The organism is Mycobacterium yunnanensis, from assembly GCF_025823185.1.
Lineage (GTDB): Bacteria > Actinomycetota > Actinomycetes > Mycobacteriales > Mycobacteriaceae > Mycobacterium > Mycobacterium yunnanensis.
In genome coordinates this window covers 226,096-282,137 of the sequence record NZ_JACKVK010000009.1, presented here as the reverse complement: position 1 = coordinate 282,137, position 56,042 = coordinate 226,096, and the positions used below count along the sequence as shown (strand labels likewise).

Here is a 56,042-nt window from a genome sequence, read left to right as displayed (position 1 = left end):
GCGGGTTCCTCAGCGGCAAGTACCGCCACGACGTGGTCGGTGGGCTCGCCGGCGACGGCCGGTTGGCGACCCCTGGCGGCTCGGGATACGAATCGTCCGAACGCGATTGGAAGCTGCTCGAGGCACTGGAATCGGTCGCCGACCAAGTGGGCGTGACGATGGCCCAGGTGGCGGTGAACTGGGTTGCCACGCAACCCGGTATCGCGTCGGCCATCGTGGGCGCAAGCAGTGCCCATCAGCTCGAGGACACGATGGCGGCGCTGGACTTCGAGCTGCCCGCCGAGCTGAGGGCCACGCTGGACGAGGCCAGTGCCGTGGCACCGGAGTCGGTGTACCGAATGTTCACGCCCGGGTACCAGAGCCAGCTGGTCAACCCTGGAGCGAAGGTGGGCGACCAGCCGGTCGGCTACCGGCCGATGGTGCGAAATTGGTTGCCGCAGAGCGCATGACGAAGGCCCCGCGTCCCCTTGGGGGCCACGGGGCCTTGCGTACGGAGGCGTTTTAGCTGATGCCGACGACTTCCTGGGCGATGGCCGCGATGCGCGTTTGCGCGGCGGACACGACGCCCTGGCGGCCCTTGTGGGCCTCCTCGTAGGTGAGGATCGTGCGGACGTCGACCGGGTTGCTCAGTGCCTTGATCGCGCTGACGGCCTCGGAGACGTTCAGGTCGTCGTAACCGTCGACCGGCAGTTCACTCGCGTCGAGAGCGCCGGTGGCGGCGCGCACCGAGTGCAGCACGTCGGCTGCCTGCTCCGCGCCACCGTCACGGATGACGGCCTCGGCGGTCTCGAGTGCCGCGTCACGCGACGCGGCGACGGTCTTGGTGGCGACGTCGGTCACGCGCCTGCCGCGGTTGATCAGTTCGCTGATGGCCAACGGGGTGGCGCGAACGGTGTCCACGGCCTTGTCGAGGCTGCGGACCGACCAGTTGACCGGCACGTTGACGAGTTGAATGGCGGTGCCGGCGGCGGCTTGCAGCGGCGTGCGGCGCAGCGCGGCCGGGCCACCAAGCGCGTCCTCGGCGAGCACGGTGGTGAGCCAGTCGACGGTGGCGGCATGCGCGGTGATCAAACGCGTGGCCAACGCCTCGACGTCGGACTCTTGCGCGGCGACGGCGAGCGCCTTGACGTAGCGGGCGCGGTCGAACAGCTGATGCTCGAGGGCCAAGTCGCCGAGCAGTGCTTCGTCGAACGGCTGGGCTTGCTCGGTGAGCGCCTTGACGGCTGCGGCGGCGCGGCCCAGGAACGGGCCGATGACGTCCGGGCGGCCGCCGAGATCGCGGATGGCGCGCTCGATGGCTTCGGCGCGGTCGCGGCCGTTGTCGGCGTTCTGCGTCAGTTCGCGGCGGACGGCCTCGGTGCGGGCCTGCGCCACGCGGGTCTCGGCCACCTGGATCTCGGTGTTGGTCAGGTCGAGCAGCACGCGCAACTGCGCAATCAAAGTGTTCGTGGTCGTGCTCATATTGGTTCGCCCCTTCGGCGTTGATGTGTCTCGGCGCGGGGTGCACCTACCACCGTTGCGTACCCGACGCACGACTTCATAAGCGTGTCCGGCGGCATTGTGGGCTAGGTCTCAGGGGTTCGACCGGCGTCGCTTGCGGTGGCTCGTGTCGCACATCGGGTAGGTCTTGCTGCGCCGACAGGTGCAGATCGCGACCATGAATCGGTCGGACTCGACGGTCGAGCCGTCGGGCGTCTCCACCCGCACGGGCCCCTGCACCATCATCGGTCCGCCGGCGGTGAGGCGGACGAGCCGGACGTCGTCGTCGGCGGTCTGCGGCTGTTGGGGGGTGGGCGGGTCGGTCTGCACGTCGGGTGCATGCCCGGGTGCCGAGCCCCCGAAACGACCGGGAGGTTTCGAACAGACGTGCGACGGATACACGGGCTGCGGAGGTGAGGTCCATGACCGAAGATGCGCAGCAAGCGCCGAACGAGACAGCAGAGAAGGACACGTCGCAGTGGGTGACCGGAGACGAGCCGATGACCGGCCCGCAACGGAGCTATCTGCACACGTTGGCCCAAGAGGCCGGAAAAGAGGTGCCCGACGACCTGACCAAGGCGGCGGCGTCGGACATGATCGACGAGCTCCAGCAGGAGACTGGTCGAGGGCAGTAGATGCGACGATGGCAGGTGTGTCGGAGTCGTTGCCCGAGGGTTTCGCGGTCACCGCGCCGCCGCTGCCGCGGCCGGTGTTCACGCGTCAATTCTGGGGTGACCTGACGTTCGTGCACTGGCCCGTCGACCCGGATGCCGTCGGTCATCTGTTCCCCGGCGGCACCCGGCCCGACGTCTTCGGCGACGGGCATACCTACGTGGCCTTGGTGCCATTCGCGATGAGTCAGCTGTCACTGGGCTTCTCGCGGGCGGTGCCGTACTTCGGTCGTTTCCTCGAGACCAACGTGCGGCTGTATTCGGTCGACGACGAACGCCGTCACGGCGTGCTGTTTCGCTCGCTCGAGACCGCGCGGCTGGCCGTCGTGCCCGTGACGCGGACGGTCCTTGGCACCCCGTACACGTGGGCGCGGATGAAGTTGAACCGCGGTGATCGGCGAATCACCTACGACAGCACCAGACGACTGCCGCACCGCGGGCTGCGCTGCCGGGTCGGCGTCGACATCGGGCCCCCCGTGGCGCCGACCCCACTGGAGGTCTGGCTGACCGCGCGGTGGGGGGCCCACACCCGCAAGGCCGGCCGCACGTGGTGGGTGCCCAACGAACACGTGCCCTTTCCCCTGCACGAGGCCACGGTCACCGAACTGGACGACGAGTTGGTGGCGGCCGCCGGGGTACGACCGGCAGGGGATCCCCTCCGCGCGCTGTATTCACCGGGTGTGTGGGCGCGCTTCGGCAGGCCCAGCCTCGTCGGCTAGGACGCCAACGCCGCGAGCGCGGCGCCGTACATCGTGGTCTTGACCGCAGTCACCGTGCCGGAATCCTTGCCGCCGAAGGGTGCGACGAGGGCGACGGCGTCGGCGACGACGGCGTCCTCGGCGGCGGTGGCGTCCACGATGCCGGAGTTCACCGCGTCGACGCCGCCGAAGCGTCGCCCCGTGGTCATCGACGCCACGGCGGCGGCCGGGGTGAGCTTGGCCTGGATGAGCGCGGCCATGCCGGGGGTGAACGGAATCCGGATGTCGACCTCGGGAAAGCAGAAGAAGCCGCGGTCGGCACGCATGACTCGGTAGTCGTGTGCCATCGCGAGCATGGCGCCCGCACCGAACGCATGCCCGTTCAAGGCTGCGGCGGTGGGCATGGGGCACACCAGGATTCGCGCGAACAAGGCGTGGACGCGTCCCACGTAGGCTGCCATCTGGTCACCGTGGGCCATCAACCACTCGAGGTCCAGGCCGTTGGAGTAGAACTTTCCGGTGCCGGTGGTGACGAGGCCACCGGCACCCGAGGAGACGATTTCCTCGAGGTGACCCTCGACGTCGTCGAGGAAGTCCAGAGAGAATCTGTTCTCGTCGTCGCCGAGGTTCAGGACGGCGATCGTGTCGGTGTGGGTCACGGTGACGGACATGGGCTACTCCTCGGTGGTGGGGTACGGCGGGGCGTCGGCGAGTACGGCCCGCACCGCCGACGTGAGCTGATTGCGGGCCCATCGATCTTCGATTCGGTTGCGCGACAGCAGTATCGCGGTCGGCAGGTCAACGATGCACAACGTGATGGCGTCGACGGCCTTGGCGTCTCGGCGGTCCCACAGCAGCGTCGACAGGCGCGTCATCAGACCGATCAGGGCCCGCTCCAGGTCGGCGAGTTCGGCCGCCACGTCCTCGGGCAGATCGTCGCCGAGCAACTGGTGGCGTTCGACCCGCAGCAGCAGGCGCGCCGACCGGGGCTGGCGGGCGAAGAAGACTGCGGGCGCGTCGGCCGCCGCCACGACGGCCGACACCGGGTCGGCGTCCGGGGCTGCCAGCGCGGCCTCGACCAATTCGTTCTGCACGTCGAGGAAGGCGCGCGCGGCGCGAAGCCAGGTTTGGGCCAGTAACTCTCCTCTGGACCGAAAGCTGTGGTAAATCGCACCGTTCGAGGTGCCCGCCGACGCGGCGACGGCCCGGGTGGTGACACCGGCCGGGCCGATGTCCACGGCGATGGCCTCGGCGGCGTCGAGGACCGTGTCGCGGTCGTGGATACGGGGGCGGGGCACCCGGGCACGGTAACAGAGCGATCGCTCTGTTATTAATCCGACGGTGCGACGGCCTTGGCGAAGAAGACGCGGTGAAAACCGTCCTGCACGCCGCGTCCCGTCTCCTTGAAGCCCCGCCGCGGATAGAACTCGAGGTTCTCGGTCATCGCCTCGTTGGTGCACAGCCGAATCTCCGAGAGGCCCTGATCGCGAGCGTCCCGGTCGGCCCTCCGCAGAAGCGTGCCGCCGTGACCCGCACCCTGCGCCGTCGGCGCCACGGCGACGACGTCGAGCAGCAGATGGTCGGGACGGGCCTGCGTGACGAGCACCGCAACGATCTCGCCGGGACCGTCGACCACCCAAACCCGCTCCGTGTCAACGAGTCTGGCGTAGTCGGCCGTCATCGGCGCCGGCTTGCGGCCCATCCGGTCGACGTAGACGCCGAACGCCGCCGCGACGAGCCGCTGGATGCCCGCGACGTCGTCGGGGGTGGCTCGCCTCGGCGTCGAATCACTCACGACCACGACATTAGTCCGACGAGCATCCGCCTCGTCCGCCGCGGCGACGGTCCGACCCTGCGGATACCGGCTAGGGGCAGGTGAATTCGAGGGTGAACGGCTTCTTGGCGGGCTGCAACGGGTTGGACATGTCGATGCCGAAGGCGTTGCCGGTGATCGTGTAGGTGTTGCCGGCCTTGGTGGCCGTGGCGTCGCCTTGGCCGGCGCCCACCGCGAGGGTGATCCCGTCGACGTTGCCCAGTCCGACCGACGTCACCGACGGCGGGTCGGATTGGCTGATGACGGCCGCGATTCCGGTCATGGCCTCGCCGATGGCGACGTTGACGTTGCCACCCATGTTGGCGCACACGACCTTGCCGCCGACGTCCTTGGCCTGGCCGTCGATGGTGACCTTGGTCGCCGCGCTGGCCTCGGCGGTGGTCGAGGCGGCGCTGGAACTGCTCGACGAGGACGAACTGGAACTGGAACTGGAGCTCGAACTGGAGGACTCCGTCGACGACTTGTCGGCCGACGAGCACCCCGCCAGGCCGGCGACCACGACGGCGGCGCCTCCCACGGCAATCAGCAGCTTCTGCTTCACGTCTGTTCTCCTCGCGGTCGGTGCGATCCATCAAGATCAGTGGATCGTCGGAAGAATTATGGGGCGAGACGCCACGACGAACAGGGGATTGCCAGAATTGCCCGGCAGCACCGCGTGGTTCCCGGCGGCGTAGTTTCGCGGGCATGAAGTCGCTGCGCACGCCCGAGGACCGCTTCGCCGACCTACCGGACTTCCCGTACTCACCTCGGTATTGCGAGGTCGACGACAACGACGGCGGGCGTCTTCGCGTCGCCTGGGTGGAGGACGGCCCCGCCGACGCCGACCCGGTGCTGCTGCTGCACGGCGAACCGTCGTGGTCGTTCCTCCATCGCCGGATGATCCCAATCCTGGCGGCCGCAGGCCACCGCGTCGTCTGTCCCGATCTGGTGGGCTTCGGCCGCTCCGACAAGCCCACCGAGATCGGCGACCACAGCTACGCCCGTCACGTCGAGTGGATGCGCGCGGCGATGTTCGACGACCTCGGCCTCGATCGCGTCACCGTCGTCGGGCAGGACTGGGGCGGGCTCATCGGGCTTCGCCTGGCCGCCGAACATCCCAAACGTGTCGCGCGCATCGTCGTCGCCAACACCGGGCTGCCGACCGGTGACCTCCCCATGCCCGACATCTGGTGGCAGTTCCGCAAGGCCATCCAGGAGATGCCGCACATCGAGGTCGGCCGGTTCGTCCAGTCCGGCTGTTTGCATCCCATGTCCGACGCCGTCCGCGCGGCCTACGACGCACCGTTTCCCGACGACTCGTACTGCGCGGGCCCGCGGGCGATGCCCGGTCTGGTGCCCACCTCGCCAGACGACCCCGCCAGCGCGGCCAATCTCGTGGCGTGGCGCACGTTGTGCGACAGCCCGACCCCGATGTTGGTGGCCTTCAGCGACGGCGACCCGATCACCGGAGCCATGGGTCCGATCTTCATCAGCGAGATGCGGGGCGCCCAGGGCGTCGAACATCCGGTGATCCACGGTGCCGGACACTTCCTGCAGGAGGACGCGGGCGAGGAGCTCGCCGAGGCCATCGTGCGCTTCCTTGCCTGACGCCGCCGTCGGGCGAAGGTGTGAGAACGTACAGCGGTGAGCACCCCGCCCTACTTCGAGATCGAGGACCGACTGCCAGATGGGTCCGGCCGGGCCGGGGTCATCCACACCCCGCACGGTGACATCCACACCCCAGCATTCATCGCGGTCGGCACGGCCGCGACCGTCAAGGCGGTGCTGCCCGAGTCGATGAAGGACCTTGGCGCGCAAGCGGTTCTGTCCAATGCCTATCACCTCTACCTACAACCGGGACCCGACGTCGTCGACGAGGCAGGCGGGCTGGGTAGCTTCATGAACTGGCCGGGGCCGACGTTCACCGACAGCGGCGGCTTCCAGGTGCTCTCGCTCGGCGTCGGCTTCAAGAAGGTGCTCTCGATGGACGCGGGCCGCGTCCAGGCCGACGACGTCATCGCCGAGGGCAAGGAGCGGCTGGCCCACGTCGACGACGACGGCGTGACGTTTCGCTCCCACAAGGACGGCTCGCTTCACCGCTTCACCCCGGAGGTGTCGATCGGCATCCAGCACCAGCTCGGCGCCGACATCATCTTCGCCTTCGACGAGCTGACCACGCTGATGAACACCCGCGGCTACCAAGAGAGTTCGGTTCAGCGCACCCATGACTGGGCGGTGCGTTGCCTGGTCGAGCACCGCCGGCTGGAGATCGAGCGGGCGCACAAGCCGGCCCAGGCGCTGTTCGGCGTCGTCCAGGGCGCACAGTACGAGGACTTGCGTCGGCAGGCCGCCAGGGGACTGGCCCAGATCGGTCAGTCCCCGGGGCCCGCGGAGGGATTGAGCTTCGACGGCTACGGCATCGGTGGCGCACTGGAGAAACAGAATCTCGCGACCATCGTCGGCTGGGTGACCGACGAGCTGCCCGAGGACAAGCCGCGCCATCTGCTGGGCATCAGCGAGCCCGACGACCTGTTCGCCGCCGTCGCTGCGGGTGCCGACACCTTCGACTGCGTGTCCCCGTCCCGGGTGGCGCGCAACGCCGCGGTGTACTCGGCGACGGGTCGCTACAACATCACCGGCGCACGCTACAAGCGCGACTTCACGCCGATCGACGCCGAATGCGACTGTTACACCTGCGCGAACTACACCCGGGCCTACATCCATCACCTGTTCAAGGCCAAGGAGATGCTGTCCTCGACGCTGTGCACCATCCACAACGAGCGATTCGTCGTCCGCATGGTCGACCAGATCCGAGCGGCCATCACCGCTGGTGAGTTCGACGAGCTGCGCGACCACGTCCTGGGCCGCTACTACTCGCGCACAATGGGGGGATGACGACCACCGCGGAGCCCAGGGCGCTGCTGATGCAGCTTCTCGAGCCGGACAGCCGTGCCGACCCGTATCGGGTGTATCAGCGGATCCGCGAGCACGGGCCGATCCTGATGCCCGAGAGCAACCTGGTGGTCTTCTCGTCGTTCCAGGATTGCGGTGACGTGTTGCGCCACTCCTCGTCGGCCAGCGACCGGCTCAAGTCCACCGTCGCGCAACGCGAGATCGCCAGGGGTGCGCAACCGCGGCCGTTCGGTCAACCCGGGTTCCTGTTCCTCGATCCGCCCGACCACACCCGGCTGCGGCGGTTGGCGCAGCAGGCGTTCGCGCCCAAGCGTGTCAAGGCGCTCGAGGCCGACGTCGTCACGATGGTCGACGACCTGCTCGACCGGGCCGTGGACGCCGGTTCCCTGGATGCCGTCGCCGATCTCGCCTACCCGCTGCCGGTCGCCGTGATCTGCCGGATGCTCGGCGTTCCGATCGCCGACGAACCGCTGTTCAGCCGGGCCTCGGCGCTGCTGGCCAAGGGCCTGGACCCGTTCATCACCTTCACCGGCGAGCTTCCGGTCGACTTCGCCGAGCGGATGGAGGCGGGGCACTGGCTGCGCGCCTACATCGCCGATCTCGTGGAAGAACGACGGTCGGCACCGCGCGAGGACCTGATCTCGGCGCTGATCGCCGCCGAGGAGGACGGTGACCAGCTGACGAGCGACGAGATCGTGGCGACGTGCAATCTGCTGTTGATCGCGGGCCACGAGACGACCGTCAACCTGATCGCCAACGCGATCCTGGCGATGCAACGCCACCCACGGCACTGGGCCGCGCTGGCCGAGGACCCCGACCGCGCCGCCACGATCATCGAGGAGACCCTGCGGCATGACCCACCGGTGCAGCTGGCCGGGCGGACGGCGGGCGAGGACATGACGATCGGCTCTACTTCGGTGCCCAAGGGTGACACGATGATGGTGCTGCTGGCCGCCGGCCAACGGGATCCGGCGGCGTTCGACCGGCCCGACGACTTCGACCCCGATCGAGACAATCTGCGGCACTTGGCCTTTGGTCACGGTGTGCACTTCTGCCTCGGCGCACCACTGGCGCGGCTGGAGGCCAGGGTGGCGTTGTCTGCGGTGACGAGGCGCTTCCCGGGGGCCACCCTCGCCGGTGAGCCGGTCTACAAGCCCAACGTCACGCTGCGCGGTATGGCGTCGCTCCCGCTCGATCTCTAGCGGGCGTCACAGGTCGAGAACCAGCTTTGGGCAGGCGGCGCGTGACACGCAGATCAACATCGTGGTGCCGGCCGCCTTCTCGGCCTCGGTGAGCAGCTCGTCGCGATGGTCGACCGTGCCTTCGAGCACCTTGGTCTCACAGGTGCCGCACATGCCCATCTCGCACGACGAGTCGACGTCCACCCCGATGGCCCGCACCGCCTCGAGCACGGTTCGGTCGTCGGGTACCTCGAGCACGATCCCGGACCGGGCCAATTCGACGGCGAAGCCGCCTAGCCCCGTAGCCGCCGAGGGTGGCGTGAAGCGTTCGAGGTGCACGTCGTCGCGACCCGCGACCCTCATGTGCGCGGTCAACCCGTCCATGAGTCCAGCTGGCCCGCAGCAAAATACCGCGGCACCATGGGAGCCACGGGCCAGGGCGCCCAGATCGGGCCGACCGTCGACGTCCTCTGCGAGGAATCGCACCCGGTCAGGGCCGAGGGCGTGCAGCTCCTCGACGAAGGAGAAATGCCGGACGCTGCGGGCGCAGTATGTTAGCTCCCACGGCAACCCGGCGCGGTCCACCTCACGGATCATCGGCAGAATGGGCGTGATGCCGATCCCACCGGCGACGAAGAGGTAGCGGTCGGCCTCGACCAGGGTGAACGCGCTGCGCGGCATGCTCGTGGCGACGATTGCGCCTGGCCGCAGCTCGCGATGCGCTTCCGCGGAACCACCTCGGCCCGTTGGCAATTCGAGGACGGCGATCCGGTAGTGGGTGCGATCGGCGACGTCACCGCACAGCGAGTACTGCCGCACCATCCCGGACGGAAGGTGGACGTCGATGTGCGCACCGGGGCTCCATCCAGGTAGAGCTACCCCGTCGGGATCGGACAACTCGTAGGACGTGACTCCCACAGCCTGCAGCTGAGTGGCCGTGATCAGCAGTCTCAGTGAAGGTTCGGCGGACCGCACTAGACCCGATCCATCAATTCGTGGAAGCACCGTCGGTAGTTGAGCGTGAACTTGTCCGACGGTACGGAGAACTCGTGGACCTCGTTGTCCCAGGGGATCTCTCGTGGGTCGAGGTCTTCGACGATCGGCGCGTCCTCGAGGTAGACCATCTCCTCGATGCGAAGACACTCTTGCAGACTCTCCCCGCGGTAGCCCACCTCGTTTGCCACTGCCCAGTAGATCGTGACGTGGTCGTAGCTCATCGGCGACGGAAAGCCGGCCACCACCCGTCGGCCGAGCTTCTCGTAGTCGTAGGTAATCGACGCGAGGCCTGGTGCGACGCAGTGGTAGCGCATCATGCAGTTGCCGTCGTTGGCCCACTCACCGGTACCGGCGTTCAGCGGCCGGTCCATCCAGGTGTGCAGGCCGTCGCGGTGAACCAGCAACGGCTCCACGACCTCGGGGCTGGGCCCCATCGACACCTGGTGCACGAACGGAAAGTGCGCCACGTCGCGGAAGTTCTCTACGGTGACACCGACCCCGACCGGCGAGTCGATGGGATCGGCTGCCAGCCATTCGAGTTCGACGTCGCGCCACTCGGGAAGGTCGTACATTTCGGTGATGGGGTCTTCGAGAACCGTCCACACGTGGCCGTATTTGAGCACGGCCGGGTAGGTGGCAATGCCGGCCTTGGGTGGGATCCTCGTTTGATCCTCCAGTGACGGGACACGGCTGCAGTTCCCGGCAACGCTGTCGAACTCCCAGCCGTGATAGGGGCAGGCGATCGAGGTCGTGAGGACCTCGCCGATCGACAGATCGCCCCCGCGGTGCGGGCAGCGGCGAGACTGCACCGCGACGTGCCCTGATGCGTTGCGGTAGACGACGAGTTTGACGCCGAGCAGCGTGGCCCGCTGCGGGCTATCCAAATCGGCGATGCGGGCGACCGGGAACCAGGATCGCCTCATGGCGGCCTCGGCGACTTCGCGCTTGGTGGTCCTTCCCGGCGCGGGAGAGATGACGGCGGTCATGGATGTACCTTTCGGACGGGTGTCAGATTCCGACGAGCAGGGCGCCGCCGTTGACGGGGATGGTCTGGCCGGTGATGAAGCTCGCGCCGTCGGAGGCGAGAAATGCGACCGCGGAGGCTATCTCGGGGGGTTCGGCGAGGCGCCCGAGGGGAACTGCGGCGACCTCGGTCTCCAGGAAGTGGTCCGGGACCATTCTGGTGTGCACCGCGCCGGGTGCGATGGCGTTCACCAAGATCTGGTCGGCGACCAGTTCCTGCGCCAGCGCCTTCATCATTCCGAGCTGGGCCGCCTTGGAGACCATGTAGCCGTAGGAATGTCCGTCGGGCACCTGGCCCCACTGCGACGAGATGAAGATGACGCGCGGCGAGTCGCTGCGCCGCAGATGCGGCACTGCGGCTCTGGTGATGTCGAACGGGGCCAGCACGTTGACGGCGAGGTAGGGCTGCAGGGCTGCGGACGTGGTGTCGGCCAAGGTCTTGAAGTCGTGCATGATTCCGGCGTTGTGTACGAGGATGTCGAGGCGGTCCCACGTGGACATCGCTGCACCGACGAGTCGTTCGGGTGCGTCGGCGTCAGTGATGTCGGCGGCGATCGCCACGACCTCGGCGTGCCGATCGTCCCGCAGTTCGTTGGCCACGGCGTCGAGTTCGTCCTGGTCGAGATCGGTGAGGACGAGCCGTGCGCCGAGCGCGGCCAACGTGCGGGCGTGGGCGGCGCCCATGCCGCGCGCGGCGCCGGTGACGAGGGCGACCCGTTCGTCGAGCCGGTGGGTGGTTGGATATCCCATCTCAGGCGTCCGTGGGATGTGGCTCGGTGATGTAGAGCATGTTGCCATCGGGATCGAAGAAGGGACGGTAGCGGTACCAGGTGCCGCTGGGGTGCTTCCATTCGATTCTTTGGTCGACCCATTCGACCTTGCCGTCCAGGTAGGCCTCGGACTCGTCGAGATCGTCGACCTCGAAGGCGAAGGAGTCCAGACCGGGTGCGTTGTCGGGGTTGACGGCGGTACGCCGGGGGGCGTGCTCGCCTACCTCGGACTTGAAGATGTACAGCGTCAGATTGCCGAAGTCGATTGCCGCCCACTCTTCGTCGGGTTCGTAGGGCAGATGGAAGGGCAGCCCGAGGGTGCCGTGGTAGAAGTCGACCAAGGCCTGGACGTCCTTGGTCAAGATGTCCATGTTGTCGATGCGCTTGAGGTTCAGCATGCGGGTCTCCAGAGGTGGTGTCGTGTTCAGCGGATGGGTGCAGGGACCACCTGCGTGTGCGGTCAAGGTGCCTGCCTCGACGTCGAGGGCCACCGTGGCCAACGTCTCGAACTGACCGGTCGAAGGCAGTGTCGAGTCGGCGTGACAGCACAGGGCTCCTCCACCAAGCAGGTGGGAGTTCATCGCCGTCAGGACCTGGGCGATTGACGGAGTCGTCCGACCAGCGAGCCGTCTACGCAAGGTGTCGTACCTGACGACGGTGTCCGGGCCGGTCCGTAGTTCGTCGTCGTGAAGGGCGGCGGGGTTGCTCAGGAAGTGATTGGTATGCAACAGAAGTCCGTTGTCATCGGGCAGCGCGTAGCCGACGCCACCCGGGTTGCACTCGACGCTGATCGCGGCCGACTCTCCGTCGGCAACCGCAATGACCGTCAGTGACGACGACGCCGACACCGCGGCGGTCGACAGCTTGAGCAGAGCGTGGTTGAGGTCGGTGGCCTCGTCGAGCACGGCGCGGGCGAGCACGTGTACGGGGTCGCCGATGCCGGCGCCGTCCTGATCGTGGTGCAGGATGTTGAACAGCAGCCCGAGGCCGCGGGTGCTGACCCCGATCTTGCCGAGGATGCCGTATTCCGTGAGGGTGGTCGTGACGTGCCCGTCGGCATGCGGGATCTCCCAGACGAGCCACGAATCCGACAGGGCCGCATACCAATCCCATGCCTGCACGGCGACGGGTGAACCTTCGCCCACGTGAACCACCGTCGAACACTCGTGGGCACCGGATGCGCCGACGGCGGCAAGGATCTCGGTGCGCGCGTTGATTGCGGCAATGGACGTGACCGGGAGATCCGCACCGTCGGCGATGCCCGCGACTTCCTCGGCGAGTGCGGTGGAGACCGCGGCGATTCGATCGAGGGCAAGCCCACCCCAGTGCGCCAGGTCGACGGGGGCGCCCGCACGGGTCGCGAAGATTCGTCGGTAGGCGTCGACGGTCGCGGCGATCTGCGCGGCGTGGGCGAGACCGAATTCACGACCGCGCTCGACCGGGGTCGTAGCGGTGGAGCGGAAGCTGCGCGTGGTCATGACGCCACCCCGAGGCTGGGCGCCGCGTGTGCGGCAACCTCGTCTAGGCGGGCGAACCAGACGTCCCCCGATGATGCGACGTACTCGACCACCTTCTCCAATTGCGCCATGCGGTAGGGCCTGCCGATGACTTCGGGATGCATCGTGAAGCTGGTGTGTCTGCGCTCTGCCCTGGCGGACTCGAACTCGGCGATCCAGCTCCGGGTCAGCTCGGCGGGGTCGGCGACGTTGCCGCCACCGTCGATGTTCCAGCCGAAGCGGGGCCAGTCGTCGAGTGACCAGTGCACCGGAATCTCCAGGATGGATAGGTGCTCCCACCGCTCGACGTATGGACGATCGTCACCCATGCAGCTCGAGTCGTAGCGGAAGTCGTTGTCCACCAGCAGCTCAAGCGTCTCCGGGGTGAGCTCCCATGACGTCGAACGGTAGCCAACGGGTCGGGGTGCGCCTGCCTTCTCCAGTGCCTCGAGGCCTCGATGAATCTCGTCGGCCTGGGCTTGGATGTCGACCTTGTCGCTGCGCAGGTGCAGGTAGCCGTGGTGCGCGACTTCGTGACCCCCCGCGAGCAGGGTCTCGACGAGCCCTGGATGCACCTCGGCGGTGTACCCGGGGACGAAGAAGGTCGCGGGAATGTCGAAGCGGCGCAGCAGTTCCAGGATCCGAGGTACTCCCCGTACCACACCGTATCTGCCCTCGGACAGGATGGTCAGGCGCCGGGCATACTCCTCGCCCTCGCCGAGCCAGCCGGCTTCGGCGTCCACGTCGAAGGTCAGCGACACTGCGGTCGAGGCGCCGCCGGGGAATGCCTGGCCGGTCACGCGGTTTCCATCTCGGTGGTCGACGTCCTGGGCGCGTCGTCGTCGGTTGCCCTGAATTGGAAGGCCTTACCCTCCTGGACGATCTGACGGTAGGCGAACAGCAGTACCGAGATCGAGAGCACCACGACGCCGATGAGCAGTTCGCGGATGCCGCCGTACCCGGTGATCTGGGCGGAGAGCGCGCCGACGACGACCAGCACCGTGTCGAATGCGGCGAGGATCGCGGCGATGTACACCCATTGTCTCCCGAGCTTGATCGGGCGGTCGGCGTTCGGTTCGTCGCGGCGCAGGTTGACGAAGCCGGTCAGAGCGAGGACGTGGCAGATGAGGTAACCGAGGATTCCCGCCACGATCACGGCGAGCGCTTGCCCGACGAACAGGATGAGCACCACGTTGACCACCAGGTCGAGTGTCATCGCGCGACCGGGCACCTTGAAGCGGTTGAGCTTGCCCAGCTGCTTGATGGTGAGTCCCTCGATGGCGCTCCCGTGCAGGACACGGCCACCGTCTGCGGTCGTCATCACCATCAGCAGCAGCAGGCCCGCGATGAGGCAGACCGTCATCAACCACGCTGAGCCGGGCACGAGCTTCTCGAATGCGCCTAGGTAGAAGGACACTGGTGCGGCTGCGGCGTCGGCTTGGTTGGTGAGCCCGCCGACCCCCAGCGGCACCAGGAGGTACACGACGATGACGAAGATCCCCGCCAGTCGAAGCGCTATCCGGGTGTCGCGGGTGGTGTCGCGAAACTCGGGCACGAACGTCGCGACGGCTTCGATTCCATACACCGACCACGCGAAGACGAACATCCAGGCGATCGCGGTGCGCCAGCCGGGGAAGCCGCTGGCGGCCAGGTCCCAGTGCAGGTTGGAGATGGACCAGTCACCACTGATGAGCGGTGCGGCGGCGAACAGGACGAGCGGAATCAGCACCAGGACACCGGTGGCGTACATGATCCACATGGCGGGCCGCATGCCGAGCACGTTGAGCGCCCAACCCAGCAGCAACACGCCAAGAGCGACGACGTGGGGAAAGCCGATCTCCGCCAACCCGGTGGAGAACGTCCACGTCTGGTTCGGGAACCACTCGGCCTGGGTGAGTGTGCCGATCTGAAGGCCGTAGATGGCCAGCGAGCTCGACCAAGCGAACCAGTAGCCGTAGGTCGCGAGCGGACCGGCCAGTGTCGTCTTCTTCCGCCACCCCTGGTTGGCGTACATGGAGATGCCGCCCACCTTGTCGTCGAACATGCCGGCCATCTCGGAGTAGATGTAGTTCTGCAGGCACGCGATGACGGCCACGGTGACCAGCAGAGCCAACGCCGTCCAGGCGCCGATCAGGCCGATGCCGTACCCGAGGCTGATGAACAGTGCAGCGGGGATGGACAGGCTGATGGTGAAGCCGTCCCACCATCGCAGGGTCTTCTCGTACGCGGGCTGGCCGTCGGAAGCGGTCACGGCGGGTCCTTTCATTGGGCTGCGATTTGCGCACTCTGTGCGCGAGGGGCTGCGCATTGCGCTGATTTGAGGCCATATCGCTGCGCAATCGGCGACGAAGGGACGCTAGCACTACGCGACTACTCCGGCAACACTTGGCTGCGCATTGCTTGGGCGTAGGCATCTCATATCTGCGCAATTGCCCAACTTGGGCGGGGCAGAGTCCCGCATTGCGATGGCTACGCCCTAGGATCTGGCCATGGCGGAGTACTCCCTCGACGACCTTGACCGTGCCATCATGCGCGAGCTCGAGGAGGACGGCCGGCGAGCGTTCCGTGAGATCAGCCGCTCGGTCGGCGCCTCCGAGGCCACCATCCGGGCGAGGGTGAAGAGGCTCCAAGACCTGAAGATCCTCCGCATCGTCGCATTCGCCGATCCCGAGCAGTTCGGGGGAAGTCAGCTCGCCCTGGTCTTCCTGAGCGTGGAACTCGGTCACCACGAGGACATCGTCGCCAGGTTGGCCGAGTTCTCAGAGGTGAGCTATGTGTCGACGTTGCTGGGTCGGGCCGACATCTGCGCCGAGGTCGCCACCAAGGACAACGCCGACCTTTGGGCCTTTCTGCGCGACAAGGTGGGACCCATCGCAGGCGTCCGGAAGGTCGAGACCATGTCGATCCTGAAGGTGCACAAATTGCGATACACGTCCCCCACGATCTAGCGATCTCCGCGCCGACACCGCGTCGCGGGATAGGGTCGCGCGATGCCCACCGAGCTCACCGCCGAGCAGGCCGCCGCACGACTCGACGCCAGCGACACCCTGGGCATCCCGCTCGGGCCCGGCCAACCGCCGGCGTTCCTTCGCGCGCTCGGCGAGCGAACGGACTGGACCGACCTTCGCGTCTACGGCGCGCTGCTCGCGGTGCTCACCGAACTGTTTTCGCGCCCGGGAGTCCACTACCTGTCGGGGTTCTTCGGCCCGCTGGAGCGGGCGTTGCTCGGCAGTGGCGCGGACGTTCAGTTCACCCCGGCGGACTTTCGGCGCTTTGGCCCGCTGCTGGAACGCCAGGCTCCGCGAGTGATGACGACGGTGGCCACGCCGCCCGATGCGGACGGCTGGTGCTCGCTGTCACTGCATGCGGGCGGAACGATCGACGAATTGCGAAGAGCCGGAGCCGATCCCGACCGGGTGCTGATCGTCGAGGCGTCGCAGGCGTACCCGAGGACGTTCGGGCTGGGTGAGCATCCCCATGCCCTGCACGTCGACGAGATCGACGTCTTGATCGCCTCCACCGACGAGCCATTCGCGTTGCCCGACGGTGAGCCCACCGACGTCGACGACGCGATCGCGCGGCACGCCGTCGGCTTCATCCCGTCCGGGGCGACCCTGCAGGTCGGCATCGGTGCCATCCCGAATCGGATCGCCACCCTGCTGGCCGAGGGCGATGGCGGCGACTACGGCCTGCACACCGAGATGTTCACCGACGGCTGCATGCACCTGCACCGCGCGGGCAAGGTGACCGACGCCCGCAAGGGGCAGTTTCCCGGCGTGAGCGTGACGACGTTCGCGTTCGGCTCACCCGAGCTGTACCGGTTCCTCGACGGCAATTCGGACGTCGCCTTCCTGCCGGTCGAGATCGTCAACTCGCCAGAGGTCATCGCCGCCAACGCCGACATGGTCTCGGTGAACGGCGCCTTGGCAATCGACGCGCAGGGCCAGGTCGTCGCCGACACCATCGACGGCAAGCAGTTCAGCGGCATCGGCGGCGCCGAGGACTTCGTCGCCGGTGCCGGGCTGGAACTCTCCGATCGCTCGCTGATCTGCCTGCCGTCGACCTACACCAAGGACGGCGAGCTGCGGTCCAGGATCGTGCCGCACTTCGGGCCCGGTGCGGTGATCACCACGCCGCGACACCAGGTCGACGTGATCATCACCGAGTACGGTGTCGCCGAGCTGGAAGGCCGCACCGTTCGCGAGCGCGCAGAGGCCTTGGCCGCCGTCGCCCACCCCGACTTCCGTGACGAGCTCCGCCCCTAGCTGAGGGAGTCGACCACCGCCAGCGCCGCCCGCTCGCCGGCCTCGACGGCGCCCTCCATGTAGGCGCTCCAGTGGGTGGCCGTGTCGGTCGACGCCCAATGGATGACTCCGATGGGCGCCGCGAGGGCCTCACCGTAGGTCGTCCAGACGTGCGGGCCGTGATTGGCGTTGTAGCAGCCGCGGGTCCACTGCCGATCCGACCATTCCCCGTCGACGTAGAACTCGGGCCGTGCGGCCTTGTGGCCGTAGTGGCGCACCAGCTCGGCGGTGAGCGCGATGCGTCGCTCGTCGGTGGGCAACCGACCGAAGGTACGGGCCTGATCACCCTCCAGGAACATCAGGATCACCCCGTGGTCGTCGCCGGGAATGCAGGTGTCGTTGGACATTCGCGCCGGGCCGACGTCCGAGATGATCTGCCCGTTGAATCCGTCCGTGCGCCAGAAGGGTTCGTCGTAGACGAAGAACGCCTTCATCGCCGAGCCGTTGGGCAGGCGCTGCGTCAGCTGGTCGCGCACCCCGGAGAGCGGGGGGTCGTAGAGGATGCGGCCGGCCAGCGTCGGGGAGATCGCGACGATGACGCGGCGGCCGCGCGCCACCAGCCCGCCCCGGCAGTGCACGGTGACGCGGTCTGCTGCGTGCTCGATGGTTTGCACGGGGGCCTCGAGCACGATGTGGCCGGCGATCAGGGCGGCCAACCGCCGAGGGATCTCGCCGGTACCGCCGACGAAGCGGGTGGTCTGCGCGCCGCCTTCGGATTCGGCGAAGAGCTCGGCGGTCACCCCGCACGTCTGAATCGTGAAGAGCAGGTGCAGGAATGAGACCTCGACGGTCGGCACGGCCAGGATCCCGACGGTGCAGATCTCGAGCAGGGTCCGCGCCACCGGCGACAGCCCCTGGTCGTCGTACCAGGTGCCCGCGCTGATGACGTCCCACTCGTCGGCCCGCGGCGCCAGCCACGGTGCCTCGACGGGTACGTCCGTGGCCAGCTCGTCGAGGCGTCGCAGGACACGCACCAGCTCGGCCAGCTCGCCGGCGAAGCGGGCATGAAAGTCGTTCTCCCGCAACACTCCCGAGCCACCAAGGTCGTAGGACGTCTCGCCCTCGTCGTACTGGGGGAAGGTGTCGACGCCCAGTTCGGCGGCCAACCGGAACATTCGTTCGTGCGTGTCACCGATCCACTGGGCGCCGAGTTCGACGCTGACTCCCGGCGTGACCTGCTCGGTGAGGATGCGGCCGCCGACCCGGTCGTCGGCCTCCAGGACCACGGGCACGAGGCCCGCGGCGAGCACCGTCCGGGCGGCGATCATTCCCGAGAGCCCGGCACCGACGATGACGACGTCGGCTTCCACGCTTCGTGCTTGAGACATGCCTCAGTTTCCCGCGTCACCACCGCGAGCAGACGTAAACGTGCCGGAAATCTCGGAGTGTCGCGCAGGTTAGCGTCTGCTCGCGGGCAGGGTTAGGGGACCTACAGCGGGTTGAGGATGCGGTCCAGGAATTGGCGGGTGCGCTCTTCCTTCGGATCGCCGATCACCTCGGCGGGGGTGCCCTGCTCGAGGATGACACCCCGATCGGTGAACAACACCTGGCTGGACACCTGCCGGGCGAACTGGATCTCGTGGGTGACGATCACCAGCGTCCACCCCTCCACGGCGAGATCCTTGATCACCGACAGCACCTCGCCGACCAATTCGGGATCGAGCGCGGAGGTGGGTTCGTCGAACAGCACCAGCTTGGGCTTGAGCGCCAACGCGCGGGCGATGCCCACGCGCTGCTGCTGACCCCCGGACAACTGGAACGGATACTGGTCCTGCTTCTCGGCCAGGCCGACCTGATCGAGCAGCACCACCGCCTCGGCGACGGCCTCGTCCCTAGATCGCTTCTGCACGATCACCGGTCCCTCGATGACGTTCTGCAGCACCGTCTTGTGGGGGAACAGGTTGTGACCCTGGAACACGAAGCCGCTGCGGGACTGGAAGCGGCGGATCTCCGGTTTTGGTGTCGGGGTGGAGAAGTCGATCTCGACGTCGTCGACCCGGATCACCCCGGCGTCGGCCCGGTCGAGGGCGTTGAGCGTGCGCAGCAAGGTCGTCTTGCCCGACCCCGACGGGCCGATGATGGCGGTGGCCGTGCCGCGCTCGACGGTGAACGAGACACCCTTGAGCACCTCGTTGTCGCCGAACGCCTTCCGTACGCCCTCGGCGACGACGCGGTACTCGACGTCGTCCGTTGCCTGCTCGCTCATCGCGCCACGTACCTCTCCAGTCGGTGTTCCAGGCGGCCCTGGCCGAACGACAACACCAGGCAGATCACCCAGTAGTACGCCGCGGCCGTGCCGTAGAGGGCGAAGAACTCGAACGTCGGCGCCGCGACGATCTGAGCTTGCCGCAGCAGCTCGGTGACCAGGATCGTCGACGCCAGCGACGTGTCCTTGACCAACGAGATCAACGTGTTGGACAGCGGCGGCACCGCCACTCGCGCGGCTTGAGGCAAGATGATGCGCCTCAGTGCGCCAACGTAGTTGAAGCCGATCGTCTCGGCAGCCTCCCATTGCCCCTTGGGGATGCTCAGGATCGCCGAGCGGATGATCTCCGCCCCGTAGCCGCCGACGTTGAGGCTGAATGCGATCACCGCCGCCGGGAACGGGTCGATCTTCACCCCGAGCTGCGGGAGCGCGTAGAACACGATGAACAGCTGCACGAGCAAGGGGGTGCCGCGGATGATCGAGATGTAGAACCGTGCGACGTTGGTCAGGACGACGTTCGGCGACAGACGGGCCAGCGCCACCGCCAGGGCGATCACCAGACCCAGGGCGAAACTGATGATGGTCAGCGGGATGGTCGCGGTGATGGCGGCCTTGGCCAACGGCCACAGGTTGTCGAGGATCAACTGCCACGCCGAGCGGGCCTGAGGTGGCGCGTTCTGCTGCGCGCCTCCGGTTTGCGGAGCCTGCCCCGCCTGTCCGGCGCCGGTGGCGTCGGCCTTGAGGTACTTCTGCGAGATCTCGGCGAGCTTGCCAGAGGACCGCAACGAGTCGATGGCGCCGTTGAGCTCGGGCAGATACCCGCTGTCCTTGCGCGCGGCGAGCGCTTGCTCGCTCTTCTCGTCGGTCTTGGCCGCGATCTTCACCGACTTGTCGCCGGTCTCGGCGAGGTAGGCGTACACGGCGATGCTGTCGTTGACGGTGGCGTCGACGCGGCCCTGGTTGAGCAGCGTGATCGCTTGGGAGAAGCCCTCCACCGACTCCACGGTGGCACCGGCATTGCGGGCGACCTGGGCCCAGTTGCTGGTGATCGACTGTGCCGTCGTCTTGCCCTTGAGGTCGGCCAGGCTCTTGATCGAGTCGTCGTCGGCCTTGGTGACGATCACTCCCTCGCCCACCGAATAGGGTTCGGACAGGTCGTACTTGGCTTGACGTTCCGGTGTGACGGTGACTTCGTTGGCGACCACGTCGAAGCGATTTGCCTCGAGTGCGGCGAAGATCGAATCCCAGGGTGTCTCGACGAATTCCACTCGCACGCCGAGGTTCTCGCCGATGGCCTTGGCGACGTCGACGTCGTAGCCGGCGAGCTGCCCGGTCGCCGGGTCGTGGTAGCTGAACGGCGAGTACGTACCTTCGGTGCCCACCCGCAAGACTCCTGCCGCACGGATCGGCGTCGACGGCGGCGTGCCCGTTGCGTCGGTCTTGAGGTACTTCTGCGAGATGGACGTCAAGGTCCCGTCGGCGCGCAATTCGCCGAGGGCCTTGTCGAGTTCGGGCAGCATGCCACTGTCCTTGCGAGCGGCGAATGCCTGCTCGCTCTTCTCCCCGACCTTGCCCGAGATCTTGACCGATTTGTCGCCGGTCTCGGCGAGGTAGGCGTAGACGGCGATGCTGTCGTTGATCACCACGTCGACGCGGCCCTGGTTGAGCAACGTGATCGCCTGGGTGAAACCCTCCACGGACTCGACGTTGGCGCCGGCCTTGCGGGCGACCTCCGACCAGTTGCTGGTGGCGTTCTCCGCCGCGGTCTTGCCCTTGAGGTCGGCCAGGCTCTTGATCGAGTCGTCACCCGCGCGGGTGACGATGACGCCCTCGCCGACGGTGTAGGGCTGGGACAGGTCGTATTTGGCCTGACGCTCGGGGTTGACGGTCACCTGGTTGGCCACCACGTCGAAGCGGTCGGCCTCCAGCGCCGCGAACATCGAATCCCACGGCGTTTCGACGAATTCGACCTTTACGCCGAGCTTCTGGCCGACGGCCTTGGCGACGTCGACGTCGTAGCCCACGAGCTCACCGGTGGCCGGGTCGTGGTAGCTGAACGGCGAATAGACGCCCTCGGTGCCCACGCGCAACACGCCCGAGGACTTGATCGGGTCTGTGGACTTGTCGGAGGACCCGCAGGCGGCCGAGCCGAGAATGACCGCAGCGACGACGAGGACGGCGAGCATCGCTCGCCGGAAGTATCCGAACACCGGCGGAAGTTACCAACCCGACGCCGACCCGCACAGGGTTTTCCTCAGCCGGGCTGGTAAATCCAAGGTTCCCGTGGCAGCCGGGCCGGATCGAACTCGGCGAGCATGCCGGCCACCGTCGTGGCCGCGTACCCCAGCGATGCGGCGATCTGGCGCAGCGTCAGCTCCACCCCGATGTCGGCGAGGGTGACGGCGCCGTCGCGTTTGGCCAGCCGCTTGCCGTCGGCGTTGAGCACGAGGGGAACGTGGGCGTAGCTGGGGGAGGGGTGGCCGAGCAGCGTGCCGAGGTAGGCCTGCCGCGGTGAGGACGCCAGCAGGTCGTCACCGCGCACCACCTGGTCGACACCCTGGGCGGCGTCGTCGACCACGACGGCGAGGTTGTAGGCGGGAACGCCGTCACCGCGGCGCAACACGAAGTCGTCCACCACCCCGGTGTAGCTGCCGTGCGGCAGGTCTGCGACGGTGAACTCCGCGACGGCAGAGCGAAGCCGCACCGCGGGTGGTCGGCCGGTGTCCGCACGCCGGGCCCGTTCGGCGTCGGTGAGGTCGCGGCAGGTGCCGGGATAGGCGCCCTCGGGGGCGTGGGGCGCGCGTGGTGCCTGAAGGATGTCCTTTCTGCTGCAATGACATTCGTAGGTCATGCCCCGGGCGGTGAGCTCGTCGACTATCCCGTCGTAGCGGGCCTCGTGGTCGGATTGACGTTCGGGCGGCGCGTCCCACGTCACCCCGATCTCGGCCAGGTCGTCGAGCTGGCGCCGGGCGACGTCGTCCTTGGCGCGATCGTCGAGATCCTCGACGCGTACCAGGAAGCGCCGTCCGGTGGAACGGGCGAACAGCCAGGCCAGGACGGCCGTGCGCAGATTCCCGACGTGCAGATCGGCCGACGGGCTGGGGGCGAATCGTCCCGCGGAGGTCATCGTCTCGCGCTAGCTGTGCAGGGCCACCGTCGCCGCGGCAACGGGCGACTGCACTCCGATGCCGCGGCCCTGCACGGTGACACCGAGCCGGGTCCGGTCGCCGCGGAACAGGTCGCGGGAGAACTCGCACGGCACGTCGTTCTGGTCGTAGGTGACGCGAGTGATCAGCAGCAGGGCCGATCGCGTCTTGACGGCCAGCAGCGAGGCCTCGTCCGGGGTGGCGTTGACGGCCTCGATCCGCTCGTCGGCGCGCGACGTCACCAGTCCGTAGTCGTTCTCGAGGATCTCGTAGATCGACCCGCCGAGCTGCTTCTCCAACAGCCCGGGAAACGACGCCGCGGGAAACTGCGCCAGCTCCAGTGAGATGGGGGAGCCGTCGGCCAGCCGGACGCGCTGAATCTCGACGATCGGATCCGATGCGCCGATCTGCAGCGCCGACTGGGTGGTGCGGTCCGGTGCGGTGATCTTGGTGGCCAGCACGCGAGTGCCGGCGACGTAGCCCTGGTTGGCGAGGAAGGCGGGCACCCCCACCACGTTGGCCAGGCTGCGTTGCACCTGCGCGTGGCTGATGAAGATGCCACCTGCGCGACCGATGACGCGGTGCACGAGGCCCGCCTCCTCCAGCGCGGCGAGCATCTGGCGCAGGCTGGAGCGGCTCGTCGAATACCGTTCGGCGAGGTCGCGTTCGCTGCCGAGCTTCGAGCCGGGGGTGCCGGCGTTGATGTCGGCGACGATGCGACGCCGCAGTTCCTCGGTCGACTTCGACAACAGTGACCCCCGCTCGATATTCGGCTAGACCAATTCTAGGGCCCAAGGCACGACGAGCCGCTCGCCGACCTACTGTTCGGCGATCGCGGCCTGAGACTCGGGCAAGATCTGCCCACCGTCGACGACCAGGGATTGTCCGGTGACGTAGCCGGCCTCTTCGGTGGCGAAGAAGAGCGCGGCATTGCCGATGTCGGCCACCGTGCCCAGTCGTCCCGCAGGTATGGACGCGGTCATTTGGTCCATGTAGTCCTGGCCCATTTCGACGAGGCCCTCGGTGATGATGTTGCCGGGCAGCACGGCGTTGACGGTGATGTTCTTGGGCGCCAGTTCCATTGCTGCGGTGCGGATGAACCCGAGCTGGGCGGCCTTGCTGGCCCCGTAGTGTGACCATCCCGGGTAGCCGGTGTACGGACCGGTGATCGACGACGTGACGACGACGCGGCCGTGGCCGCTGGCGGTCAGCGCCGAGAGTGCGGCCTGGATGATGTACACCGTGCCCTTGAAGTTGACGCCGAGCACCTCTTCGAGATCCTCGGGGGTGAGGTCTTCGAGCCTGGCCGACGGGAAGATCCCCGCGTTCGCGCACACGATGTCGAGTCCTCCGTGGCGTTCCAGTGCCGCGGCGACGACCTTCTTGCAGTCCTCGGGACTGGTGACGTCGGCCGCCACACCGCTCACCGTGCCGGGCGCACTGGACAGTGCGGTGACGGCGGCGTCGACGTCGACCTGGCTGCGGCCGGTGATGACGACGTTGACCCCCGCGGCTGCGAACGTCTCGGCGATGCCGCGCCCGATGCCGCGGCTGCCGCCGGTGACGATGGCCGTGCGACCTTGCAGTGACTGGAACATGTGGTGCCTCTCAATGGCTTTGGACTAGTGCTCGCGGGCTTGGTGCGTCTGGGGGTGGGGCATCAGGCCAACCGTAGGCCGTCGGACTGCAGGTAGCGTTCGGCGAGCTCGCAGCTGCCCTTGGCGTAGGTGATGGACATGGCCTGAGATTCCTTGGAGTGGCCGTGCGAGCCCATCCACGCCAGCAGCAGCAACCGACGCAGCAGGACGAACGACGGCAGCATCGCCTCGTCGGACGCGGCGAGCGGGCGTTGGGTGCGATACCCCGCGCACCAGGCGTCCTGCCATTCGGGCACCGCGGGATCGTCTTCGAAGAACGACACCGCAGTGCCGAAGTCGTAGAAGTGCCAACCGAATCCGCAGTCGTCGAAGTCGATCACCGTGATCTTGCGATCGGCACCGGTGCCGTCGACGAGCAGGTTGGCCAGTCGGAGGTCGGCGTGCACCAGCCCGAATACCTCGGGGCCGGTGCCGTACTCCTCGAGCCGACGCTCGAGCAGATCCCGGGCCGGGTCGAGGACGCGGCGCTCGGCCTCGCCCACCCCGGTGGCGTCCTCCCATCGACCCCACCGTGGTCGATCACCGAGGCTGTGTTGCCAGTCCCAGCTGAACCGCTTGAACCGTTCGGAGCGGGACCACGTCGTCGAATGGTCGTGCAGGGCCGCGGTGATGCTGCCCAGGGTGTGGAAATCCGTAGTGGTGAGCGCCTTCTCGTCGGGCTCGGTGCCGGCGACCATCTCGAAGTGCACGACGTGGCGGGTGGTCCCGCCCTGGTCGACCGACACCACCCGGGCGCCGCCACGGGCGGGGCGCACGACGGGGACGGTGACGTTCCCGGTGCGGCGCAACGCGTCGAGCCAGTCGAGCTCGGACTCGATCTCGGGCCGGCTGTGGTAACCCTTGCGGTGGACGCGCAGGATGGACCGAACCCCGGTGTCGTCGTCGACGACTTCGTAGGTGGCGTTCTCGGACAGATTCAGCAGGCGCAGGCTGGCGTGGGTGGGATGATCGTATTCGGAGAGCGCGGCCCTCGCGACGTCACGTTCGTCGGAGACGAACAGATCACCGGAGTCGTCGGAGACGAACAGATCACCGGAGTCGTCGGAGACGAAGGAATCGCCCAGATCGCCCACAACTCACCCCGCCTTTGCTGCCACGGCAGCCTTGCCGACCGCCACGTCCAAGCGTTCTAGCACGTCGTCGCACAGTTCGCGAGTCATGAGCAGGCCCGGCTTGAATTGCAGCACACGGGGATCGAGCGTGGAGAAGATCGCCCACACGCCGTTCTCGTAGAGTTCGCGCATCACGAACTTCGCACCCTCGGGGTGGTCGAACTCCAGTCCGATGATGACCCCGTTCTGCCGGATGCCGACGAACCAGTCCGGGTTGTCGGCCTGGATGCGGGCCAATCCGGCGGCGAACACGTCGGTGATCGCGTGCACGTTGTCCCGCACTTCGGGGCGGCTGGTGATCTCGAGGGTCTTGATGGCGGCCACGCAGCCGAGTTCGGCGCCGCCGAAGGTCGAGATGTGGGCGAAGCCGTCCTCGTCGAGCCACTGTGCGGCGCGGTCACCGAGCATGGCCGCGGTGATCGGGTACATGCCGCCGGAGAGGCCCTTGCCGGAGACCATGATGTCGGGTTCGATGCCGTGCTTGGTGATGCCCCACATCTCGCCGGTGCGCATGAGACCCGTCTGCACCTCGTCGGCGATGTAGAGAGTGTCGTGGCGTTCGGTGAGTTCCTTGACCGCTTCGAGATATCCCGGTGGGGGGAGGGGGAATCCGTAGGTCGCGGGGATGGTCTCCATGATGACGGCCGCGACGTCGCCTGCCGCAAGAGCATGGTCCATCGCGTCGACGTCGCCGAAGGGCACCTGCACGAACTCGTCGGGCCGGTCGGAGAGGAACAGCTTGGAGAAGCGGTCGTCACCGGTGGCGACGGCCAGCCCGGTGTGGCCGTGGTAGGCCTTGATGATCGAGACGATCTTACGGCGCTTGGTGGCGTGCCGTGCGCTCTTCAGCGCGATGTCGATGGCTTCGCCGCCGCCAGAGCCGAACGCCACCTTGGTGATCGACGCGGGCGCCGACTCGACGAGGCGCTGCGCGAGCGCGGTGCGGGCCACCGAGGGGAAGTGGTGGTTGCCGACGTCGAAGTGGTCCATGGCCTCGATCAGAGCGGCCTTGATCTCCGGATTGCGGTGCCCCAGGTTGTACGTGCCGCCGTTGAGGTGCATGTCGATCAATTGGCGACCGTCCATGTCCCACAGCAGGTATCCGTCGCGGCGGTCGATGACCAGGTCGACGCCCGCGTCGGTCCAGAACTGAGTCTTGTCGGGATTCCAGTACTTCTTCGCCTGTTCGAGGACCTGGGCCTTGGAATCGAACGAGAACGTGCCGTAGTCGAACAACTGGACTCCCTGCCTGAGACGTCTCGCGCACGCGCTGGCTGCGAGGCCCCAACCCTAAAAAGGTTGGACCATTTCTGTCAATGGACGGCCGGAACGGTTGCGCGATCTATTTGGTGGTGCCAATATACGGAAGTTCGACTGTGGGCCGCAGCACACCGGTTCCCCGCCGGACCCCACGTCGCTCCCTCGGAAGGTGACTCCCCAGATGACCGATCAAGTCGTATCCCGCGACGAGAACACCGGTGACGTCCAACGGTTGAAGCGAAACGCCGTCGGCACCGTCGGTGTCATCTTCATGGCGGTGGCCACCGCCGCACCCATTACGGCGATGGTCGGCAACGTCCCGATCGCCGTCGGCTTCGGCAACGGCTCGCACGCGCCCGCGGGCTACATCGTCGCCACCGTCGTCCTGGGCCTGTTCGCCATCGGGTACGCCACCATGGCCAAGCACATCACCGCCACCGGAGCGTTCTACGGCTACATCTCCCATGGCCTTGGCCGAGTGATCGGCATGGCCAGCGGGCTTCTGATCACCATGGCCTACATCGTGTTCGAGGCCTCGCTGATCGGGATCTTCTCGTTCTTCTTCCAGAACCTCTTCAAGTCGCAGCTGGACATCACCGTGCCCTGGCTGGTGCCCGCGATCCTGATGCTGGTGCTCAACTGCATCCTGACCTACTTCGACGTCAACCTGACGGCCAAGGTGCTGGGCGTCTTCCTGGTCACCGAGATCGTCATGCTGTCCCTCGGCGCGCTGGCGGTGCTGTTCAAGGGTGGCGGCCCCGACGGCTTCGCCGTCGCCGAGACCCTCAACCCCATCGGCGCGTTCACCCCCGCTGCGGTCGCCGGCGCCAGCGCCGGCCTGGGACTGTTCTTCGCCTTCTGGTCGTGGGTCGGGTTCGAGTCCACCGCGATGTACGGCGAGGAGTCCAAGGACCCGAAGCGAATCATCCCGCGCGCCACCATGATCAGCGTGCTTGGCGTCGGCCTCTTCTACGTCTTCGTGTCGTGGATGGCCATCGCGGGCACCGGACCCGAGCAGTCCGTACAGCTGGCCCAGAGCGCCGACACCTCGTCGGAGATCTTCTTCGGCAACGTCCGCACCACCTACGGCGAGTGGGCCATCACGCTGTTCAACATCCTGCTCGTGACGGGCTCGTTCGCCTGCGGCATGGCCTTCCACAACTGCGCGTCGCGCTACCTCTACGCCATGGGCCGCGAGGGTCTGTCGAAGGGCTTGCAGAAGTCGATCGGCGCCACCCATCCCACGCACGGCTCGCCGCACATCGCGTCGTTCGTCCAGACCGGCATCACGCTCGTGCTGATCCTGGCGTTCTTCTTCGCAGGCATGGATCCCTACATCCACATGTACACACTGCTCGCCATCCTCGGCACGATGGCAATCCTGGTGGTGCAGTCGCTGTGTGCCTTCGCCGTGATCGCCTACTTCCACTTCCACAAGAACCACCCCTCCAGCGCCCACTGGTTCAAGACGTTCCTGGCGCCCCTGCTTGGCGGCATCGGCATGCTGTACGTCGTCTACCTGCTCTGGGAGCACAAGGATGCGGCCGCGGGCGCGGCATCGGGCACCCTGCTGTTCAAGCTGACGCCGTGGATTGTGGTCGTGCTGTTCGTCTTCGGTGCGGCGATGGCGCTGTACTTCAAATTGCGCGACCCGCGACGGTACGATTTGATCGGTCGAATCGTGTACGAGGACAACGCAGTACGAGACTAGGGCGGTACCCGTCGTGGACGACGACTCAGGCGGCGTAGCCGAGGACCGCACCGCCGACCTCGACCAAGGCCGGATGCGCATCCTCGACGCCAAGCCCGTCAACCTCGACGGGTTCAGCGTCACCAACCCCGACCTCGGGCTGGTCGCGATGGCCAGCCCGTTCGACCCGGTGCCGTCGCTCGTGGTTGGGGACGGGCCCGAGGGCAGGCGCGTCGTCGAACTGGACGGCAAGTCGGTCGACCAGTTCGACGTCATCGACGAGTTCATCGCGCTCTACGGGCTGGACCTCGACGTGGCCGAGGAGGCCATGGCGGTCGACGACCAGGCGCTGGCCCGCATGATCGTCGACTTCACCGTGCCGCGCGCCGAGGTGGTGCGCCTCGTTGCGGGCCTCACCCCCGCCAAGTTGGCGCGCGTGGTGGCGCTGCTCTCCCCGGTGGAGATGCAGATGGCGATGACCCGGATGCGGGCCCGGCGCACGCCGAGCAATCAGGCCCACGTGACCAATCAGCTCGACGATCCGCTGCTCATCGCCGCCGACGCGGCCAGCGCGGTCGCCTACGGCTTCCGCGAGGTCGAGACCACGGTGCCGGTGCTCGGCGACGCGCCGTCCAACGCGGTCGCGCTGCTGATCGGCAGCCAGGTCGGCGTCCCGGGTGCGATGGCCCAGTGCTCCATCGAGGAGGCGCTGGAGCTGCGACTCGGCCTGCGAGGGCTCACCAGCTACGCCGAGACCATCTCCCTCTACGGCACCGAGCAGGTCTTCGTCGACGGTGACGACACCCCGTTCTCCAAGGCCATCCTGACCTCCGCCTACGCCTCGCGCGGGCTCAAGATGCGGGTGACCAGTGGCGGTGGCGCCGAGGTGCTGATGGGTGCGGCCGAGAAGTGCTCCATCCTCTACCTCGAGTCGCGCTGCGTGTCGCTGGCCAGGGCGCTGGGCTCCCAGGGCGTTCAGAACGGCGGCATCGACGGCGTCGGCGTGGTCGCCTCGGTGCCCGACGGCATGAAGGAACTGCTCGCCGAGAATCTGATGGTCATGCTGCGTGACCTCGAATCGTGTGCAGGCAACGACAATCTGATCTCCGAGTCCGACGTGCGGCGTAGCGCCCACACCCTGCCGGTGCTGCTGGCCGGGGCCGACTTCATCTTCTCGGGCTTTGGGTCGATCCCGCGCTACGACAACGCCTTTGCGCTGTCGAACTTCAACTCCGACGACATGGACGACTTCCTGGTGCTGCAACGCGACTGGGGCGTCGACGGCGGCCTGCGCACCGTTCCGGTCGAGCACCTGGCGCGTGTGCGGCGGCGCGCGGCCACGGCCGTGCAGGCCGTCTACCGCGACCTCGGCCTGGCCGACTTCGACGACGAGCGCGTCGACGCGGTGGTGGTGGCCAACGGTTCTCGCGATCTGGACAAGGGTGACCCCAAGGCCGTCGCCGAGGCGGCCACCGCCATCGAAGCCAAGCAGTTGACGGTGTTCGACGTCGTCGCCTCGCTCAAGCGCACCGGATACGACGCCGAGGCCGACGCCATCATGGCCCTCACCCGGGAACGGCTGCGCGGTGACCAGCTGCAGACCTCGGCCATCTTCGACGACGAGTTCCGGGTGCTGTCGAAGATCACCGATCCCAACGACTACCGCGGTCCGGGTACCGGTTATGCGCTGACCGCGCAGCGGCGCGCCGAGATCGACGCGATCCGCCAGGCACGCACGGCCGACGAGTTGACTGCCGACCAGGCCGAGCATCACGGCCACGTCGGCTTCGACGACGTCGAGATCGCCCGGCAGGGAAGCGATCCCCGCGAGGTGTGCATCGGACTCTCCCCTGCCCTCGGACGGTCGGTGTGGCTCTCGCTGTGCGGTCTCACCGTCGGCGAGGTGTTGCGCCAGATCTCGGCCGGTCTCGAGGAGGAAGGCTGCGTGCCCCGCCTGGTTCGGATTCGCTCCACGATCGACGTCGGCATGATCGGACTGACCGCCGCCCGGCTGTCCGGATCGGGTATCGGAATAGGGTTGCAGGGCAAGGGAACCGCGCTCATCCACCGTCGTGACCTGGCGCCCCTGGCGAATCTGGAGCTGTTCAGCGTGGCGCCGCTGCTGACCGACCGGATGTACCGGGAGTTGGGCAAGAACGCGGCGCGGCACGCCAAGGGCATGGCTCCGATACCGATCTTCACCGGTGGTACCGACGAATCCATCTCCGCTCGCTACCACGCACGGGCCGTTGCGCTGGTGGCCCTGGAGCGCGAGGCGAGCGAGCCGGGCCAACCACCCATGACCGTCCGGATGAGCCGATGAAGCCAGAGGACTTCACCGTCGCCGCCGCGGTCGACGGCAATCTGACCCTGGCCGATCTGCGAATGGACCCGGCCACGCTGGCGCACCAGGCCGTCGTCGCCGAAGAGGGCGGCAACCCGCAACTGGCCGAGAACTTCCTGCGCGCAGCCGAACTCGCGCTCATCGACGACGAAGACGTCATGGGTCTCTACGAGGCGCTACGTCCCCATCGCTCCACCGCCGAGGAATTAGAGGCGCTGCGAGCCTCACTGGAGGCGCGTGGCGCCGCGCGGTGCGCGGAGTTGGTGCGCCAGGCCGCCGCCGTCTACGCCCGCCGAGGCCTGCTGCGGTGACGGTCGTGGTGGCCGGGGTGGACGTCGGCAACCACACCACCGAGATCGTCGTCGCACGCGTCAGCGGCCAGGTCGTGGAACGGGTGGTCCACGGGCAGGCGCCCACCCGCGGCCGCAAGGGTTCCGTGGAGTCCCTGGAGGGTGCCGCGGCGCTGCTGCACAAATTGCAGGTCGAGGCGGGTGTCGAGGTCGACGAGGTGCTGCTGGCCGCCCTGCGACCGGTGGACACGGCGACCGCTCCGCTGCCGCCGCCGTCGTCCCCGCGCTCGCCTGTGCGGAGCCTGCGCGCCGTCGACGCGAGCACTCCCGCGGGAACCGGGTTCGGTGTGGGACGGCACCGCCCGCTCGGCATTCTGCGCGGCGACGTCGTCGCGGGTCCGGCCGTCGTGTCGGTGGACGCAGCGACCGACTTCGAGGTCGCGGCACGGGAGATCGACGCGGCGGTGGCGCGGGGCTGGAACGTCGTCGGGGTGATCGCCGCCCAGGACGACGCGGTGCTGATCCGCAATCGCATCTCAGTCGACGTTCCGGTGGTCGACGAGGTCGCGCTCGACGACGTCGAACCGGGGGCGCTGATCGCCGTCGAGGTCGTCGCCGAAGGCCGCGCCTACCGGGCCATGGCCGACCCGATCGCACTGTGCGTCGCCCTCGAGTTGGGTCATGACCGCATTGCCAAGGTCGCCGAATTCACCAGGGAGCTGGCCGATTCCCCCGCCCTGGCCGTCACGCCGCGAACCGGTCCGCCGGAACCACCCGCCGTCGACGACGACTACGTCGACTGCACGGTCGACGGTGAGGTGGTGCGGTACTCACCCGCACAGGCACACGTCGTCCTGCGACTCGCACCCCCGGGCAACGTCGTCGAAGTGCGGTTGAAGGCGGTCCGGTCCGCGCGCGACGGACTGGCCGTGGACGACGCGTTCTTCACCGATCTGTCGTCGATCGACGACGGAGCCTGGTTGCGGCGCGGCGTGGCCGACACCCGCGGGACGGTCGTCGCGTTGCTCGCCGCCGACCTGGTCACCGACGCTGCGGAGACTCTGGCACGGCTCACTGGGCGTCCGAGCCGAACCGTCGCCGGGGAGCCCGCGGCCGCCGCCGTGGGGGCACGTACCACCCCGGGATTGCCGCCTGGCACCGTCGTCTGCGACATCGGCGGCGGCACAGTCGATCTCATCGGCGACGACCGGGAGGTGACGGCCGCCGGCGCGGGTGAGGCCATCACGACGGCGGTGGCCAGGGTGCTCGGCATTCCCCGCGCACTGGCCGAACGGGTCAAGCGGACGCCGGCCCTACGGGTCGAAGGTCCGCACGTGGCCCACGAGGAAGACGGCCGCCGGCTGTTCCTCGACAGCCCAGCGCCCGCGGACGCGATCGGCCGGCTGTGCACCCGTGGCAGCGCGGGTCTGGTGCCGTTCTCCCACAAGCTCGCCGCCGAGGAATGGCGCAGCCTGCGATTGGCCGTGAAGCAGGAGACCGTGGCGGCCAACATCGTTCGCTGTCTTCGGGCGTTCGACGAGCCGCCGCCCGCACTGGTGCTGGCCGGCGGCGGAGCGCTCGACGACGAACTGCTGCGCACCGTCTCCGAGGCCCTACGCACCACGTCGACGGTGGTGGGAAGGGCCAACGTCGACGCCCAGCACGGACCGCGCTTCGCGGTGGCCTCGGGGCTCGTGCACCTGTACGCGCAGGCCTAGTTGCCCCGGTACCCCGAACCGAGGTCGACGACGTTGCAGTACGCCCCGACGCCCGCGGCACTGGGTGCGTTGTTGGTGTGGGAGACCAGCGTCTTGCCGCCGATGGACACCTTGCAGGTCACCGTCCCCGGGTCGCCGCCCGGGTGGATGCCGGTGAACACCAGCGAGCGGGCACTGCCGTCGTAGTCGTAGGCCGTCGACCACGGCAACCCGGCGACCGCGACGATCGGTTCGTCGTTGGCGCCGAAGTAGGACACCTGGACGCCGTCGGCGAACGTGCCCGTCAACTCGAACACGACGGGCACCGAGGCCGAGGCGGTACCCGGGGCGGTCAGCAGCAGTGCGGCGCCGAGGGTGACCGCGGCTGCCAGGGACGTCGTCTTCATCGTTCGATCATTCCACCGTCGTCGGGCCCCACGTGCACGAATCTCAGCGCCCGCCCAGCCCCGGAATGATGTCGCGCAGGTCGAAGATCGCCGGGACCTCGAGCTGGTCGTAGGTGCAGCTGCGGGGATCGCGGTCGGGCCGCCAGCGGTTGAACTGGGGGAGGTGGCGAAACCGGTCGCCCTCCATGTGGTCGTAGCGCACCTCGACGACGCGTTCGGGTCGTAGCGGTACGAACGACAGGCTCTTGCCCGCGTTCCACCGCGAGCCGGCGTTGCGCACCGACGCCGGCGGGGTGTCTTGGCCGCCCCAGTTCCAGGGGTGACCCTCGAATGTGGTTACCAGCGGCTGCAATTCGGTGAACAGCGTCCGGCGCGTGGCCATCGGAAACGCCCCGATCACCCCGACCGACGCCAAGGTGCCATCGTCGCGGTAGAGCCCCAACATCAGCGAGCCGATGGCGTCGTCCCCTGACTTGTGCAGGCGGTAGCCCGCGACGACGCAGTCCGCCGTGCGCTGATGCTTGACCTTGAACATCGTCCGCTTGTCCGGCTGATACGTCCCGTCGAGTGGTTTGGCGATCACGCCGTCGAGCCCGGCCCCCTCGAAGTCGTCGAACCACCGGCGGGCCTCGTCGACGTCGGTGGTGGCCGGGGTGAGGTGGATCGGCGGGCGGCAGTCGGCCACCGCGTCCACCAGGGCGGCGCGCCGCTCGGTGAACGGCCGCCCCGTGTAGTCGTCGTCGCCGAGGGCCAGCAAGTCGAAGGCGATGAAGGAGGCGGGCGTCTGCTCGGCGAGCAGCCGCACCCGTGACGCCGCTGGATGCATCCGCAGCTGGAGCGCGTCGAAGTCCAGACCGCGTTCGGTGGCGATGACGATCTCCCCGTCGACGACGCAGCGGTCGGGCAACTCGGCGACCGCCGCGTCGACCAGTTCGGGGAAGTACCGCGTCAGCGGTCGCTCGTTGCGGCTGCCGAAGACGACGTCGTCGCTGTCCTTGAACCAGATGGAGCGAAAGCCGTCCCACTTGGGCTCGTACGACCCGCCGTCGGGGATGACCGGCACCGCCTTGGAGAGCATCGGGCGCACCGGCGGCAGGACGGGCAGTGTCACGCCGTCATTCTCGCATCGCCAGGCGAGCACACGTTTCGAAGCCGTCGTCGGTCACCGAGACGGCGCGGATCGACGGCACGGCCGAGGCGAGCAGCCGCGTCAGCACGTGGCCCGGCGCGGTTTCCACGGCGGCCGTGACTCCGAGCTCACCGAGCAGCCTGGTGCCGTCGTACCATTGCACGGGGCGCGCCACCGACTGCGCCAGATCGTCGAGGACCACCTCGGCCGACGTCGTGACCCGACCCGTGGTGTTGGTCAGGTAGCGACGGGTCGCTCGACGCCGCGGCAGGCGAGCCAGGTGTGCTGCCATCAGGTCTGCGGTGGCCTGTTGAAGTGGGCAGTGCGACGCGACCGCGACGTCGAGGCGCTCACAGCTCTGGGCACCGGCGTCACGGGCGGCGTCGGCGGCTCGGTCCAGCGCCGCACCGGTGCCGCTCACCACCGTCTGGGTGGCACCGTTGACGTTGGCCACCCATAGCGGATCGTCGGCGGTGGCCACCCGACGAACCAGTTCGGCGGCAGCTCTGGTCGGCAGGCCACGCACCGCGGCCATGCCCCAATCACCCTGTGCGCACGCTTGTTCCATCGATCTGCCCCGCAGCTCGACGGCGGCCAGCGCCTCGGCGAGGGTGAGGACACCCGCGGTGACCGCCGCGGCGAAGGCGCCCACCGAGTGTCCTGCGACGAACTCGGGGGTCAGGCCATGCTCGTCGACGAATGCCCGGGCACTCGCGACACCGGCGATCAGCAGGGCGATCTGGACGTCGACCGTGCTGGCCAACCCGTCGGCCGAATCGAGATCCTCGATCGACCAATCGGATTCGTCGAGGACGACGGTGACTGCGGGACTGGTCGGCAGGTCGCGCAGCATGTGGGGGTATTGGGAGCCCTGGCCCGGGAACAGCAGGGCGACGCTCATCGGATGGCGCCGCGGTCGACCAGGCGGGGCCCCTCGTCGGTGCGTACCAACACTTCTGGCCCGTCACCGACCAATTCGGCGAGTGCCGCAGCGCCGTCGGGTGTTTCGACCTGACAGTCCACCCGGCACTGGGCCGAGACGACGGCGCCGGCCAGTGTTTCCAGGGCGGGCAGCGCGCGCCGGACGTCGGACACGCGGACCAGCAGGTCGAGGTCGCTGTCGGGCGTGACCGTCGGGTGCCCTGTCGCCAGTTCGAAGCCGACACTGCCCGTCGGTCCCCACGGCCACCCGAACTCGGCGAGCAACGGCCGGAGTTGGCGTAGCGCCCGGATCGCCGGCAGCTCACGGCCGGTGACGACCACTAGCGCTTCGGGCGACACCGTGGCGACGACGTCGTCCACCGCGACGACGGTGCCGTGGCGCTGGGAACGTTCGCTGCCGCGCACCCCGACGGGGACGACGCCGTCGGGAGTCCGGTCGCGCCGCACCACGACCCATGGTGTCCGGGCCAGCGCGTCCGCGACCCACGCCGGCGCGTCGCACGACAGTGCCTCGGGATCGTCGACCCGCAGCAAGTCGTGCGGACGGGCGTGCGGACGGGCAAGGAACACGTCAGGTGTCCGCATTCCATTGCCGGGCAAGGGCTTCCCGGATCTGGCGGGAGGCGTGACGGGTGGCCGTGGCCGCCTCGGAGTCGAGTCGGTTCGACAAATCACGCGGCCCGACCCTGGCTCGGTCGATCGCCGCCTCGATCGCGCCGCGCACGGCTTCGACGTCCTTCGGCGTGGGGTCGTCGGCGTCGGAGACCGTCAGCAAGCCGTCGCAGAAGCCGAGTCTCGCCCAGTCCTCGACGTCGTAGCTCATGGGGATGATCGTCTTCGCCAGATCGTTCAGCTCGTCGACCGTGCGCAGGGTGATGCGGGCCGCGGCCGCCTGGTGCATGGCATGGATCTCCACACCCGGATCGTTCAGCGCCAGAATCTGACTGGCCTCCAGACCGTGGGTGAGGAATCCGCCGGACAGGGCGGTGCCGACGACGACGGCGACGACGGGATGACCGGCGACGCGCGCCGCGTGGTAGGCGTCGGTGGCGGTGGCCATCGCCTGATGCAAGCCCGCCATCTCCTCGTAGCGCCCGTACGCCTGGCTGGGCAAATCGACGACGGCGACGATGGCGCGCTTGGACTCCGTCGCGCGGTCGGCCTCGACTACCTCGCGAACGGCCTCGGCCAGCGCGAGGGACTCGGTCAGGCCGACCTGCCCCTCGCGGGCGCGGTAGAACCGGTTGGCCGGGTCGGGCACCACCGCGAGATACCGCGCGTCGGTCGTCGTCGCCGACAGGACCGACGGGATGACCGACTCGACCGTCACACCGCCGCTCAGCGCACCCAGCCAGGTCCGGCCCCGCGTGACGGGAGGTTCCGCGACCGGGGTGACGACCGGCTGCTCCGGTGCGGGAACGGATTCGTAGGACCTGCCCCACAAGGTGGGCAGATCGGCTGGGCGGGGCGAGCTCGCGGGGTCGTAGACGGCCAGCCGCGACGCCAAGACGTCGAGCCGCTCACTGCGATGCCGGCCAGGCTCCGGCACCCCGGCGTGGATCGCGTCGACCACCGCGGCGCGCAACAGGTTCGAGGCGTCGGGGACCAGCACGTCGGCCAGCCCGGTGGCGTGCCGTTGCCCGCCCCCGTCGACCGCCCAGATGAGCGCGTGGTCGCGGGAGTCGAACTCGTCGACGCCGCCCTCCTGCTCGATGACGGCCGGCCCGTTGAGCCCGATCCTCGCCTGTGGCGTGACGATCAGCCGGGTACACAGCCCCGCGGCGATGCTCATGCCGCCGAACGATCCGACCGTTCCGGCCACCACGCCGATGACCGGAGCGTGGGGGCGCAGGTCGAGTACGGCCGAACAGATCTCGGCGACGGCGTTGAGGCCGAGGTTGGCTTCCTGCAGACGCACGCCACCGGTCTCGAAGAGGATGACCGCCGCGGTCGGGGTGCCCGCCCGCGAGTCCGCGGCCGCCAACAGGAGCGCCTGGGAGATCTTGGCGCCCGACACCTCACCGGTGCCGCCACCGAGGAAGCCCTGCTCGATGGCCGCGACGACGACGGGACGCCCGTCGACGGTGCCCCTGGCGATCACCGTGCCGTCGTCGGCTTGCGGGGTGATGCCCTGCGGTTCCAGCCACGGGGATTCGATGCGGTCGAACGGGCCCGCGAGCACCCGTACCGAACCGGGGTCCAGCAAGGCGCCGGCCCGGCCGACCGCGTCGAGTTCGATGAAGCTGGGGCGGGCCAGGAGGTCCTGCCAGGTCTGGCCCACCAGGAACTCGGTCACGAGGTCGCCGCCTCGGACGCCTGTCGCAACCGTAGGTTGACCACGCCGGGGGTGGCTCCGAAGTCGTTGAGCTCCCAGCGGCCCGCCAACGGGGTGCGGGCGAAGAACCGCTCGAGCACGTCGTGCCAGACGGTGTCGAAGCCGTCGACGCTGGTGCGCACCCTGACGGTGACGCCGTCGTCGCCCGCAGCGGGAGGTTCGAGCAGGATCTCCAGGTCACCCGATGCGACCACCCCGACGTGGATCGGATGGGTGGCGAGCTCTCGGGCGGGGAAGTGGTAGTTCAGGGTCTGCACGATGGGGACTCCCTCTCATCCAAGGCGTCGAGGAACAGCGTGGCCGACAACAGATCTCCGCTGCCGCCGGGGGAGAGCCGTCGGCTCAGGCACGATCCGTCGAGCTCCGCGAAGAGGTGTCGGCCACGCACGGTGCCGATGCCCCCGGCGTCGAGGACGGCCTCGGCGCCGGACTGCACCGTGCGTAGTCCGTCCGTCCCGCCGCGGTGCAGGACGCAGGTGTCGTCCACGGTCGCCATCAACGCGAGAAGTGCCGTCAGGCGGGCCGTGGCCTCGTCGGCACCTGCGCGTCGGGCGGCCCGCAACGCGGGCAGGGCATGACGGCGAATATGGGGAAACCCGGCCTGGGCCTCTCCGGCTGCACCGGCGGCGCCGTAGCGCCGCCGCGCCTGCGCCCCATGCGATGTCGTGCCGGTGACGTGCGGATCGGGGATCGTGGCCAGCCGCGCCGCGACGGCGACGGCGCCCCCGAGCGTTCCGCTTCGAGCCGCACCGGCGCTGAGGAGTCCCACCGCCCAGAGCGCGCCCCGGTGGGTGTTCACTCCACCCGTCGCCGCGAGCATGGCTCGCTCACCGGCCCTGCCGATCACCCCGAGCCGGACGCGCAGACGCTCCTCGTCGGATCCGAATCGTCGTGCAGCATCGGCACATTGACGGAAGGCGGGGTGCAGCGCGTCGGCCGACGCGTGCAGCGTGGCCAGGTCCATGTCGGTGTGGGCGCCTGGGCCGCGCCGGTCGACGAGGCCGGGTTTCGGGGTGAGATCGGCCTCGGCTCGAAGGGCCGCGACGGCGAGATCGGCAATCTGGACGCAGCTCAGGACGGTGTCGATCGGCATCGTCGTCACCAGTCCCTGAATTGCGCTGGGGGATCGTACAATCCGCCAGACCAGGCGACCAGGTCCTCGATGCTGCGCGCAGCGAGCAGGGAACGGTCGGCCAGCCGGGTCTCGACGCGGAGGTCTTCGGGGAAGGCCACCAGGCCGTCGCGGCGAAGGCCCTCCACCCGGCGGGCGTCGGCGGAGCGACCCACCGGGGTGACACCGGCGACCGCGGCCAGCGCGGCCCGGCGGTCGTCCAGCGAGTGCGCCCTGTAGAGGTAGGCGACGCCCTCCTCGGTGACGACGTGGGAGACGTCGTCGCCGTAGATCATGACCGGAGGCAGGGGCATTCCGGCGTGCTTGCCGACCTCGACCGCGTCGAGCGTCTCGACGAACGTGGGCACGCCACCGGCTCGGAAGGTCTGTGCCATCTGGACCACCAGTTTTCGGCCCCGGCGGCTGGCGCCGTCGCCGTGGGCGAGATCCAGCCAGGCGGCCGACGAATGCCTGCGTCCGTGTGGATCGTGGCCCATGTTGGGTGCTCCACCGAAACCGGAGAGCCGCCCGTCGGTCACCGTCGAGGAGTTGGCGTCGGCGTCGATCTGCAACGACGAGCCGATGAACATGTCGATCGCGTATTGGCCGGCCAACTGCGCCAGCACCCGGTTGGACCGCAACGATCCGTCGGCCCCGGTGTAGAACACGTCGGGCCGGGCGGCGGCGTAGCGGTTCATGCCGGACTCCCCGCCGAAGCTGTGGATCGATTCCACCCAACCGGACTCGATCGCCGGGATCAGGGTGGGATGCGGGTTGAGCACCCAGTGCCGGGCGATCCTGCCCTTGAGGCCCAGCTGCTCACCGTAGGTCGGCAGCAGCAATTCGATTGCGGCGGTGTCGAATCCGACGCCATGGTTGAGGGACACCACCTGGTGTCGCTCGTACACACCGCGGATCGCGATCATGGCCTTGAGGATCTCGACCGGCCCGATGTGGCGCGGGTCCCTGGTAAACAGCGGCTCCAGGAAGAACGGCCGGTCGGCCTCGACCACGAAGTCGACCCAGCTGCCAGGAATGTCGACCCGCGGCAGGGCGGCGGTGTCCACGATCCCGTTGGCCTGCACGATCACCACGCCGTCGTGGAACGCCGCAGCCTCGGCGATGGTCGGAGTGTCCTCGGTGTTGGCACCGGTGTAGAGGTTGCCCTCGCGGTCGGCCTGCTCGGCGCACAGCAGCACGACGTCGGGGGCCAGGTCGACGAACATCCGGGCGTACAGCTCGACGTAGGTGTGAATCGCGCCGATGTGGACCGTTCCGTCCTCGACCATCTGGGCGATGCGCACGCTCTGCGGTCCGGCGTAGGCCAGGTCGAGCCGGTCGGCGATGCCACGCTCGAACAGGTCGAGGTGCTCGGACCGCGACACCGACGAGATCAGCATGTGCAGTCCGTTGAGGCGCGTGGGATCGCAGCCGGCCAGCGTCCTGGACAGGAAGTCGGCCTGCTTCTGGTTGTCACCTTCCAGCGCCACGCGGTCACCGGGGCGGATGACGTCGTGCAGCAGGTCGGCGAGCTTGGCCGGGTCGACCACCTTGCCGGTTGCGTGTGCGCGACCGGCTCGTAGGCGTTCGTCCCTGGCGGTGCGACGGGTATCCCACCTGGTCATGTCGCGAACCGCCTCACGTCAGACACCACGAAAGAATCGCCTCCCATCTTGCACCCGACTGCATACTGCATGCACTCGTCTGTGGGGGGTGTCTCACGCCCTCGCCGTCAACTCCCACCGCAGGCCGTCCGGGCCGTCGGTCACCACCCAGTCCGCGGCCGACCGCGGGTCGTGGCCCGCGAGGTAGACCTCCTCCTGCGCGGCCCACTGGTCCCAGTGGGGCCGGTAGGCGTCCCCGTCGCGCAGCAGGGCGCGTCGCTTGCGCTCGGCGTCGGGGGTGTCGACCCAGATCCCCACATCCGCCAGCGCGCGGCTGCCGGCGTTCAGCGCGCCGACGCCCTCCACGATCAACCGTTGACCGGGGGCTACGGTGTGCCAGCGGCCGGGGACGTCGCGCACCCAATTCCAGCTGCGCCACCGGCCCGGCAGGCCTCGGTGGCGGGGCGCCAGCAGCTCGTCCCGGACGTGCTCGACGGCCCACGCCAGCCCGTCCCACCCGGGATAGACGTCGTCGAGACGCAGGATCTGGCTGCCGTCCCACCGCCGGCGCAACTCCTTGGCCAACGTGGTCTTTCCCGAGCCGGAACGACCGTCGACGAGGACCGTCCGCGCCGCGGACGCGCCCAATCCGCGGGCGACCTCATCGAGTGGCAATGAAGTTCCAGTGCCCGGTGCCGACCGACGTCGCGATCGCCACCGCGACGATCACGAACGCCGCGGCGATCAGGGCGGCCTCCCGCCGTCCAAACGGCGACGGCCGAGCCCAGGTGCGCGTCGGGTGCGCCCCGAAACCCCGCGCCTCCATCGCCGTGGCCAACGTCGACCCGCGGCGGATTGCGGACACCAACAACGCAAAGGCTTGGCCCGCAGCACGTCTGACCCGGTCCTGGTCGGCGACACCGCGGGCCCGGCGTGCGTAGCCCAGGTAACGCCAGTCCTGGGCGAGCAACCCCACCAGGCGGACGCCCGCCAGGGCGCCAAGCACGAACCGGGCCGGAAGCCGCAGCACCTGTCCAAGGCCGTCGGCCAGTTCGGTCGGTTCGGTGCCGATGAACAGCAGCACCGACGGCAAGGCGATGGCCAGCACCCGCAGAAACGTGGCCACCGCCAACGCGATCGAACCGTCGCTGACGTTGACGAGCAGGAAGTGCCAATGCACCACGCCGCTCGACTCGCCGTAGAGCAGAATGGTCACCGCGGTCAGGGCGGCCGCGAGCGCCACCATCGACGATCGAACGATCATGGTGCGCAACGGAACTCGCAGTGCGAGCAGCAGCACCACTTCCAGGATCAATGCGGTCAGCGCCGACACCCAGTCGACGCTCAACACCAGCCCGACGGCGATCACCAAGGCGGCGGCTAGCTTTGCCACCGGATTGACCGTCGCGAGGCGACCAGGGGCGACGTCGACGGCTGTGCTCAGCACGACAGGTCCGCTGCGGCCTCGGCGCGCCACGTTCCCAGCTCCACCCGCTGGTCGGCCAGCAGGCGCGCGAAGTCCAGATCATGCGTGACCGCCACGACCGCGGTGCCCTCGTCGGCGATGTCGGCGAGCAGGCGCACCAATTCTTCCCAGGTGTTACGGTCCTGTCCGAAGGTGGGCTCGTCGAGGATCATCAGCCCCGGTGCGGTGGCCAGCACCGTGGCCACCGATAGCCGACGTTGCTCTCCGCCGGAGAGCGTGTAGGGGTTCACCTCCGCGAGGTGGGCGAGGCCGAGGCGTTCCAGCAGCGAGTCGCACACCGCCGCGACGGCGGCCTCGTCGCGCTTGAGCGCGCGTGGCCCCAGGGCCAACTCGTCGCGCACCGTGGCGGTGAGGAATTGGTGTTCGGGGTTTTGGAACACGCTGCCGATGCGGGTGAGGAGCTCGCGGGACTTCCAGGCGACGGGCGACCGCCTGCGCGGCGTGGGCGCGAATGCCCCGTCGGCGGTCAGGGTTCCGCTCCGCGGCGGCAACAACCCACCAAGGGTCAGCGCCAGCGCGGACTTTCCCGCCCCATTGGGACCGGTGACCACGGTGACCGAGCCGCGGTCGACGTGGAAGCCGAGATCGTGGGAGCCCTCGCCGCCGCGGTAGCCGACCGACAGGTGGGCGGCCTCCAGCAGCGTCGCCCCCGGACGGTGCCGGCGCGTCAGCGCGGGTAGTTCGGCGCCGGGCACCCAGACACCGGCGCGTCGGAGCAACTCGCGCTCCCGCTCGAGAGTGTCGGCGGGTGGCCCGTCGGCCACCACGTGACCGCCATCACCGAGGACGACCACGCGGTCGACCACCGGAAGCCAGACTGCCGTGCGGTGTTCGACGACGACCACGGTCGCGCCGGTCGCCGCGGCGGCTGCCGCCACCGCGTCGCGGACCTCGATCACGCCGGCCGGATCCAGGTTGGCGGTGGGCTCGTCGAGCAGGATGAGCCCGGGATCCATGGCGAGCACGCCGGCCAGCGCCAGCCGCTGCTGCTGCCCGCCGGACAGCGCCGAGGTGTTGCGGGACAGCGGAAGGTCCAGACCGACGGCGGTCAGTGCCCGCCGGACACGCGGCCAGATGGCCGGTCGTTCGACGGCGAAGTTCTCCATGCCGAACGCCACGTCGTCGCCGACCCTCGACAGGATGACCTGGGAGTCGGGATTCTGCAGCACCATGCCCATGCGGCTGCGCTGCGAGGCGGGCGGCGCTCCGTCGACGAGGAGCTGACCTGCCTGGTCACCGTCCTCACCGCTGTCCAGTAGACCGGCGAGTCCGTGCAGCACAGTCGATTTGCCCGAACCGCTGGCCCCGAGCAGCAGCACCCGCTCGCCCGGTTCGATGGACAGGGTCAGGTCTCGGCACGCCCATTGGGAACGGCCCGCGTGGCGCCAATGCCAACCCTGCGCGGATACGGACACGCCGCCGGACGGCGACGTGCTCATCGCGGCAGATCGGGCCGAGATCCCACTCTGCCGGCCGGAAAGCGTGCCAGCGCACCGGTCTTGGCCAAGCCGCGGACGACGAACCAGGACAACGCTCCGGCAAGCAGCGCGCCCGAGACGATCGCGCAGACCACGTAGATCGCGGAGAACGTCGCCGCCGAACCGGGGTACCAGAGGGTCAGGTCGTTGATCGCGAGCGCCAGACCCGCGACCGCGCCGGACAGGATGGCGACCGGCAGGTTCCACCGGCGGTACAGGAAGACGGCGAACACGAGCTCGGCGCCGAGCCCCTGCACCAACCCCGACTCCAGGGTCAGCACACCCCACTGGTTGCCGACGAGCGCCGACACGGTGGCGGCGACCAGCTCGCCGTAGAGCGCGGCGCCGGGTTTGCGAATCACCAGCGCGGTGAGCACCCCTGCGAAGAGCCACCCACCGCCCAGCAGCGCCTGCAGGCCTGGCAGTGCGGCGCCGAGGGGAGCGCCGATCGGGTTGGAGGCGATGTTCCACAGCACGAACACCAGGCCGGCCGCGACGGCCAGGACGCTGGCGACGACGATGTCGACTACACGCCAGCGGTACGTCCGGGGCGCGGCGCCGGTGGGCTGCTGGGAAACGGTTTCGGAACTCATCACTTCACTCCCTACGCCGGCATGATCCGGTCAGGTTCGTACGGTCGACGGCGCCAGCCGTCCTCTCAGCGCACTTGGCGTGCACTCCCGTGTGGGTCTAGCTGTCCAATCTAGCTCAGAGCTGCTCGGATGCGAAGTCGCGAACTGGTGGCGATGACATTGATTGGCTGGGGCGGTCTGCGTGAACATGACAACCATGCATCTGCCCGTCATGCCGCCCGTCGAGCCGATGTTGGCAAAGGCGGCTGTACACGTGCCCGACCAAGCTGGGGTGTGGTCCTACGAGCCCAAGTGGGACGGGTTCCGGGCGCTGGCGTTCCGCGACGGCGACGAGGTGGTGCTGCAATCGCGCAGCGGCAAGGAACTCGGCCGGTACTTCCCCGAGCTGCTCGACGCTCTGCGGGACGAGCTGGCCCCGCGCTGCGTCCTCGACGGGGAGGTCGTCGTGCCGCGCGAGATGGACGGCCGCATTCGACTGGACTGGGAGTCGCTGAGCCAGCGCATCCATCCCGCCGAGAGTCGCGTGACCATGTTGGCCGCGCAGACGCCTGCACACTTCATCGGCTTCGACGCCTTGGCCACGGGTGACCGATCGCTGCTGGCCGAGCCGTTCCGCGTTCGACGCGAGGCGCTGCTGGACCTGGTCTCGGAGAAGACGTGGTGTCACGTCACCCGGACGACGGAGGATCCGCAGCTCGGCACGCAGTGGTTGACCACCTTCGAGGGTGCGGGCCTCGACGGGGTGATCGCCAAGCGCCTCGACGGCCACTACCTGCCCGGCAAGCGCGAGATGGTCAAGGTCAAGCACAAGCGGGACGCCGACTGCGTGGCGATGGGCTACCGGATCCACAAGAGCGGTGAGGGTGTCGGGTCGGTGCTCCTCGGCTTGTACCGGGATGACGGCGAATTGCAGATGGTGGGCGGCGCAGCCTCCTTCAGCGTCAAGGACCGCATCAAGATGCTGGCCGACCTGGAACCTCTGCGTGACGGCGAGGTACGCGACGGTGATCCGAGCCGGTGGAACTCCGCCGCCGACAAGCGGTGGATCCCGGTCCGCCCGGAGAGGGTCGCCGAGGTGGCCTATGACCAGATGGAGGGCAACGGCCCCGCTGATCGCCGGTTCCGGCATGCCGTGAAGTTCGTGCGCTGGCGCCCGGACCGAGACCCGTCGAGCTGCACGTTCGGTCAGCTCGACGTACCGCTGAACTTCGACCTGTCCGACGTATTGGAGGGCTAGGAATGGCAAGTCCCGCAGAAGAAGTCGACGTCGACGGCGTGGCCGTCCGGTTGACCAGTCCGGACAAGGTGTACTTCCCCAAGCTCGGCGACGGTGGCACCAAGCGAGTGCTGTTCGACTACTACCGCGCCGTCGCGGCACCCATGCTCGCCGCGCTGCGGGACCGGCCCACCCACTTGCAGCGCTTTCCCGACGGGATCGACGGCGAGGAGATCTACCAAAAACGCGTCCCGGTAAAGCATCCCGACTACCTGCAGACCTGCCAGGTCACCTTCCCGTCGGGTCGCACGGCCGACGCACTGAAGGTCACCCATCCGTCGGCGATCGCGTGGGCCGCGCAGATGGGCACCGTCACCTTCCACCCCTGGCAGGTCCGGTGCCCCGACGTCGAGCATCCCGACGAATTGCGCGTCGACCTCGATCCGCAGCCTGGCACCGACTTCGAAGACGCCGCCCAGATCGCCGTCGAGGTGCTCAAGCCCGTACTCGACGAACTCGGCATCGTCGGATACCCGAAGACCTCCGGCGGCCGAGGCGTGCACGTCTTCATCCGGATCAAGCCGGACTGGGACTTCATCGCGGTGCGGCGGGCCGGTATCGCGTTGGCCCGCGAGGTCGAGCGGCGCGCACCAGATTGGGTGACGACGTCGTGGTGGAAGGAGGAACGCGGCACCCGGTTGTTCGTCGACTACAACCAGAACGCCCGGGACCGCACCTTCGCCTCGGCGTACTCGGCGCGCCGCACCCAGATCGCCACGGTGTCGACCCCGCTGTCGTGGACTGAGCTCGCGACTGCCGACCCCGACGACTACACCATCGCCACCGTGCCCAATCTCGTTGCCTCGCGCGATGATCCGTGGGCAGAGATCGATTCGGTGGCCCACTCCCTGGAACCCCTGCTGGAGATGGTGGCCGCCGACGAGGAACGCGGGCTCGCCGACCTGCCCTACCCGCCGAGCTACCCGAAGATGCCGGGCGAACCGCCGCGCGTGCAGCCGAGCAAGAAGGTCGCCGCGCACTGGGACGACGCGGGAAACCCCGTGTAGCAACGCGTTTCTGCGTCACGAACCCAGCGGCGGCATCTCGTCGAGGAAGTGGCGCAGCACGGAGTCCCAGGCTCGTCGGGCCGCGTCGGCGTGGTAACCCACGCCGGGGACCGTGGCCACCGGGCCCGCCGTTCCCTCGGCGGATGCCTCCACCGCCCAGAAGGCATGTTGGGCTCCACCGAACACGTCGACGCGCCAGTCCACCCCCGCCTCCTGCAACACGGTGCCGAAGGTGAGCAGCTGCGCCGGGGTGCACAGGGGATCCTCCGAGCCGGTGCACAGCAGGAAGGCTCCGGTCACACTCGCCCAGTGTTCCGCCAGCGCGGCTGGTGGAAGCGCGGGATGGATCAGCGCGATTGCCGCAAAGGCTGCTCCGCCGCAGGCGAGTTCGAGGACGATTCGACCGCCAGCGCCGAACCCGAGTGCTCCGAGTCGCCGGTGGTCGACGCCGGGCACGGCCAGCAGGATGTCGAGCGCGGTCCGGCCGATGGCGAGCATCCGTCCCGGATCGCCCAGCAGCGGCATCGTCCGATCCAGCATGGCCTCGGGTTCCCCGAAGTACGTGCGGCCACCGTGGAAGTCCATGGCGAAGGTGACGTACCCATGGTCGGCGAGGATGTCGGCGCGACGACGCTGATAGGCGTCGAGCCCCACGCCGTCGTGGCCGATCAGCACCGCCGGCCACGGGCCGTCGCCGTCGGGTCGCGCCAGGTGACCGACCATCGTCAGCTCGTCGACGGTGTAGGTGACGTCTTGCCCAACGCTCATGGGCTCACCCTAGGAACCCGGTTCGGCCTTATCCGAGTGTTTTCGCGGTGGGCTCAACTCAGCCCAGTAGCCACCGTGCGACGCCGCCGTTCTCCGAGCACGTCGACCGGTAATTCGGCTGCTGGGTGAAGTCCAACGCACCGTCTACGCACTGAGCCACGGTCACGCCAGGCGGCGGCGGGACGGGGTCGGGCGGCTTGTCCCAGCCGCACCGGTTGATGACGGGGGGATCAGTGACCGGGCAGCCCGGCTCCGGTTGTGAGGGTTCGGCGGTGGCGGTCCACGGACTCGCCAGCGACACCGCCGTCACCAGAGCGCAGGCTGCGAGCAGTCGAAGAGTCATCGTCGTCGATCCTAGGTAGCTCAGGACGTGAGCGTCGCCTTGCCGGTGATCTGCTGACCGGCGCGGTCGACCCAGGCCAGGTCGACGACGTCGCCGGGGTAGTGCCGGTCCAAGACGTTGGTCAGGGCCGTGGCGGAGTCGAGCCGTTCGCCGTCGATGCTGAGCAACACGTCGCCGTCGTGCAGACCAGCTCGTTCCGCCGGGCCACCGCGGAGCACCTCGAAGAGGACCACACCGGGCAGGTTCGCCGGCTGGTTGCGGGAGTTCACCCCGACCCCGAGCAGCGTGGGCGGTCCGATGTGCACCGAGCCCGACGGCGTCCCCGAACGAATCTGGTTCGCCGTCGCGAGAGCGTCGTTGATGGGGATGGCGAAGCCGGAGCCGCCTGGGTCCATGCGGAAGTTGACCGTTGCGGCAGTCGTGACGCCGACGACCTGGCCGGCCGCGTTGACCACGGGCCCGCCCGAATCTCCGGCGCGTACCGGTGCGGCGAACTCGATCAAGCCGGTGGCCTGATTCGAACTTCCCGTCAGCTCGTCCTTCGCGTTGATGGTCCGACCGAAGCCGACCACCTCGCCCGCCTCCTGCGTCAGGGGACTGCCCGAACCTCGGGCGTTGCCGAGCGCGACCACGGGATCACCCGGTGCGAGCTGAGACGAGTCGCCGAGCACCGCCACGGGCAGGCCGCCCGCACCGCGAATCTGCAGGACCGCGATGTCGCGGTTGCGGTCGTAGCCCACCAAATCGGCGGGATAGGACTGGCCCGAAACCGTCGCCACGATGCTGTCGGCGCCCTGGACGACGTGATAGTTCGTCAGCAACGTGCCACTGGGGTCGAGCACGATTCCGGTGCCCGCCCCGATGGCGTGCTGGTAGTTGATGGTGGTGTCGATGCGAGCCACGGCGGGCTCTACCTGGGCGGCAACGCCCGACAGGTCGGCGGGAACGGCGGACGCCGGTGCGGGTGCCACGATGGCCGACGTGACGGCGGCCGTGGCCACTACTGCGACGACATGGCGCCACCTCGTATGGGACCTGCGCATGGGGGCACCTTCCGCCGTGTGTAGCTGGTCTTCTACCCACGATTCTGACGTTGACAACGTGGGCTGTCGACGCAACGTGGCCCGACGGCGTCAGTCGTCGAGGGCTACTCCGCGGCGCGCACGCCCGAACAGCCGCGAATTGGACTTGCCGCTCGGGCGTCGATTGCGCAACTTGCTACCGGTCTCATCGCCGGTCGGTTCCTCGGCGTTACCGGAGGGGGCCGACTCGGGTTCGGAGGTGTCCTCGACGGTCGGGACCGGTTCGTCGGCCTCTGCCGCGATGTTCTCGTCTGCGACGGGCTCCGACGCGTCGTCGGTCTCGGCGGTCACCGCGGGTGCCGTCGCCGGTTCCTCGGTGGGTTCGGGGGCCGCGGGCGTGACCTCGTCGGCGGCGGCATCGGCCGGCTCGAGCGGGTCCTCGTCGGTCGCTCCGGTCACGACCTGGTCGTCGTCTGCGGCGTCGCGGCCGCGGCGCCGGGTCTGGCCCTTCGGGCGCAGAGGTTTCGGCGGCGGAGGGGGCAACTCCGCGGCGTAGGCGAGGTAGAAGCTCAGCGCGCCGAGGACGGCGATCGCCGCAGCCGCCCCGTAGACGGCGAACAGCGCCGTACCGGCGGAGTCCAGGCTGACCCAGATCTCGCTGAGTGCGGCACCGACGATGAGAGCGCCCGCGAGGACGTGCAGGACGATCGCCGCCACCCGCAGGTTGAGGGCCAGCGCAGGGGTCCCGAACTCGGGCCTCTTGGTCTTGAGGTACGTCAGCAGCACGGGCAGCGTAGCGAGTCCGAGCAACGCGCCGCAGACCAGGCGCATCGCCAGACCGAGACCCGTCGGCCACGCGCCGATCAGCTCGAACCAGCGGGGAAGGACGAAGAAGAAGTAGAGAGCTCCGGCGATGACGAAGAACGATGCGTGCCACAGGACCGCGATCCAGCGCCGCATACTCCTCCTCGAGTCGGTCGGGCTCTTCGAATCCGGGTACGACCAGGCTCGAAGGCCTGGCCGTACCGGGACCAGCGCGGAGGATAGGGGATTTGAACCCCTGAGGGCTGTTAACCCAACCCGCGTTCCAGGCGAGCGCCATAGGCCACTAGGCGAATCCTCCGCGGGCCATGGTAGCCGACCGGGATGCCCGTTCTTCACGAGCGGCGGACCTTGTCCACCGATACGTCCCCCCGTCGCTCCGCTCCCACCCGCCGGAGGCGAGGTACTACACTCGTCTCGGACCCCGCGCGGCGTCCATCCTGTGAACTCCCCCAGGGCCGGAAGGCAGCAAGGGTCAATGGGCTCTGGCGGGTGCGCGGGGTCCCCTTTCATTCACGGCCCAGCGGAAGGCCTGCCTTGTCGTTTCTGTCCCTCGGTCGCGACGAATTGGATGCGCAGCACGACCTGCAGCGACGCAACTACGCCGAGCTACAGGCGAAGAAGCTCAGCCTCGACCTCACCCGAGGCAAGCCGTCGCCCGAGCAGCTCGACCTCGCCAACGCCCTGCTGACACTGCCGGGGGCCGACTTCCGGGACGCGGACGGCACCGACACCCGCAACTACGGCGGCCTGCACGGGCTGCCCGAACTGCGGTCGATCTTCGGCGAACTTCTGGGCATCCCGGTGCAGAACCTCGTCGCGGGCAACAACGCGAGCCTCGAGATGATGCACGACCTGGTGGTCTTCTCCCTGTTGCACGGCGGTGTCGACTCGCCGCGGCCGTGGGCTGCAGAACCCGTCGTCAAGTTCCTGTGCCCCTCACCCGGTTACGACCGGCACTTCGCCATCACCGAGGCCTTCGGCATCGAGATGATCACCGTTCCGATGCTCGAGGACGGACCCGACGTCGACCTCATCGAGGAACTAGTCGCAGGCGATCCCGCCATCAAGGGCATGTGGTGCGTCCCGGTGTTCTCCAACCCCACCGGCGCCACCTACTCATGGGAGAACGTTCGGCGGCTGGTTCAAATGCGAACGGCCGCAAGCGATTTCCGGCTCTTCTGGGACAACGCCTACGTCGTGCACACCCTCACTCACGACTTCGTCAAGCAGGTCGACGTCCTCGGGCTGGCCGCCAAGGCGGGCAACCCGAACCGGCCCTTCGTCTTCGCCTCCACCTCGAAGATCACCTTCGCCGGCGCGGGCGTCGCATTCTTCGGCGGTTCGCTGGGCAACATTGCCTGGTATCTGCAGCACGCGGGCAAGAAGTCGATCGGGCCCGACAAGGTCAACCAGCTGCGCCATCTGCGCTTCTTCGGCGACGCCGACGGGGTGCGACTGCAGATGCAGAAGCACCAGCAGCTGCTGGCGCCCAAGTTCGAGCTCGTCGCCCAGATCCTCGAAGACCGCCTCGGCGAGTCCAAGATCGCGTCGTGGACCGACCCCAAGGGCGGCTACTTCGTCAGTCTCGACGTGTGGCCGGGGACGGCCCGGCGGACCATCGCGCTGGCCAAGGATGCGGGCATCGCGGTGACCGAGGCGGGAGCGGCCTTCCCCTACCGAAAAGACCCCGAGGACAAGAACGTTCGCATCGCGCCGTCCTTCCCGTCGCTACCCGATCTCAACGCGGCGGTCGACGGTTTGGCCACGTGTGCGCTGCTGGCCGCGACCGAGTCCCTGCTCGCTGGTGACTAGGGCGCCGCTCGTCGGAGCGAGTGAGTAGCCTGCTTCCGTGGCTCTCTACCGCAAGTACCGTCCAGCGTCCTTCGCCGAGGTGGTCGGGCAAGAGCACGTCACCGAGCCGCTGTCGGTGGCACTGACCTCCGGACGCATCAACCACGCCTACTTGTTCTCCGGGCCGCGCGGCTGCGGCAAGACCTCGTCGGCCCGCATCATGGCCAGGTCGCTGAACTGTGAGCAGGGGCCCACCCCCACCCCGTGCGGCGTCTGCGATTCCTGCGTCGCGTTGGCTCCCAACGGACCCGGCAGCGTCGACGTCGTCGAACTCGACGCGGCGAGCCACGGTGGCGTCGACGACACGCGTGAGCTCCGAGACCGCGCCTTCTACGCCCCCGCCCAGTCGCGCTACCGCATCTTCATCATCGACGAGGCGCACATGGTCACCACGGCGGGCTTCAACGCCCTGCTCAAGATCGTGGAGGAGCCGCCCGACCACCTCATCTTCGTGTTCGCCACCACCGAGCCCGAGAAGGTGCTGCCCACGATCCGGTCGCGCACCCATCACTACCCGTTCCGTCTCTTGGCCCCCAAGACGATGCGTGGACTGCTGGAACGCATCTGCCGCCAGGAGAACGTCGCCGTCGACGACGCGGTCTACCCGCTGGTGATCCGCGCGGGCGGAGGCTCTCCGCGCGACACCCTGTCGGTGCTCGACCAGCTGCTGGCGGGTTCCGACGGCCAGCAGGTGGCCTACTCGCGGGCACTGGCGCTGCTGGGCGCCACCGACCTGGCACTCATCGACGCCTCGGTCGACGCGCTCGCCGCCGGTGACGCCGCGGCGCTGTTCGGCGCCGTCGAGGCGCTCGTCGATGCCGGTCACGATCCCCGCCGGTTCGCCACCGACCTGCTGGAGAGATTCCGGGACCTGATCGTGCTGCAAGCGGTGCCCGACGCCGCCGCGCGTGGTGTCGTCGACGCCCCGGACGACGTCGTCGAGCGCATGCGGGAACAGGCCGCGACGCTCGGGACGGCCACCCTGACCCGCTACGCCGAGGTGGTGCACGCGGGGCTGGGCGAGATGCGGGGGGCCACCGCGCCGCGATTGCTGCTCGAGGTCGTCTGCGCCCGACTGCTGCTGCCGTCGGCCAGTGACACCGAAGCTGCTCTGCTGCAACGCATCGAGCGGCTCGAGACCCGGATGAACGTGTCGATCCCGGCGGGTGAGGCGGCCCAGGCCGCGGCCGCCGTCGAGGCGGCACCGGTCAAGCAGTTCGTGCGCCGGAGCAACGCCGTCCCCGAGGCGACGCCACCCGCACCGGCCGACGAGCGGCCCGCGCCGCCACCTCCGGTCACGGCACCTCCCGTCACGGCGCCTCCCGCGCCGGTCACCCCGCCGCCGGCACCCGTGACGCCGCCTGCGCCGGTGACCTCGCCTCCCGTCACGCAGCCGCCCGCCGCCGCGCCCCCGCCAGCCCCGGTTCAGCCTCCGGTCACGCCGGGGCAGCCGGATGCCGCCGCGGTGCGCAGCATGTGGTCGACGGTTCGGGACAAGGTGCGCGAACGCCGCCGCCCCACCGACGTGATGCTCGACGGTGCCGTCGTGCTGGCCGTCGAGGGCGACGTCCTGGTGTTGAGTCACGTGTCGGCCCCACTTGCGGCGCGGCTGAACGAGGCGCGCAACGTCGAGATCATCAGGGACGCGCTGAAGGACGCCCTCGGCGTCAACTGGACCATCCGGTGTGAGGCCGGCTCGCCGACTGCGCCCGCCCCGGCAGCTCGACCGCGTCCGGTGGTAGAGGCCCCGCCGCCGGTCGAGGAGGAGGACGAGGAGAGCATGCTCGCCCAGGCCGTCCACGAAGAGGCCGCGCCGCGTCGCGATCCGGAAGAGGTGGCGCTGGAGCTACTTCAGAGCGAGCTGGGCGCCAGGCGCATCGACGGGGCCTGACTCTTCCGGTCCGCTAGGCGCTCCACCACGTGCGCAAGGGCAATCCGCCGTCGCCACCCTTGTTGTCCAGCTTGACGGCCAGAACCTGGTGCAGCTGAACGACGTTCGTCTCGAAGCCCATCCGCGAGCCGGCCATGTAGAGGCCCCACACCTTGGCCGTCGGGAGGCCAACCTCGGCGACCGCTTCGTCCCAGTGCTCGACGAGGTTGGCGCACCAGTCGCGCAGCGTCGACGCGTAGTGATGCCGCAGGTTCTCCTCGTGCAGCACCTCCAGGCCGACGTCCTGCGCCTCGGTGATGATCCGACCGGACCCGGTGAGTTCGCCGTCTGGGAAGACGTACCGGTCGATGAAGCCGCCGGCGCCCGCCCCAGACCGGTTGTCGGGACGGGTGATGCAGTGGTTGAGGAGGAGCGCGCCGGTGCGCATCTTGGACTTGAGGAACTGAAAGTACGACGGGTAGTTGTGCACGCCGATGTGCTCGGTCAGCCCGATCGACGACACGGCGTCGAACCCGGACTCGCGCACGTCGCGGTAGTCGCCATGGCGCACCTCGGCGAGGTCGGCGAGACCTTCGTCGGCGATCGCCTTTTGCGCCCACGCCGCCTGCTCCTTGGACAACGTGACGCCGACGGCCTTGACGCCGTGGCGCGCGGCGTAGCGCACCATGCTTCCCCAGCCGCACCCCACGTCGAGCAACCGGTCGCCGGGCTGCAGGCGCAGCTTCTCGAAGACCAGCCGGTACTTGTTGTCCTGGGCCTGTTCGAGGGTCGCCTCGGCATCGGGGTAGACCGCGCAGGTGTAGGTCATCGACGGCCCAAGCACCCACTCGTAGAACGCGTTCGACACGTCGTAGTGATGGTGGATTGCCTCGGCGTCGCGAGTCTTGCTGTGCCGCAACCCCTCCGCGATGCGGCGCCAGCGCGGCAGCGCCTCCTGTGGCGGCGGCGGGATCGGCCGCAGATGCTCGAAACCGATGGACCGGACGATGTTGGCCAGCAGCCGGGCCGACGGCCGCTTGAAGTCCATCTTGTCGCCAAGGGCGCGCAGCAGATCGTAGGGATCGCCGGGGTGCACGCCGGTGGGCACCACGTCGCCGGAGACGTACGCGCGGGCCAGCCCCAGTTCACCCGGTGCAGTGGCGAGGTAGGTGGTACCGCGGGGGGTGCGCAGGTCGAGGCCGACACGGGCGTCGGCGGGACCGGCCGAGCTGCCGTCGTAGGCGGTGAACTTCATCGCGAGATCGTCACCGGCGGTGAGTGCCTCGAGGATCTCGGCGAGGGTCAGCCTGCCTGCCGCCGATGCGGCGTCCTCTCGATAGGTCGTCATCAATGCTCTCCGCTCTTCGTGCCAGCGCTCGTGCTCATCGGTTGCATGCTCTTCGCGCAAGCGCTCATCGTCCCCGAACCGCCTTGGCATAGAGGTCGAGTAGACGTGAGTCTGGATCGTAGGTCTTCTTGACCGTGTCGTAGACCTGCCCGCCGTAGAGCTCGTCGAACTCCTCGGGGGTGTAATAGGCATCGGAGTACAGCGACTTGTGGCCGTCCAACTCGCTGACCTTCTTCTCGATGAGCCGGTTCGTCTGTCCCTCCGCCGATCCGGCGGGGACCGACGACCAAAAGCCGATGTTGACGTAAGTGCGCTGGGCCGCAATGGGATACAGCGGCCAGCCCACGTCGTCACGCAGCCTCAGGGGGCACAGCCAGATGGGTTCGATGGGCACCTCGTCGAGGAACCACTCGACGAATTCAGCGGCGCGCTCGACGGGTACCTCGACGTCTTGGACCACGCGCTCCAACGGCGGTCGGCCGTGGCGCTTTTCGATGCGGTCGGCGATGTCGAAGCGACGGTCGTAGGCGATCAGCTTCCAGTAGAAGCTGCTGCGGCGCAGCGCGCGCGGCCAGAAGCGCCGGACGGTCGGGTTCTGCGCACCGAAGGCTCGCGAGCACCAGAACCAGTCGGTGTCCCACCGCCACAGGTAGTCGTGAATCGTCAAGCGGTCGTGCTTCTCGCCAGCCGGGTGCTGAATGGAGCGGTAGTAGATCTGGCTGCCGGTGTAGTCGCTAACCGGCCCTGGCGTGGCCGTCCGCACACCGACGCACAGGTAGGACTCCTCGGCGCTGAACACCACTCCGTCGAGGTAGTCGACCGGTGTGCCGTCCCAGCCGCGGGTCTCGATGATGCGATCCATGGTGGCGATCAGGTCGGACACCGAGTGAAAACGCAGATGGCGCAGGGCGACGAACGGCTTGACCGGTTCCAGCTCGATCTTCAGTCGCACTGAATAGCCAAGCGTGCCATAGGAGTTGGGAAAGGCGTAGAAGAGATCGGAATGTGAGTCGCGGCTGGCCGTCACCACCTCGCCCGCACCGGTCAGGATGTCCATCTCCAGTACCGACTCGTGCGGAAGGCCGTTGCGGAAGGACGCCGACTCGATGCCGAGCCCCGTCACCGCGCCGCCAAGGGTGATGGTCTTCAACTGCGGTACCACCAGCGGCGACAAGCCGTGGGGGAGGGTCGCGGCGACCAGATCCTCGTACGTGCACATCCCCGCCACGTCGGCGGTGCGCGCGTCGGGGTCGACGGAGATCACGTTGGTCAGACCGGAGACGTCCAGACCCTTGGCCGTGGCCTTCTCGCGGGCACGGAAGAGATTGGAGGTGGGTTTGGCCAGACGCACCGTGGCACTGGGCTCGATCGCGCGGTAGCTCGCCAGCAGTCTCTCCACGCCTGCCGCGTGGGCCGACTGCGCTTCGGTCGCGGCAACAGTCACACACGTACGCTAGACCCCGGTCGCACCCGATGCGACTGGACCGGCCCGGGGCAAGCCCCGTTCACCCTCAGATCTAGGAGTCTTCACCGATGGGACAGGTCAGCGCCTCCAGCACTGTCTTGATCAACGCCGAGCCCGACGTCGTGTTCGCGGCGGTCGCCGACTATCAGACGGTTCGTCCGAAGATCCTCTCCTCGCACTACCGCGACTACCAGGTCCTGCAAGGCGGCCAGGGTGCGGGCACCGTCGCGACGTGGAAGCTGCAAGCCACCGAGTCGCGGGTGCGCGACGTCAAGGCCACGGTCGACGTGGCTGGTCACGCGGTCATCGAGAAGGACGCCAACTCCTCGCTGGTGACCAACTACACAGTCGCCCCGGCCGGGCCGGGCGCCTCGGTGACCGTGAAGACGTCGTGGCAGGGCGCCGGCGGCGTCAAGGGCTTCTTCGAGAAGACCT

Annotated in this window: 55 protein-coding genes, 1 tRNA gene, 1 other RNA gene, 1 pseudogene and 1 riboswitch (2 of these 59 only partly in view); of the genes and pseudogenes, 18 read left to right on the top strand and 40 right to left on the bottom strand. The window is 68.5% G+C overall.

Annotated elements, in window-relative coordinates; genetic code table 11:
- Window positions 1–449, top strand: the final stretch of a protein-coding gene (locus H7K45_RS18325; RefSeq protein ID WP_263997318.1) for an aldo/keto reductase. The gene continues 661 nt to the left of window position 1, outside the view; the window shows 449 of its 1,110 coding nt (coding positions 662–1,110); the start codon falls outside the window, past its left edge; the stop codon is at window positions 447–449.
- 52 nt (window positions 450–501) lie between these two features.
- On the opposite strand, the gene H7K45_RS18320 is transcribed toward H7K45_RS18325, so the two are convergent.
- Window positions 502–1,461 carry a ferritin-like domain-containing protein gene (locus tag H7K45_RS18320; protein ID WP_263997316.1) on the bottom strand — a complete coding sequence of 320 codons (960 nt, stop codon included), beginning with the start codon at window positions 1,459–1,461 and terminating at the stop codon, window positions 502–504.
- Window positions 1,462–1,572: 111 nt separating this feature from the next.
- Window positions 1,573–1,725 (bottom strand): CDGSH iron-sulfur domain-containing protein, encoded by a 153-nt coding sequence (locus H7K45_RS18315; protein WP_263997551.1) that lies wholly within the window; start codon window positions 1,723–1,725, stop codon window positions 1,573–1,575.
- Between the two features lie 176 nt (window positions 1,726–1,901).
- Between H7K45_RS18315 and H7K45_RS18310 the strand changes: the two genes are divergently transcribed.
- The gene (locus H7K45_RS18310) at window positions 1,902–2,114 is read left to right on the top strand and encodes a DUF3072 domain-containing protein (protein WP_263997314.1); all 213 of its coding nucleotides are present in this window, start codon (window positions 1,902–1,904) and stop codon (window positions 2,112–2,114) included.
- Window positions 2,115–2,122: 8 nt separating this feature from the next.
- A complete protein-coding gene (locus H7K45_RS18305; RefSeq protein WP_263997312.1) occupies window positions 2,123–2,869 on the top strand; it encodes a YqjF family protein in 747 nt (248 codons plus the stop codon).
- On the opposite strand, the gene H7K45_RS18300 is transcribed toward H7K45_RS18305, so the two are convergent.
- The 4 genes from H7K45_RS18300 to H7K45_RS18285 all read right to left on the bottom strand — a co-directional run bounded on the left by H7K45_RS18300 (window position 2,866) and on the right by H7K45_RS18285 (window position 5,223).
- A complete protein-coding gene (locus H7K45_RS18300) occupies window positions 2,866–3,519 on the bottom strand; it encodes an enoyl-CoA hydratase-related protein (protein WP_263997311.1) in 654 nt (217 codons plus the stop codon). The genes H7K45_RS18305 and H7K45_RS18300 overlap by 4 nt on opposite strands.
- Before the next feature lie 3 nt (window positions 3,520–3,522).
- Window positions 3,523–4,146 (bottom strand): TetR/AcrR family transcriptional regulator, encoded by a 624-nt coding sequence (locus tag H7K45_RS18295; RefSeq protein ID WP_263997310.1) that lies wholly within the window; start codon window positions 4,144–4,146, stop codon window positions 3,523–3,525.
- 32 nt (window positions 4,147–4,178) lie between these two features.
- Complete coding sequence (locus tag H7K45_RS18290) at window positions 4,179–4,643, bottom strand: GNAT family N-acetyltransferase (RefSeq protein ID WP_263997309.1); 465 nt, start codon at window positions 4,641–4,643, stop codon at window positions 4,179–4,181.
- A gap of 70 nt (window positions 4,644–4,713) precedes the next feature.
- Window positions 4,714–5,223: a lipoprotein LpqH gene (locus H7K45_RS18285; protein ID WP_263997308.1), complete on the bottom strand. Its 510-nt coding sequence runs from the start codon at window positions 5,221–5,223 to the stop codon at window positions 4,714–4,716.
- 143 nt (window positions 5,224–5,366) lie between these two features.
- On the opposite strand from H7K45_RS18285, the gene H7K45_RS18280 reads away from it, so the two are divergent.
- The 3 genes from H7K45_RS18280 to H7K45_RS18270 are packed head-to-tail and all read left to right on the top strand — an operon-like array spanning window position 5,367 to window position 8,776.
- Window positions 5,367–6,269, top strand: coding sequence for a haloalkane dehalogenase (locus H7K45_RS18280; protein ID WP_263997307.1), 903 nt, complete (start codon window positions 5,367–5,369; stop codon window positions 6,267–6,269).
- 36 nt (window positions 6,270–6,305) lie between these two features.
- Window positions 6,306–7,556, top strand: a complete 1,251-nt coding sequence (gene tgt, locus H7K45_RS18275; protein ID WP_263997306.1) for a tRNA guanosine(34) transglycosylase Tgt — start codon at window positions 6,306–6,308, stop codon at window positions 7,554–7,556.
- On the top strand, window positions 7,553–8,776 hold the full coding sequence (locus tag H7K45_RS18270) for a cytochrome P450 (RefSeq protein ID WP_263997305.1): 1,224 nt from the start codon (window positions 7,553–7,555) through the stop codon (window positions 8,774–8,776). The genes tgt and H7K45_RS18270 overlap by 4 nt, the downstream gene beginning before the upstream one ends.
- A 6-nt stretch (window positions 8,777–8,782) precedes the next feature.
- Here the strand turns inward: H7K45_RS18270 and H7K45_RS18265 are convergent, their stop codons facing one another.
- Genes H7K45_RS18265 through H7K45_RS18240 form a run of 6 tightly spaced genes read right to left on the bottom strand, consistent with a single transcriptional unit; the run spans window position 8,783 to window position 15,291 of the window.
- Window positions 8,783–9,673, bottom strand: a complete 891-nt coding sequence (locus tag H7K45_RS18265; RefSeq protein WP_263997304.1) for a PDR/VanB family oxidoreductase — start codon at window positions 9,671–9,673, stop codon at window positions 8,783–8,785.
- A 56-nt stretch (window positions 9,674–9,729) separates the two neighbouring features.
- A complete protein-coding gene (locus H7K45_RS18260) occupies window positions 9,730–10,737 on the bottom strand; it encodes a Rieske 2Fe-2S domain-containing protein (protein ID WP_263997303.1) in 1,008 nt (335 codons plus the stop codon).
- A 22-nt stretch (window positions 10,738–10,759) separates the two neighbouring features.
- On the bottom strand, window positions 10,760–11,524 hold the full coding sequence (locus H7K45_RS18255; RefSeq protein ID WP_263997302.1) for an SDR family NAD(P)-dependent oxidoreductase: 765 nt from the start codon (window positions 11,522–11,524) through the stop codon (window positions 10,760–10,762).
- Window position 11,525: 1 nt separating this feature from the next.
- Complete coding sequence (locus H7K45_RS18250) at window positions 11,526–13,022, bottom strand: C45 family autoproteolytic acyltransferase/hydrolase (RefSeq protein WP_263997301.1); 1,497 nt, start codon at window positions 13,020–13,022, stop codon at window positions 11,526–11,528.
- Window positions 13,019–13,840, bottom strand: a complete 822-nt coding sequence (locus tag H7K45_RS18245; protein ID WP_263997300.1) for a polysaccharide deacetylase family protein — start codon at window positions 13,838–13,840, stop codon at window positions 13,019–13,021. Before H7K45_RS18245 ends, H7K45_RS18250 begins: the two co-directional genes overlap by 4 nt.
- Window positions 13,837–15,291 (bottom strand): APC family permease, encoded by a 1,455-nt coding sequence (locus tag H7K45_RS18240; protein WP_263997299.1) that lies wholly within the window; start codon window positions 15,289–15,291, stop codon window positions 13,837–13,839. Before H7K45_RS18240 ends, H7K45_RS18245 begins: the two co-directional genes overlap by 4 nt.
- 238 nt (window positions 15,292–15,529) lie before the next feature.
- Between H7K45_RS18240 and H7K45_RS18235 the strand changes: the two genes are divergently transcribed.
- Window positions 15,530–15,988 carry an Lrp/AsnC family transcriptional regulator gene (locus tag H7K45_RS18235; RefSeq protein ID WP_263997298.1) on the top strand — a complete coding sequence of 153 codons (459 nt, stop codon included), beginning with the start codon at window positions 15,530–15,532 and terminating at the stop codon, window positions 15,986–15,988.
- A 42-nt stretch (window positions 15,989–16,030) separates the two neighbouring features.
- A complete protein-coding gene (locus H7K45_RS18230) occupies window positions 16,031–17,305 on the top strand; it encodes an acetyl-CoA hydrolase/transferase family protein (protein ID WP_263997296.1) in 1,275 nt (424 codons plus the stop codon).
- Here H7K45_RS18230 and H7K45_RS18225 read toward each other — a convergent pair.
- The 9 genes and pseudogenes from H7K45_RS18225 to H7K45_RS18190 form a co-directional block, all read right to left on the bottom strand.
- Window positions 17,302–18,672 carry a flavin monoamine oxidase family protein gene (locus tag H7K45_RS18225; protein WP_263997295.1) on the bottom strand — a complete coding sequence of 457 codons (1,371 nt, stop codon included), beginning with the start codon at window positions 18,670–18,672 and terminating at the stop codon, window positions 17,302–17,304. The genes H7K45_RS18230 and H7K45_RS18225 overlap by 4 nt on opposite strands.
- Window positions 18,673–18,773: 101 nt before the next feature.
- Window positions 18,774–19,550 (bottom strand): amino acid ABC transporter ATP-binding protein, encoded by a 777-nt coding sequence (locus H7K45_RS18220; protein WP_263997294.1) that lies wholly within the window; start codon window positions 19,548–19,550, stop codon window positions 18,774–18,776.
- Complete coding sequence (locus tag H7K45_RS18215) at window positions 19,547–21,019, bottom strand: ABC transporter permease subunit (protein WP_372512587.1); 1,473 nt, start codon at window positions 21,017–21,019, stop codon at window positions 19,547–19,549. Before H7K45_RS18215 ends, H7K45_RS18220 begins: the two co-directional genes overlap by 4 nt.
- A gap of 438 nt (window positions 21,020–21,457) precedes the next feature.
- A pseudogene (locus H7K45_RS31700) lies at window positions 21,458–21,736 on the bottom strand (transporter substrate-binding domain-containing protein); the annotation flags it as partial.
- Between the two features lie 68 nt (window positions 21,737–21,804).
- Window positions 21,805–22,677, bottom strand: a complete 873-nt coding sequence (gene gluQRS / locus H7K45_RS18210) for a tRNA glutamyl-Q(34) synthetase GluQRS (protein ID WP_263997293.1) — start codon at window positions 22,675–22,677, stop codon at window positions 21,805–21,807.
- A 9-nt stretch (window positions 22,678–22,686) separates the two neighbouring features.
- Window positions 22,687–23,445, bottom strand: coding sequence for a GntR family transcriptional regulator (locus tag H7K45_RS18205; protein WP_263997292.1), 759 nt, complete (start codon window positions 23,443–23,445; stop codon window positions 22,687–22,689).
- 69 nt (window positions 23,446–23,514) lie between these two features.
- Entirely contained in the window at window positions 23,515–24,294 is a 780-nt protein-coding gene (fabG, locus tag H7K45_RS18200; protein ID WP_263997291.1) for a 3-oxoacyl-ACP reductase FabG, read from the bottom strand.
- Window positions 24,295–24,356: 62 nt separating this feature from the next.
- Window positions 24,357–25,355 carry a phosphotransferase enzyme family protein gene (locus tag H7K45_RS18195; protein ID WP_263997549.1) on the bottom strand — a complete coding sequence of 333 codons (999 nt, stop codon included), beginning with the start codon at window positions 25,353–25,355 and terminating at the stop codon, window positions 24,357–24,359.
- Between the two features lie 75 nt (window positions 25,356–25,430).
- A complete protein-coding gene (locus H7K45_RS18190) occupies window positions 25,431–26,702 on the bottom strand; it encodes a class-III pyridoxal-phosphate-dependent aminotransferase (RefSeq protein ID WP_263997290.1) in 1,272 nt (423 codons plus the stop codon).
- Between the two features lie 205 nt (window positions 26,703–26,907).
- Here H7K45_RS18190 and H7K45_RS18185 point away from each other — a divergent pair, with 205 nt between their 5' ends.
- The 4 genes from H7K45_RS18185 (at window position 26,908) to H7K45_RS18170 (ending at window position 32,768) form a co-directional block, all read left to right on the top strand.
- On the top strand, window positions 26,908–28,437 hold the full coding sequence (locus H7K45_RS18185; RefSeq protein ID WP_263997289.1) for an APC family permease: 1,530 nt from the start codon (window positions 26,908–26,910) through the stop codon (window positions 28,435–28,437).
- Window positions 28,438–28,510: 73 nt separating this feature from the next.
- Complete coding sequence (locus H7K45_RS18180; protein ID WP_263997548.1) at window positions 28,511–30,739, top strand: propanediol/glycerol family dehydratase large subunit; 2,229 nt, start codon at window positions 28,511–28,513, stop codon at window positions 30,737–30,739.
- Complete coding sequence (locus H7K45_RS18175) at window positions 30,736–31,071, top strand: diol dehydratase small subunit (protein WP_263997288.1); 336 nt, start codon at window positions 30,736–30,738, stop codon at window positions 31,069–31,071. Before H7K45_RS18180 ends, H7K45_RS18175 begins: the two co-directional genes overlap by 4 nt.
- A 5-nt stretch (window positions 31,072–31,076) precedes the next feature.
- On the top strand, window positions 31,077–32,768 hold the full coding sequence (locus tag H7K45_RS18170) for a diol dehydratase reactivase ATPase-like domain-containing protein (RefSeq protein ID WP_263997547.1): 1,692 nt from the start codon (window positions 31,077–31,079) through the stop codon (window positions 32,766–32,768).
- On the opposite strand, the gene H7K45_RS18165 is transcribed toward H7K45_RS18170, so the two are convergent.
- From H7K45_RS18165 to H7K45_RS18110, 12 genes are all read right to left on the bottom strand, one after another.
- Window positions 32,765–33,154, bottom strand: a complete 390-nt coding sequence (locus tag H7K45_RS18165; protein WP_263997287.1) for a hypothetical protein — start codon at window positions 33,152–33,154, stop codon at window positions 32,765–32,767. The two genes, H7K45_RS18170 and H7K45_RS18165, sit on opposite strands and share 4 nt — an antisense overlap.
- A gap of 43 nt (window positions 33,155–33,197) precedes the next feature.
- Entirely contained in the window at window positions 33,198–34,265 is a 1,068-nt protein-coding gene (locus tag H7K45_RS18160; protein ID WP_263997286.1) for an ATP-dependent DNA ligase, read from the bottom strand.
- 4 nt (window positions 34,266–34,269) lie between these two features.
- Window positions 34,270–35,184, bottom strand: a complete 915-nt coding sequence (locus tag H7K45_RS18155; protein ID WP_263997285.1) for an ACP S-malonyltransferase — start codon at window positions 35,182–35,184, stop codon at window positions 34,270–34,272.
- Window positions 35,181–35,810 carry a malonate decarboxylase holo-ACP synthase gene (locus H7K45_RS18150; protein ID WP_263997284.1) on the bottom strand — a complete coding sequence of 210 codons (630 nt, stop codon included), beginning with the start codon at window positions 35,808–35,810 and terminating at the stop codon, window positions 35,181–35,183. The genes H7K45_RS18155 and H7K45_RS18150 overlap by 4 nt, the downstream gene beginning before the upstream one ends.
- A complete protein-coding gene (mdcD, locus tag H7K45_RS18145) occupies window positions 35,797–37,521 on the bottom strand; it encodes a biotin-independent malonate decarboxylase subunit beta (RefSeq protein ID WP_263997283.1) in 1,725 nt (574 codons plus the stop codon). The genes H7K45_RS18150 and mdcD overlap by 14 nt, the downstream gene beginning before the upstream one ends.
- On the bottom strand, window positions 37,518–37,817 hold the full coding sequence (gene mdcC / locus H7K45_RS18140) for a malonate decarboxylase acyl carrier protein (protein ID WP_263997282.1): 300 nt from the start codon (window positions 37,815–37,817) through the stop codon (window positions 37,518–37,520). The genes mdcD and mdcC overlap by 4 nt, the downstream gene beginning before the upstream one ends.
- Complete coding sequence (locus tag H7K45_RS18135) at window positions 37,805–38,653, bottom strand: triphosphoribosyl-dephospho-CoA synthase (protein ID WP_263997281.1); 849 nt, start codon at window positions 38,651–38,653, stop codon at window positions 37,805–37,807. The genes mdcC and H7K45_RS18135 overlap by 13 nt, the downstream gene beginning before the upstream one ends.
- 5 nt (window positions 38,654–38,658) lie before the next feature.
- Window positions 38,659–40,296 (bottom strand): malonate decarboxylase subunit alpha, encoded by a 1,638-nt coding sequence (gene mdcA, locus H7K45_RS18130; RefSeq protein ID WP_263997280.1) that lies wholly within the window; start codon window positions 40,294–40,296, stop codon window positions 38,659–38,661.
- A gap of 93 nt (window positions 40,297–40,389) precedes the next feature.
- A complete protein-coding gene (locus tag H7K45_RS18125; RefSeq protein ID WP_263997279.1) occupies window positions 40,390–40,950 on the bottom strand; it encodes an AAA family ATPase in 561 nt (186 codons plus the stop codon).
- Window positions 40,937–41,719 carry an energy-coupling factor transporter transmembrane component T family protein gene (locus H7K45_RS18120; protein ID WP_263997546.1) on the bottom strand — a complete coding sequence of 261 codons (783 nt, stop codon included), beginning with the start codon at window positions 41,717–41,719 and terminating at the stop codon, window positions 40,937–40,939. The genes H7K45_RS18125 and H7K45_RS18120 overlap by 14 nt, the downstream gene beginning before the upstream one ends.
- Complete coding sequence (locus H7K45_RS18115; protein WP_263997278.1) at window positions 41,716–43,200, bottom strand: ABC transporter ATP-binding protein; 1,485 nt, start codon at window positions 43,198–43,200, stop codon at window positions 41,716–41,718. Before H7K45_RS18115 ends, H7K45_RS18120 begins: the two co-directional genes overlap by 4 nt.
- The gene (locus H7K45_RS18110; RefSeq protein ID WP_263997277.1) at window positions 43,197–43,832 is read right to left on the bottom strand and encodes an ECF transporter S component; all 636 of its coding nucleotides are present in this window, start codon (window positions 43,830–43,832) and stop codon (window positions 43,197–43,199) included. The genes H7K45_RS18115 and H7K45_RS18110 overlap by 4 nt, the downstream gene beginning before the upstream one ends.
- Window positions 43,824–43,933, bottom strand: a riboswitch (TPP riboswitch). Its footprint overlaps the gene before it by 9 nt.
- Window positions 43,934–44,019: 86 nt before the next feature.
- Here H7K45_RS18110 and H7K45_RS18105 point away from each other — a divergent pair.
- The gene (locus H7K45_RS18105) at window positions 44,020–45,069 is read left to right on the top strand and encodes an ATP-dependent DNA ligase (protein WP_263997276.1); all 1,050 of its coding nucleotides are present in this window, start codon (window positions 44,020–44,022) and stop codon (window positions 45,067–45,069) included.
- Between the two features lie 2 nt (window positions 45,070–45,071).
- Window positions 45,072–46,115 (top strand): non-homologous end-joining DNA ligase, encoded by a 1,044-nt coding sequence (gene ligD, locus H7K45_RS18100; RefSeq protein WP_263997275.1) that lies wholly within the window; start codon window positions 45,072–45,074, stop codon window positions 46,113–46,115.
- A 15-nt stretch (window positions 46,116–46,130) separates the two neighbouring features.
- On the opposite strand, the gene H7K45_RS18095 is transcribed toward ligD, so the two are convergent.
- The 5 genes from H7K45_RS18095 to H7K45_RS18075 form a co-directional block, all read right to left on the bottom strand.
- Window positions 46,131–46,883, bottom strand: coding sequence for a dienelactone hydrolase family protein (locus H7K45_RS18095; RefSeq protein WP_263997274.1), 753 nt, complete (start codon window positions 46,881–46,883; stop codon window positions 46,131–46,133).
- Window positions 46,884–46,941: 58 nt separating this feature from the next.
- A complete protein-coding gene (locus tag H7K45_RS18090) occupies window positions 46,942–47,226 on the bottom strand; it encodes a DUF3761 domain-containing protein (RefSeq protein ID WP_263997273.1) in 285 nt (94 codons plus the stop codon).
- 20 nt (window positions 47,227–47,246) lie between these two features.
- On the bottom strand, window positions 47,247–48,269 hold the full coding sequence (locus H7K45_RS18085) for a S1C family serine protease (RefSeq protein ID WP_263997270.1): 1,023 nt from the start codon (window positions 48,267–48,269) through the stop codon (window positions 47,247–47,249).
- A gap of 90 nt (window positions 48,270–48,359) precedes the next feature.
- Window positions 48,360–49,208, bottom strand: coding sequence for a lipid uptake coordinator LucA (gene lucA / locus H7K45_RS18080; protein ID WP_263997268.1), 849 nt, complete (start codon window positions 49,206–49,208; stop codon window positions 48,360–48,362).
- Between the two features lie 77 nt (window positions 49,209–49,285).
- Window positions 49,286–49,371: transfer RNA gene (locus tag H7K45_RS18075), tRNA-Ser, on the bottom strand.
- A gap of 115 nt (window positions 49,372–49,486) precedes the next feature.
- On the opposite strand from H7K45_RS18075, the gene ffs reads away from it, so the two are divergent.
- From ffs to H7K45_RS18060, 3 genes are all read left to right on the top strand, one after another.
- Window positions 49,487–49,581, top strand: an RNA gene (gene ffs / locus H7K45_RS18070) — signal recognition particle sRNA small type.
- 26 nt (window positions 49,582–49,607) lie between these two features.
- Window positions 49,608–50,885 carry an aspartate aminotransferase type Ic gene (locus H7K45_RS18065; protein ID WP_263997266.1) on the top strand — a complete coding sequence of 426 codons (1,278 nt, stop codon included), beginning with the start codon at window positions 49,608–49,610 and terminating at the stop codon, window positions 50,883–50,885.
- A 37-nt stretch (window positions 50,886–50,922) separates the two neighbouring features.
- Entirely contained in the window at window positions 50,923–52,815 is a 1,893-nt protein-coding gene (locus H7K45_RS18060; RefSeq protein ID WP_263997264.1) for a DNA polymerase III subunits gamma/tau, read from the top strand.
- A 13-nt stretch (window positions 52,816–52,828) separates the two neighbouring features.
- Here H7K45_RS18060 and H7K45_RS18055 read toward each other — a convergent pair whose 3' ends face one another.
- Window positions 52,829–54,142: a class I SAM-dependent methyltransferase gene (locus H7K45_RS18055; RefSeq protein WP_263997263.1), complete on the bottom strand. Its 1,314-nt coding sequence runs from the start codon at window positions 54,140–54,142 to the stop codon at window positions 52,829–52,831.
- A gap of 64 nt (window positions 54,143–54,206) precedes the next feature.
- Window positions 54,207–55,586: an FAD-binding oxidoreductase gene (locus H7K45_RS18050; RefSeq protein ID WP_263997262.1), complete on the bottom strand. Its 1,380-nt coding sequence runs from the start codon at window positions 55,584–55,586 to the stop codon at window positions 54,207–54,209.
- A gap of 89 nt (window positions 55,587–55,675) precedes the next feature.
- Between H7K45_RS18050 and H7K45_RS18045 the strand changes: the two genes are divergently transcribed.
- Window positions 55,676–56,042 carry the 5' portion of an SRPBCC family protein gene (locus tag H7K45_RS18045; RefSeq protein WP_263997261.1) on the top strand. Its footprint extends 77 nt past the window's final position, so only the first 367 of its 444 coding nucleotides appear in the window; it begins with the start codon at window positions 55,676–55,678; its stop codon lies beyond the right edge, outside the window.

Coding starts and splice junctions, on each gene's coding strand:
- H7K45_RS18320 (WP_263997316.1), bottom strand. CDS start 1,461: ATGAGCACGACCACGAACACTTTGATTGCGCAGTTGCGCGTGCTGCTC.
- H7K45_RS18315 (WP_263997551.1), bottom strand. CDS start 1,725: ATGATGGTGCAGGGGCCCGTGCGGGTGGAGACGCCCGACGGCTCGACC.
- H7K45_RS18310 (WP_263997314.1), top strand. CDS start 1,902: ATGACCGAAGATGCGCAGCAAGCGCCGAACGAGACAGCAGAGAAGGAC.
- H7K45_RS18305 (WP_263997312.1), top strand. CDS start 2,123: ATGGCAGGTGTGTCGGAGTCGTTGCCCGAGGGTTTCGCGGTCACCGCG.
- H7K45_RS18300 (WP_263997311.1), bottom strand. CDS start 3,519: ATGTCCGTCACCGTGACCCACACCGACACGATCGCCGTCCTGAACCTC.
- H7K45_RS18280 (WP_263997307.1), top strand. CDS start 5,367: ATGAAGTCGCTGCGCACGCCCGAGGACCGCTTCGCCGACCTACCGGAC.
- H7K45_RS18270 (WP_263997305.1), top strand. CDS start 7,553: ATGACGACCACCGCGGAGCCCAGGGCGCTGCTGATGCAGCTTCTCGAG.
- H7K45_RS18260 (WP_263997303.1), bottom strand. CDS start 10,737: ATGACCGCCGTCATCTCTCCCGCGCCGGGAAGGACCACCAAGCGCGAA.
- H7K45_RS18255 (WP_263997302.1), bottom strand. CDS start 11,524: ATGGGATATCCAACCACCCACCGGCTCGACGAACGGGTCGCCCTCGTC.
- H7K45_RS18250 (WP_263997301.1), bottom strand. CDS start 13,022: ATGACCACGCGCAGCTTCCGCTCCACCGCTACGACCCCGGTCGAGCGC.
- H7K45_RS18235 (WP_263997298.1), top strand. CDS start 15,530: ATGGCGGAGTACTCCCTCGACGACCTTGACCGTGCCATCATGCGCGAG.
- H7K45_RS18230 (WP_263997296.1), top strand. CDS start 16,031: ATGCCCACCGAGCTCACCGCCGAGCAGGCCGCCGCACGACTCGACGCC.
- H7K45_RS18225 (WP_263997295.1), bottom strand. CDS start 18,672: ATGTCTCAAGCACGAAGCGTGGAAGCCGACGTCGTCATCGTCGGTGCC.
- H7K45_RS18220 (WP_263997294.1), bottom strand. CDS start 19,550: ATGAGCGAGCAGGCAACGGACGACGTCGAGTACCGCGTCGTCGCCGAG.
- gluQRS (WP_263997293.1), bottom strand. CDS start 22,677: ATGACCTCCGCGGGACGATTCGCCCCCAGCCCGTCGGCCGATCTGCAC.
- fabG (WP_263997291.1), bottom strand. CDS start 24,294: ATGTTCCAGTCACTGCAAGGTCGCACGGCCATCGTCACCGGCGGCAGC.
- H7K45_RS18185 (WP_263997289.1), top strand. CDS start 26,908: ATGACCGATCAAGTCGTATCCCGCGACGAGAACACCGGTGACGTCCAA.
- H7K45_RS18180 (WP_263997548.1), top strand. CDS start 28,511: ATGCGCATCCTCGACGCCAAGCCCGTCAACCTCGACGGGTTCAGCGTC.
- H7K45_RS18175 (WP_263997288.1), top strand. CDS start 30,736: ATGAAGCCAGAGGACTTCACCGTCGCCGCCGCGGTCGACGGCAATCTG.
- H7K45_RS18165 (WP_263997287.1), bottom strand. CDS start 33,154: ATGAAGACGACGTCCCTGGCAGCCGCGGTCACCCTCGGCGCCGCACTG.
- H7K45_RS18155 (WP_263997285.1), bottom strand. CDS start 35,184: ATGAGCGTCGCCCTGCTGTTCCCGGGCCAGGGCTCCCAATACCCCCAC.
- H7K45_RS18150 (WP_263997284.1), bottom strand. CDS start 35,810: ATGCGGACACCTGACGTGTTCCTTGCCCGTCCGCACGCCCGTCCGCAC.
- H7K45_RS18135 (WP_263997281.1), bottom strand. CDS start 38,653: ATGCCGATCGACACCGTCCTGAGCTGCGTCCAGATTGCCGATCTCGCC.
- mdcA (WP_263997280.1), bottom strand. CDS start 40,296: ATGACCAGGTGGGATACCCGTCGCACCGCCAGGGACGAACGCCTACGA.
- H7K45_RS18115 (WP_263997278.1), bottom strand. CDS start 43,200: ATGAGCACGTCGCCGTCCGGCGGCGTGTCCGTATCCGCGCAGGGTTGG.
- H7K45_RS18110 (WP_263997277.1), bottom strand. CDS start 43,832: ATGAGTTCCGAAACCGTTTCCCAGCAGCCCACCGGCGCCGCGCCCCGG.
- H7K45_RS18105 (WP_263997276.1), top strand. CDS start 44,020: ATGACAACCATGCATCTGCCCGTCATGCCGCCCGTCGAGCCGATGTTG.
- ligD (WP_263997275.1), top strand. CDS start 45,072: ATGGCAAGTCCCGCAGAAGAAGTCGACGTCGACGGCGTGGCCGTCCGG.
- H7K45_RS18095 (WP_263997274.1), bottom strand. CDS start 46,883: ATGAGCGTTGGGCAAGACGTCACCTACACCGTCGACGAGCTGACGATG.
- H7K45_RS18090 (WP_263997273.1), bottom strand. CDS start 47,226: ATGACTCTTCGACTGCTCGCAGCCTGCGCTCTGGTGACGGCGGTGTCG.
- H7K45_RS18085 (WP_263997270.1), bottom strand. CDS start 48,269: ATGCGCAGGTCCCATACGAGGTGGCGCCATGTCGTCGCAGTAGTGGCC.
- lucA (WP_263997268.1), bottom strand. CDS start 49,208: ATGCGGCGCTGGATCGCGGTCCTGTGGCACGCATCGTTCTTCGTCATC.
- H7K45_RS18055 (WP_263997263.1), bottom strand. CDS start 54,142: ATGACGACCTATCGAGAGGACGCCGCATCGGCGGCAGGCAGGCTGACC.